This window comes from Klebsiella sp. KE9456 (genome assembly GCF_043832615.1).
In the GTDB taxonomy this organism is placed as follows: Bacteria; Pseudomonadota; Gammaproteobacteria; order Enterobacterales; family Enterobacteriaceae; genus Klebsiella; species Klebsiella indica.
The window spans coordinates 56835-114505 of the sequence record NZ_JBDYQK010000017.1 but is presented as its reverse complement, the minus strand read 5'-3'; the positions used below and the strand labels follow the sequence as shown (position 1 = coordinate 114505).

General features: G+C 54.3%; 52 protein-coding genes and 2 pseudogenes (2 of these 54 cut by a window edge). 21 read left to right on the top strand and 33 right to left on the bottom strand.

Features of this window, described 5'->3' with window-relative positions; translation table 11 throughout:
* Positions 1-39 carry the 5' portion of a hypothetical protein gene (locus ABK821_RS17705; RefSeq protein WP_395034002.1) on the bottom strand. Its footprint begins 294 nt before the window's first position, so the window shows 39 of its 333 coding nt (coding positions 1-39); its start codon is at positions 37-39; the stop codon falls past the left edge of the window.
* Between ABK821_RS17705 and ABK821_RS17700 the strand changes: the two are divergent.
* A pseudogene (locus ABK821_RS17700) lies at positions 39-125 on the top strand (hypothetical protein); the annotation flags it as partial. The gene ABK821_RS17705 and the pseudogene ABK821_RS17700 sit on opposite strands and share 1 nt — an antisense overlap.
* Positions 126-244: 119 nt before the next feature.
* On the opposite strand, the gene icd reads toward ABK821_RS17700, so the two are convergent.
* A complete protein-coding gene (gene icd, locus ABK821_RS17695) occupies positions 245-1495 on the bottom strand; it encodes an NADP-dependent isocitrate dehydrogenase (protein WP_142502110.1) in 1251 nt (416 codons plus the stop codon).
* A 233-nt stretch (positions 1496-1728) separates the two neighbouring features.
* On the opposite strand from icd, the gene rluE reads away from it, so the two are divergent.
* The 8 genes from rluE to ABK821_RS17655 all read left to right on the top strand — a co-directional run bounded on the left by rluE (position 1729) and on the right by ABK821_RS17655 (position 9661).
* Positions 1729-2379: a 23S rRNA pseudouridine(2457) synthase RluE gene (gene rluE / locus ABK821_RS17690; protein ID WP_343178480.1), complete on the top strand. Its 651-nt coding sequence runs from the start codon at positions 1729-1731 to the stop codon at positions 2377-2379.
* A gap of 21 nt (positions 2380-2400) precedes the next feature.
* Entirely contained in the window at positions 2401-2859 is a 459-nt protein-coding gene (locus ABK821_RS17685; protein WP_308563788.1) for an NUDIX hydrolase, read from the top strand.
* Positions 2860-2915: 56 nt separating this feature from the next.
* Entirely contained in the window at positions 2916-4022 is a 1107-nt protein-coding gene (mnmA, locus tag ABK821_RS17680) for a tRNA 2-thiouridine(34) synthase MnmA (RefSeq protein ID WP_138361213.1), read from the top strand.
* Between the two features lie 59 nt (positions 4023-4081).
* Positions 4082-4723 (top strand): high frequency lysogenization protein HflD, encoded by a 642-nt coding sequence (gene hflD / locus ABK821_RS17675; protein WP_142502112.1) that lies wholly within the window; start codon positions 4082-4084, stop codon positions 4721-4723.
* Positions 4724-4726: 3 nt separating this feature from the next.
* Positions 4727-6097: an adenylosuccinate lyase gene (gene purB / locus ABK821_RS17670; protein ID WP_138361211.1), complete on the top strand. Its 1371-nt coding sequence runs from the start codon at positions 4727-4729 to the stop codon at positions 6095-6097.
* 218 nt (positions 6098-6315) lie between these two features.
* On the top strand, positions 6316-6990 hold the full coding sequence (gene phoP / locus ABK821_RS17665) for a two-component system response regulator PhoP (RefSeq protein WP_138361210.1): 675 nt from the start codon (positions 6316-6318) through the stop codon (positions 6988-6990).
* On the top strand, positions 6987-8453 hold the full coding sequence (gene phoQ / locus ABK821_RS17660; protein ID WP_138361209.1) for a two-component system sensor histidine kinase PhoQ: 1467 nt from the start codon (positions 6987-6989) through the stop codon (positions 8451-8453). The genes phoP and phoQ overlap by 4 nt, the downstream gene beginning before the upstream one ends.
* An 86-nt stretch (positions 8454-8539) precedes the next feature.
* On the top strand, positions 8540-9661 hold the full coding sequence (locus tag ABK821_RS17655) for a cupin domain-containing protein (RefSeq protein ID WP_138361208.1): 1122 nt from the start codon (positions 8540-8542) through the stop codon (positions 9659-9661).
* Positions 9662-9828: 167 nt separating this feature from the next.
* Here ABK821_RS17655 and pepT read toward each other — a convergent pair whose 3' ends face one another.
* Entirely contained in the window at positions 9829-11058 is a 1230-nt protein-coding gene (gene pepT / locus ABK821_RS17650) for a peptidase T (protein WP_138361206.1), read from the bottom strand.
* A gap of 257 nt (positions 11059-11315) precedes the next feature.
* Here pepT and potA point away from each other — a divergent pair, with 257 nt between their 5' ends.
* From potA to potD, 4 genes are read left to right on the top strand one after another with little or no spacing between them, the layout of a single operon-like run.
* The gene (gene potA / locus ABK821_RS17645) at positions 11316-12452 is read left to right on the top strand and encodes a spermidine/putrescine ABC transporter ATP-binding protein PotA (protein ID WP_343178479.1); all 1137 of its coding nucleotides are present in this window, start codon (positions 11316-11318) and stop codon (positions 12450-12452) included.
* Positions 12436-13293 (top strand): spermidine/putrescine ABC transporter permease PotB, encoded by an 858-nt coding sequence (gene potB / locus ABK821_RS17640; RefSeq protein ID WP_138361204.1) that lies wholly within the window; start codon positions 12436-12438, stop codon positions 13291-13293. Before potA ends, potB begins: the two co-directional genes overlap by 17 nt.
* Positions 13290-14075, top strand: coding sequence for a spermidine/putrescine ABC transporter permease PotC (gene potC / locus ABK821_RS17635; protein WP_343178478.1), 786 nt, complete (start codon positions 13290-13292; stop codon positions 14073-14075). The genes potB and potC overlap by 4 nt, the downstream gene beginning before the upstream one ends.
* Positions 14072-15118: a spermidine/putrescine ABC transporter substrate-binding protein PotD gene (potD, locus tag ABK821_RS17630; RefSeq protein WP_138361202.1), complete on the top strand. Its 1047-nt coding sequence runs from the start codon at positions 14072-14074 to the stop codon at positions 15116-15118. The genes potC and potD overlap by 4 nt, the downstream gene beginning before the upstream one ends.
* Positions 15119-15178: 60 nt before the next feature.
* Here the strand turns inward: potD and cobB are convergent, their stop codons facing one another.
* The 6 genes and pseudogenes from cobB to ABK821_RS17600 all read right to left on the bottom strand — a co-directional run.
* Positions 15179-16009 (bottom strand): Sir2 family NAD+-dependent deacetylase, encoded by an 831-nt coding sequence (gene cobB / locus ABK821_RS17625; RefSeq protein ID WP_138361201.1) that lies wholly within the window; start codon positions 16007-16009, stop codon positions 15179-15181.
* Between the two features lie 14 nt (positions 16010-16023).
* Positions 16024-16935, bottom strand: coding sequence for an N-acetylglucosamine kinase (gene nagK, locus ABK821_RS17620; protein WP_138361200.1), 912 nt, complete (start codon positions 16933-16935; stop codon positions 16024-16026).
* 48 nt (positions 16936-16983) lie between these two features.
* Positions 16984-18228: a lipoprotein-releasing ABC transporter permease subunit LolE gene (lolE, locus tag ABK821_RS17615; protein WP_138361199.1), complete on the bottom strand. Its 1245-nt coding sequence runs from the start codon at positions 18226-18228 to the stop codon at positions 16984-16986.
* Positions 18228-18929: a lipoprotein-releasing ABC transporter ATP-binding protein LolD gene (lolD, locus tag ABK821_RS17610; protein ID WP_142502114.1), complete on the bottom strand. Its 702-nt coding sequence runs from the start codon at positions 18927-18929 to the stop codon at positions 18228-18230. Before lolD ends, lolE begins: the two co-directional genes overlap by 1 nt.
* Positions 18922-20121, bottom strand: coding sequence for a lipoprotein-releasing ABC transporter permease subunit LolC (gene lolC, locus ABK821_RS17605; RefSeq protein ID WP_138361197.1), 1200 nt, complete (start codon positions 20119-20121; stop codon positions 18922-18924). The genes lolD and lolC overlap by 8 nt, the downstream gene beginning before the upstream one ends.
* A gap of 200 nt (positions 20122-20321) precedes the next feature.
* Positions 20322-20387: pseudogene (locus ABK821_RS17600) on the bottom strand (hypothetical protein); the annotation flags it as partial.
* 39 nt (positions 20388-20426) lie between these two features.
* Between ABK821_RS17600 and mfd the strand changes: the two are divergent.
* Together mfd and ABK821_RS17590 are read left to right on the top strand one after the other, a co-directional pair.
* A complete protein-coding gene (mfd, locus tag ABK821_RS17595; protein ID WP_343178477.1) occupies positions 20427-23873 on the top strand; it encodes a transcription-repair coupling factor in 3447 nt (1148 codons plus the stop codon).
* A 164-nt stretch (positions 23874-24037) separates the two neighbouring features.
* Positions 24038-24997 carry a L,D-transpeptidase family protein gene (locus ABK821_RS17590; RefSeq protein WP_142502117.1) on the top strand — a complete coding sequence of 320 codons (960 nt, stop codon included), beginning with the start codon at positions 24038-24040 and terminating at the stop codon, positions 24995-24997.
* A 232-nt stretch (positions 24998-25229) separates the two neighbouring features.
* On the opposite strand, the gene bhsA is transcribed toward ABK821_RS17590, so the two are convergent.
* A complete protein-coding gene (gene bhsA / locus ABK821_RS17585) occupies positions 25230-25487 on the bottom strand; it encodes a multiple stress resistance protein BhsA (RefSeq protein ID WP_138361193.1) in 258 nt (85 codons plus the stop codon).
* 248 nt (positions 25488-25735) lie between these two features.
* Here bhsA and ABK821_RS17580 point away from each other — a divergent pair, with 248 nt between their 5' ends.
* Together ABK821_RS17580 and ABK821_RS17575 are read left to right on the top strand one after the other, a co-directional pair.
* Positions 25736-26380, top strand: coding sequence for a TetR/AcrR family transcriptional regulator (locus ABK821_RS17580; protein ID WP_138361192.1), 645 nt, complete (start codon positions 25736-25738; stop codon positions 26378-26380).
* Between the two features lie 395 nt (positions 26381-26775).
* Positions 26776-28953, top strand: a complete 2178-nt coding sequence (locus ABK821_RS17575) for a TonB-dependent siderophore receptor (RefSeq protein WP_343178476.1) — start codon at positions 26776-26778, stop codon at positions 28951-28953.
* A 168-nt stretch (positions 28954-29121) separates the two neighbouring features.
* Here ABK821_RS17575 and ABK821_RS17570 read toward each other — a convergent pair whose 3' ends face one another.
* The 8 genes from ABK821_RS17570 to hinT form a co-directional block, all read right to left on the bottom strand.
* Positions 29122-29661 (bottom strand): glycine zipper 2TM domain-containing protein, encoded by a 540-nt coding sequence (locus tag ABK821_RS17570; RefSeq protein WP_138361190.1) that lies wholly within the window; start codon positions 29659-29661, stop codon positions 29122-29124.
* A 380-nt stretch (positions 29662-30041) separates the two neighbouring features.
* Positions 30042-31346, bottom strand: coding sequence for an NAD(P)/FAD-dependent oxidoreductase (locus ABK821_RS17565; RefSeq protein WP_138361189.1), 1305 nt, complete (start codon positions 31344-31346; stop codon positions 30042-30044).
* A 419-nt stretch (positions 31347-31765) separates the two neighbouring features.
* A complete protein-coding gene (ycfP, locus tag ABK821_RS17560; protein ID WP_138361188.1) occupies positions 31766-32308 on the bottom strand; it encodes an alpha/beta hydrolase YcfP in 543 nt (180 codons plus the stop codon).
* A gap of 36 nt (positions 32309-32344) precedes the next feature.
* Positions 32345-33355, bottom strand: coding sequence for a beta-N-acetylhexosaminidase (gene nagZ, locus ABK821_RS17555; protein WP_171034876.1), 1011 nt, complete (start codon positions 33353-33355; stop codon positions 32345-32347).
* Between the two features lie 32 nt (positions 33356-33387).
* A complete protein-coding gene (thiK, locus tag ABK821_RS17550) occupies positions 33388-34206 on the bottom strand; it encodes a thiamine kinase (protein ID WP_138361186.1) in 819 nt (272 codons plus the stop codon).
* Positions 34187-34813, bottom strand: a complete 627-nt coding sequence (gene lpoB, locus ABK821_RS17545; protein ID WP_171034880.1) for a penicillin-binding protein activator LpoB — start codon at positions 34811-34813, stop codon at positions 34187-34189. The genes thiK and lpoB overlap by 20 nt, the downstream gene beginning before the upstream one ends.
* A gap of 21 nt (positions 34814-34834) precedes the next feature.
* Positions 34835-35203: a YcfL family protein gene (locus ABK821_RS17540; protein ID WP_343178475.1), complete on the bottom strand. Its 369-nt coding sequence runs from the start codon at positions 35201-35203 to the stop codon at positions 34835-34837.
* 11 nt (positions 35204-35214) lie between these two features.
* Positions 35215-35571, bottom strand: a complete 357-nt coding sequence (hinT, locus tag ABK821_RS17535; RefSeq protein ID WP_138361183.1) for a purine nucleoside phosphoramidase — start codon at positions 35569-35571, stop codon at positions 35215-35217.
* A 348-nt stretch (positions 35572-35919) separates the two neighbouring features.
* Here hinT and fhuE point away from each other — a divergent pair, with 348 nt between their 5' ends.
* A complete protein-coding gene (fhuE, locus tag ABK821_RS17530; protein ID WP_343178474.1) occupies positions 35920-38100 on the top strand; it encodes a ferric-rhodotorulic acid/ferric-coprogen receptor FhuE in 2181 nt (726 codons plus the stop codon).
* Between the two features lie 245 nt (positions 38101-38345).
* Here the strand turns inward: fhuE and ptsG are convergent, their stop codons facing one another.
* From ptsG to yceD, 14 genes are all read right to left on the bottom strand, one after another.
* Positions 38346-39779 carry a PTS glucose transporter subunit IIBC gene (ptsG, locus tag ABK821_RS17525; RefSeq protein WP_138361181.1) on the bottom strand — a complete coding sequence of 478 codons (1434 nt, stop codon included), beginning with the start codon at positions 39777-39779 and terminating at the stop codon, positions 38346-38348.
* 297 nt (positions 39780-40076) lie between these two features.
* On the bottom strand, positions 40077-40871 hold the full coding sequence (locus ABK821_RS17520; RefSeq protein WP_142502123.1) for a metal-dependent hydrolase: 795 nt from the start codon (positions 40869-40871) through the stop codon (positions 40077-40079).
* 10 nt (positions 40872-40881) lie between these two features.
* Complete coding sequence (holB, locus tag ABK821_RS17515; RefSeq protein ID WP_343178473.1) at positions 40882-41886, bottom strand: DNA polymerase III subunit delta'; 1005 nt, start codon at positions 41884-41886, stop codon at positions 40882-40884.
* Positions 41883-42524, bottom strand: coding sequence for a dTMP kinase (gene tmk, locus ABK821_RS17510; RefSeq protein ID WP_138361178.1), 642 nt, complete (start codon positions 42522-42524; stop codon positions 41883-41885). Before tmk ends, holB begins: the two co-directional genes overlap by 4 nt.
* Positions 42514-43536: a cell division protein YceG gene (gene yceG / locus ABK821_RS17505; protein ID WP_138361177.1), complete on the bottom strand. Its 1023-nt coding sequence runs from the start codon at positions 43534-43536 to the stop codon at positions 42514-42516. Before yceG ends, tmk begins: the two co-directional genes overlap by 11 nt.
* Before the next feature lie 2 nt (positions 43537-43538).
* On the bottom strand, positions 43539-44348 hold the full coding sequence (gene pabC, locus ABK821_RS17500) for an aminodeoxychorismate lyase (protein ID WP_138361176.1): 810 nt from the start codon (positions 44346-44348) through the stop codon (positions 43539-43541).
* A gap of 144 nt (positions 44349-44492) precedes the next feature.
* Positions 44493-45734: a beta-ketoacyl-ACP synthase II gene (fabF, locus tag ABK821_RS17495; protein WP_138361175.1), complete on the bottom strand. Its 1242-nt coding sequence runs from the start codon at positions 45732-45734 to the stop codon at positions 44493-44495.
* An 89-nt stretch (positions 45735-45823) separates the two neighbouring features.
* Positions 45824-46060: an acyl carrier protein gene (acpP, locus tag ABK821_RS17490; protein WP_000103754.1), complete on the bottom strand. Its 237-nt coding sequence runs from the start codon at positions 46058-46060 to the stop codon at positions 45824-45826.
* 210 nt (positions 46061-46270) lie between these two features.
* Positions 46271-47005 (bottom strand): 3-oxoacyl-ACP reductase FabG, encoded by a 735-nt coding sequence (gene fabG, locus ABK821_RS17485; protein WP_138361174.1) that lies wholly within the window; start codon positions 47003-47005, stop codon positions 46271-46273.
* A gap of 12 nt (positions 47006-47017) precedes the next feature.
* Positions 47018-47947, bottom strand: a complete 930-nt coding sequence (fabD, locus tag ABK821_RS17480) for an ACP S-malonyltransferase (protein WP_138361173.1) — start codon at positions 47945-47947, stop codon at positions 47018-47020.
* Between the two features lie 15 nt (positions 47948-47962).
* The gene (locus ABK821_RS17475; RefSeq protein WP_138361172.1) at positions 47963-48916 is read right to left on the bottom strand and encodes a beta-ketoacyl-ACP synthase III; all 954 of its coding nucleotides are present in this window, start codon (positions 48914-48916) and stop codon (positions 47963-47965) included.
* Positions 48917-48983: 67 nt separating this feature from the next.
* On the bottom strand, positions 48984-50066 hold the full coding sequence (gene plsX, locus ABK821_RS17470; protein ID WP_185929245.1) for a phosphate acyltransferase PlsX: 1083 nt from the start codon (positions 50064-50066) through the stop codon (positions 48984-48986).
* 197 nt (positions 50067-50263) lie between these two features.
* A complete protein-coding gene (gene rpmF / locus ABK821_RS17465) occupies positions 50264-50437 on the bottom strand; it encodes a 50S ribosomal protein L32 (protein ID WP_000290724.1) in 174 nt (57 codons plus the stop codon).
* Positions 50438-50453: 16 nt separating this feature from the next.
* Positions 50454-50975, bottom strand: coding sequence for a 23S rRNA accumulation protein YceD (gene yceD, locus ABK821_RS17460; protein WP_138361170.1), 522 nt, complete (start codon positions 50973-50975; stop codon positions 50454-50456).
* Positions 50976-51116: 141 nt separating this feature from the next.
* Between yceD and ABK821_RS17455 the strand changes: the two genes are divergently transcribed.
* Together ABK821_RS17455 and ABK821_RS17450 are read left to right on the top strand one after the other, a co-directional pair.
* Entirely contained in the window at positions 51117-51701 is a 585-nt protein-coding gene (locus ABK821_RS17455; RefSeq protein WP_138361169.1) for a nucleoside triphosphate pyrophosphatase, read from the top strand.
* A 244-nt stretch (positions 51702-51945) separates the two neighbouring features.
* Positions 51946-53091, top strand: a complete 1146-nt coding sequence (locus tag ABK821_RS17450; RefSeq protein ID WP_343178472.1) for an alpha/beta fold hydrolase — start codon at positions 51946-51948, stop codon at positions 53089-53091.
* Positions 53092-53102: 11 nt separating this feature from the next.
* Here ABK821_RS17450 and rluC read toward each other — a convergent pair whose 3' ends face one another.
* On the bottom strand, positions 53103-54056 hold the full coding sequence (gene rluC, locus ABK821_RS17445) for a 23S rRNA pseudouridine(955/2504/2580) synthase RluC (protein WP_171034878.1): 954 nt from the start codon (positions 54054-54056) through the stop codon (positions 53103-53105).
* A gap of 698 nt (positions 54057-54754) precedes the next feature.
* Here rluC and rne point away from each other — a divergent pair.
* On the top strand, positions 54755-57671 hold the 5' portion of the coding sequence (rne, locus tag ABK821_RS17440; protein ID WP_343178471.1) for a ribonuclease E. 335 nt of this gene lie beyond the right edge of the window; only the first 2917 of its 3252 coding nucleotides appear in the window; it begins with the start codon at positions 54755-54757; its stop codon lies beyond the right edge, outside the window.

Here is a 57671-nt window from a genome sequence, read left to right as displayed (position 1 = left end):
AATGCCGCGTGCAATACGTTTCAGGGTGTTGACCGCCAAAGGAACTGCCAGGACATAAATCTCAACAGCAGACAGATCGCTACCATGATGATCGTGGAAAGGACTGGACCACTGTCGCCATTTAGAACTTTTAGGGATGGGGGTTTTGATAATTTATTTTGATAAAATTTTGATAACTCTTCCAATAAAAATAAAAACAACGGGAACTATTAAGTTCCCGTTGTTTTTCAAGCAAAGATTTGGATTACATGTTCGCGATAATCGCGTCGCCAAACTCGCTACATTTCAGCAGTTTAGCGCCTTCCATCAGACGTTCAAAGTCATAGGTCACGGTCTTGGCGGCAATCGCGCCTTCAGTGCCTTTAACGATTAAGTCTGCGGCTTCGAACCACTGCAGGTGGCGCAGCATCATTTCAGCGGACAGGATGATAGAGCCTGGGTTCACTTTATCCTGACCGGCATATTTCGGTGCCGTACCGTGGGTTGCTTCGAACAGTGCGCACTCGTCACCGATATTCGCGCCCGGGGCGATACCAATACCGCCGACCTGTGCCGCCAGGGCATCAGAGATGTAGTCACCGTTAAGGTTCATACAGGCGATAACATCATACTCAGCCGGGCGCAGCAGGATTTGCTGCAGGAAGGCATCGGCGATAACATCTTTCACCACAATCTCTTTCCCGGTGTTCGGGTTTTTAATCTTCAGCCACGGGCCGCCGTCGATCGGTTCACCCCCGAACTCTTCGCGTGCCAGCTGGTAGCCCCAGTCTTTGAACGCACCTTCGGTAAACTTCATGATGTTGCCTTTGTGCACCAGCGTCAGCGAATCGCGATCGTTGGTGATCGCGTATTCGATAGCGGCGCGAACCAGACGTTTGGTACCTTCTTCAGAGCATGGCTTGATACCGATACCGCAATGTTCCGGGAAGCGAATTTTCTTCACGCCCATTTCATCACGCAGGAATTTAATCACTTTATCGGCTTCAGCAGAATCCGCTTTCCACTCAATACCGGCATAGATGTCTTCCGAGTTTTCGCGGAAGATAACCATATCGGTCAGTTCGGGGTGTTTAACCGGGCTCGGCGTTCCCTGATAGTAGCGTACCGGACGCAGACAAACGTAGAGATCCAGCTCCTGACGCAGGGCAACGTTCAGGGAACGAATGCCGCCGCCGACCGGCGTCGTCAGAGGGCCTTTAATAGCAACACGATATTCACGAATCAGATCAAGCGTTTCGGCGGGCAGCCAGACGTCCTGGCCATAAATCTGGGTCGATTTTTCGCCGGTGTAAACTTCCATCCAGGAAATTTTACGCTCGCCTTTATAGGCTTTCGCAACGGCAGCATCAACCACTTTCAGCATTGCCGGCGTGACGTCAACACCGATTCCGTCGCCTTCAATGAACGGGATAATCGGATTGTCAGGAACGTTCAGCTTGCCATTTTGTAGGGTGATTTTTTGACCTTCCGCCGGAACTACTACTTTGCTTTCCATTAACCTCTCCTTCGAGCGCTTCTGGTTCTGCTCTTCCCTCTTCACGCCAGCCGGGCGTTGGCTTTATCCGCCCCTCCCGCTATCGGAATGTTCCGCTAACCGAAGATGTCGCGTCCTTGTCGCCTTCCTGCGATGCGAATCGGTGTGAGCAACTTTTGTTAATAATTTGTAATGGGCATGTCGATACTACCTGAATGTTTGCGTCCATGAAAGGCATTCGTAATTAGGCTATAATGCGGCAATTGACAGAGTCTGAAAATACCATGCAAAAAACTTCATTTAGAAAACATCGCGTTGAGCGATTCAGCCGCCGACAAGTCACCAGACAAAATAGAGAACGCCAAGTAAAAACCGTGATTTTGTTCAATAAACCATATGATGTGTTGCCGCAATTTACCGATGCATCCGGACGCCGAACGCTAAAAGATTTTATTCCCGTCAGCGGAGTCTATGCCGCAGGCCGCCTTGATCGCGACAGCGAAGGTTTGCTGGTGCTGACCAACGATGGCGCGCTGCAGGCGGCGCTCACCCAGCCAGGTAAACGTACGGGTAAAATTTATTACGTTCAGGTTGAGGGAGAACCCACACCTGAGGCGCTGGCTGCACTACGGGACGGCGTCACGTTGAATGATGGCCCGACCCTGCCGGCAGGCGTTGAACGGGTGGAGGAACCTGCATGGCTGTGGCCGCGTAACCCGCCGATCCGCGAGCGAAAATCCATTCCTACCCGTTGGCTGAAAATCACCCTTTACGAAGGGCGCAACCGCCAGGTAAGGCGTATGACCGCGAATGTCGGCTATCCGACGCTGCGCCTGATTCGCTATGCCATGGGCGACTATACGCTGGACGGGCTGGTCAACGGCGAATGGCGCAAAAGCGAATAACAACCTTCATAAGGAAAAACGATGTTTAAACCACACGTTACCGTTGCCTGCCTGGTGCACGCAAAAGGCAAATTTTTGATCGTTGAAGAAACCATTCATGGTAAAGCGCTATGGAATCAGCCTGCGGGTCATCTCGAAGCCGATGAAACCCTGGTACAGGCCGCAGAACGCGAGCTTTGGGAAGAGACCGGCATTCGCGCCACGCCGCAGCATTTTATTCGCATGCATCAATGGATCGCGCCGGATCGCACTCCTTTTTTGCGTTTCCTCTTTGCTATCGAGCTTGACGCTATGTGCGCTACCGAACCGCACGACAGCGATATCGATCGCTGCCTGTGGCTTAGTGCTGAGGAAATTCTTAACGCAACAAACCTGCGTTCCCCCCTGGTTGCCGAGAGTATTCGCAGCTATCACCAGGAACCACGTTATCCGTTGTCATTGATCGGGGAATTTAACTGGCCGTTCACAGGGGGTGCCTGAACGGTTGGCGCGTGCTAGAATACGCCGCCTCGAAGTTGAATGTAGTGAGTATTCCAATGTCAGAAAGCCAGAAAAAAGTGATCGTCGGCATGTCCGGCGGGGTTGATTCCTCCGTTTCCGCCTGGCTGCTGCTCCAGCAAGGGTATAAGGTGGAAGGCCTGTTCATGAAGAACTGGGAGGAGGACGACGGCGAGGAATACTGTACCGCTGCAGCCGATCTTGCCGACGCCCAGGCCGTCTGCGATAAGCTCGGGATTGAACTTCACACCGTTAACTTTGCCGCAGAATACTGGGACAACGTATTCGAACTGTTCCTCGAAGAATATAAAGCCGGACGCACGCCGAACCCGGATATTCTGTGCAACAAAGAGATTAAATTTAAAGCCTTCCTCGAATTTGCCGCAGAAGACCTCGGCGCCGACTACATCGCCACCGGCCACTACGTGCGCCGTGCCGATGTGAACGGCAAGAGCCGGTTGCTGCGCGGCCTCGACGGCAATAAGGACCAGAGCTATTTCCTTTACACCCTGAGCCACGAGCAAATCGCGCAAAGCCTCTTCCCGGTCGGCGAACTGGAAAAACCGCAGGTACGCAAAATTGCCGAGGATCTGGGCCTGGTCACCGCGAAGAAAAAAGACTCGACCGGTATCTGCTTTATCGGCGAGCGGAAATTCCGCGAGTTTCTCGGCCGCTACCTGCCCGCTCAGCCCGGTAAAATTGTCAGCGTTGACGGCGACGAACTTGGTGAACATCAGGGGCTGATGTACCACACGCTGGGTCAACGCAAAGGGCTGGGTATCGGCGGCATTAAAGACGGCGGCGAAGATCCGTGGTATGTGGTCGATAAAGACGTGGAAAACAATATTCTGGTTGTGGCTCAGGGCCATGACCATCCGCGCCTGATGTCCGTCGGACTGATCGCCCAGCAGCTTCACTGGGTCGATCGCGAGCCGCTAACCGGAACGCTGCGCTGTACGGTAAAAACCCGCTATCGCCAGTCTGATATTTCCTGCACCGTAAACGCGCTGGACGATGACCGCATCGAAGTGATTTTTGATGAGCCGGTTGCGGCGGTCACGCCAGGCCAGTCAGCGGTTTTCTATCGCGATGAAGTCTGCCTTGGCGGCGGTATTATTGAACAACGCTTGCCTCTGCAGGCCTGACAGACATTTTTGCCGCCGAACGCCTCAGTCAGGCGAGCGGCGGTTTACAAGGAGAATGTGTGGCGAAGAATTATTATGACATTACGCTGGCGCTGGCCGGAATTTGCCAGGCCGCGCGGCTGGTTCAGGAACTGGCGCATCAGGGACATTGTAACAACGATGCCCTGCATGTATCGCTGAACAGCATCATCGACCTCGACCCGGCGTCAACGCTGGCGGTGTTCGGCGGCAGTGAAACCAATCTTCGCCTCGGGCTGGAAACCCTCCTCGGCGTGCTGAATACCAGCAGTCGCCAGGGTATGAACGCGGAACTCACCCGCTATACTTTAAGCCTGATGGTGCTGGAGCGTAAGCTTGCCGCCAACAAAAAGGCTATGGATACCCTTGGCAACCGTATCGGTGGCCTGCGCCGTCAACTGGAGCATTTCGATCTGCAATCTGAAACGCTGCTCAGCGCGATGGCGGGCATCTATGTTGATGTGATTAGCCCGCTGGGCCCGCGAATTCAGGTCACCGGTTCGCCAGCCGTGCTACAAAGCCCTCAGGTACAGGCAAAGGTGCGCTCAGCCCTGCTGGCGGGCATTCGTTCCGCCGTGCTCTGGCACCAGGTGGGCGGTGGACGCCTGCAGCTCATGTTTTCTCGTCATCGTCTGGTTAACCAGGCAAAACAAATTCTTGCTCATTTAACCCCGGAGTTTTGATCTATGGAATTATCCTCACTGACCGCCGTTTCCCCAGTCGACGGCCGCTACGGCGACAAAGTCAGCGCGCTGCGCGGTATCTTCAGCGAATTCGGCTTGCTGAAATTCCGTGTTCAGGTAGAAGTACGTTGGCTGCAAAAACTGGCCGCGCACGCAGCGATCAAGGAAGTTCCTGCTTTTGCTGCCGACGCAAACGGTTACCTCGATAAAATCGTCGCCGATTTCAGCGTAGAAGATGCAGAACGCATCAAAACTATCGAACGTACCACTAACCACGACGTGAAAGCGGTTGAGTATTTCCTCAAGGAAAAAGTCGCCGACGTCCCTGAACTGCACGCGGTCTCCGAGTTTATCCATTTCGCCTGCACCTCCGAGGACATCAACAACCTGTCCCATGCGCTGATGCTGAAAACCGCCCGCGATGAAGTGCTCCTGCCCTGGTGGCGCAAGCTGATCGACGCAGTTAAAGATCTCGCGCAGCAGTATCGCGATATTCCGCTGCTCTCCCGCACTCACGGTCAGCCGGCAACGCCGTCCACTATGGGTAAAGAGATGGCAAACGTCGCTTACCGTATGGAACGCCAGTACCGTCAGCTGAATCAGGTTGAAATTCTTGGCAAAATCAATGGCGCGGTGGGTAACTACAACGCCCATATCGCCGCTTACCCGGAAGTAGACTGGCACCAGTTCAGCGAAACGTTCGTGACCTCGCTGGGCATCCAGTGGAACCCGTACACCACGCAGATTGAGCCGCACGACTATATCGCCGAACTGTTCGATTGCGTTGCGCGCTTCAACACCATTCTGATCGATTTCGATCGTGACGTATGGGGCTATATTGCGCTCAATCATTTCAAACAGAAAACCATTGCCGGCGAAATCGGTTCCTCGACTATGCCGCATAAAGTTAACCCGATCGACTTCGAGAACTCCGAAGGCAACCTCGGTCTGGCCAATGCGGTCATGCAGCATCTGGCGAGCAAACTGCCGGTTTCCCGCTGGCAACGCGACCTTACCGACTCCACCGTACTGCGTAACCTCGGAGTAGGTATTGGCTATGCGCTGATCGCTTATCAGTCCACGCTGAAGGGAGTAAGCAAGCTGGAGCTGAATCAGGATCGTCTGCTGGATGAACTGGATCATAACTGGGAAGTTCTGGCGGAACCTATTCAGACCGTGATGCGCCGCTACGGCATCGAGAAGCCGTATGAGAAGCTGAAAGAACTGACCCGCGGAAAGCGCGTTGACGCGGAAGGTATGCAGCAGTTCATCGACAGCCTGGCGCTGCCGGAAGATGAGAAAGTTCGCCTGAAAGCCATGACGCCAGCCAACTATATCGGTCGCGCGATTACCCTGGTTGACGAACTGAAGTAATTCCCCTTCCCCTCTTCCCGCCCGGGAAGAGGGGCCTGCTGGTCAACGCCTGTTCGATATAGGTTCTGCACGGAAAGCGTCTCAGAGATGCAGCGCCTGACGTGTGGCGGATTAATCTGCTGAATAAAGCGCGCTGCCGTTCGGTTTATACAATGTTTATCCCCATAACCGCAAATCAGCGTTAAACTATTCAAATCACAATGAAATGGAGAACTGGCATGCGCGTACTCGTGGTTGAGGACAACGCTCTGCTGCGCCATCATCTGAAAGTTCAGCTACAAGAGCTGGGCCATCAGGTCGATGCGGCGGAAGACGCAAAGGAAGCGGATTACTATCTGGATGAACACGTTCCGGATATCGCCATCGTCGATCTTGGCCTGCCTGATGAAGACGGACTTTCCCTGATCCGCCGCTGGCGCAGTCATGACGTTTCGGTGCCGGTGCTGGTGCTGACCGCACGCGAAGGCTGGCAGGATAAAGTCGAAGTTCTGAGCGCCGGGGCCGATGATTACGTCACCAAGCCGTTCCATATCGAAGAGGTTGCCGCCCGCATGCAGGCGCTTCTGCGGCGTAATAGCGGCCTGGCATCGCAGATTATCTCTATTCCGCCTTTCCAGGTGGATTTGTCGCGCCGGGAGCTTTCAGTTAACGGTCAGCCAATCAAACTGACGGCGTTCGAATACACGATTATGGAGACCCTGATCCGTAACCGGGGTAAAGTTGTCAGTAAAGATTCGCTGATGCTGCAACTCTATCCCGATGCCGAACTGCGGGAAAGCCACACGATTGATGTCCTGATGGGGCGATTGCGCAAAAAAATCCAGGCCGAATATCCGCAGGATGTCATTACGACAGTGCGCGGCCAGGGCTATCTGTTCGAACTGCGCGGATGAAAGGGCTGATGCGGCATATTTTGCCGTTGTCGCTACGCGTCCGCTTTTTGCTGGCGACGGCCGCCGTGGTTCTGGTGCTGTCGCTATCTTATGGCATGGTCGCGCTGGTTGGTTATAGCGTAAGCTTCGATAAAACCACTTTCCGCCTGCTGCGCGGCGAAAGTAACCTGTTTTATATGCTGGCGAAGTGGGAAAACGATACCATCGTCGTTGATATTCCCGAAAATCTCAATATGCAAAGCCCGACGGTAACGTTGATTTACAACGCCAACGGCCGTCTGTTATGGGCGCAACACGATGTCCCCTGGCTGACAAAACGCATTCAGCCGGAATGGCTTAAAAACAACGGCTTTCATGAGATTGAAACTGACATCAGTAAGAGCAGTATGTTGCAGCACAACAATCATGAAATTCAACAACAGTTGGACGCTATTCGTGAAGAGGGTGACGATACCGAAATGACCCATTCGGTCGCGATCAATATCTATCCGGCGACCAGCACCATGCCGCAGTTGAGTATCGTCGTTGTCGACACTATTCCCGTGGAGCTTAAGAACTCCTATATGGTGTGGAGCTGGTTTATCTACGTGCTGGCGGCCAACCTGCTGCTGGTCATCCCGCTGTTGTGGGTCGCCGCGTGGTGGAGTTTGCGTCCTATTGAGTCGCTGGCTAAAGAAGTACGTGAACTGGAAGAGCATCACCGTGAAATGCTCAACCCGAACACGACCCGCGAGCTTACGCGACTGGTCAGCAACCTAAACCGCCTGCTGAAAAGCGAGCGTGAGCGCTATAACAAATACCGTACGACGCTGACCGATCTCACTCATAGTCTGAAGACACCGCTGGCGGTCATGCAAAGTACGCTGCGTTCCATGCGCGGCGGGAAGCTTGGCGTCAACGAGGCAGAGCCGATAATGCTGGAACAGATTAGCCGTATTTCACAGCAAATCGGTTATTATCTGCACCGCGCCAGCATGCGTAGCGGCCGCTCACTGCTCAGCCGTGAACTGCACCCTATCGCCCCGCTGCTCGACAACCTGACTTCTGCGCTGAATAAAGTCTATCAGCGTAAAGGGGTGAACATTACTCTTGATATATCGCCGGAAATCAGTTTTGTTGGCGAAAAGAATGACTTTATGGAAGTCATGGGCAACGTGCTCGATAACGCCTGCAAATACTGTCTGGAGTTTGTGGAAGTCTCTGTGCGTCAGACCAACGACAACGCCCTGCATATTCTGGTTGAAGATGATGGTCCGGGGATCCCGCAAAGTCTGCGCAATGTGGTGTTTGACCGTGGCCAGCGCGCCGACACCCTGCGCCCCGGTCAGGGCGTGGGGCTGGCCGTCGCGCGTGATATCGTTGAACAGTACGATGGTCGTATCCTTACCGAAGAGAGCTTACTTGGCGGCGCCTGCATGGAAGTTATTTTTGGCCGCCAGTTCCCGGAAGATAAAGAGAGCTAAACCAGCCCGTTTTTTAACGGCGCCTGCATCATGCCAGGGCTCTATCCGTTATAATCCCTGACAGACACCTGCTATGGAATATAAATATGGATTATCAATTAACGCTTAACTGGCCCGACTTTATTGAACGCTACTGGCAAAAACGCCCGGTGGTCCTGAAGCGGGGCTTTACCAATTTCGTCGATCCGTTAAGCCCGGACGAGCTGGCAGGACTGGCTATGGAGAGCGAAGTCGACAGCCGCCTCGTCAGTCATCAGGACGGTAAATGGCAGGTCAGTCACGGTCCGTTTGAGAGCTACGATCATCTGAGTGAGAATAACTGGTCGTTACTGGTACAGGCGGTAAATCACTGGCACGAACCGACGGCGGCGCTCATGCATCCTTTCCGCGCCCTGCCCGACTGGCGCATTGACGATTTGATGATCTCCTTTTCCGTTCCCGGCGGTGGCGTCGGCCCGCATCTCGATCAATATGATGTGTTTATTATTCAGGGCACCGGCCGCCGCCGCTGGCGCGTAGGCGAGAAAGTGCCGATGAAGCAGCACTGCCCGCATCCGGACCTGCTGCAGGTCGACCCGTTTGACGCCATTATTGATGAAGAGATGGAGCCGGGGGATATTCTTTATATTCCGCCAGGATTCCCGCACGAAGGCTATTCGCTGGAGAATTCGCTTAACTATTCGGTTGGCTATCGCGCGCCTAACGCCCGCGAGCTGTTCAGCGGCTTTGCCGATTATGTTCTGCAACGGGAACTGGGTAGCCAGCGCTATGCCGATCCCGATGTGCCGTCGCGCGATCATCCGGCAGATATTCTGCCATCAGAGCTGGATCGCCTGCGCGATATGATGCTGGACTTAATTAACCAGCCGGAGCACTTTACGCAGTGGTTTGGCGAGTTTATCACCCAGTCCCGTCACGAACTGGATGTTGCGCCGCCCGAACCACCGTACCAGCCGGATGAGATATACGATGCCCTGCAGCAGGGGGATACACTCTCGCGCCTCGGGGGGCTGCGCGTGCTGCGCATTGATGGCGAGGTGTTCGTCAATGGCGAAAAAATTAACTCTCCGCACCGCCCGGCCCTTGATGCGCTGGCAACCCACCTGACGCTGAAAGCTGAACACTTCGGCGATGCGCTGGAAGATCCGTCCTTTCTCGCCCTGTTGGCCGCGCTGGTCAACAGCGGCTATTGGTTCTTTGGGGACTGAGGCATCTGTATCTGTTTTGCCCGGTGGCGGCTTGCGCCTTACCGGGCCTGTGGGACGGAGTTCGAGGTTGAGAACCGAATCGTCTGTTTTGCCCGGTGGCGGCTGGCGCCTTACCGGGCCTGCGGGAAGCATGGGATAAGCACAGCGCAAGCCGGTGAAAACAACCGTCACTCGCCTCGTTTTGCCGTCAGTTCGGCAATGCGCACAATCACCTGCACCGCTTTCTCCATGCCTTCCAGAGTCACAAACTCATGCTTGCCGTGGTAGTTATAACCGCCGGTAAACAGATTCGGACACGGTAGCCCCATAAACGAGAGCTGCGCGCCGTCGGTGCCGCCGCGAATTGGCTTCATCTCCGGCTCAATCTGGCAGTCAACCATCGCCTGACGGGCAATCTCCACCACATGTGGGTGCGCCATCACCTTCTCATGCATATTGTAATAACTGTCCTCAATCACCAGTTCAATATAGCAATCCGGGTGTAACCCTTTGCCGACTTTTTTGGCAATCTCCATCATTTTTCGCTTGCGGGCTTCAAACTGCTTACGGTCAAAATCGCGAATAATATAGTGCATATCGGCCCGGTCGACCGTGCCTTTGATACTGGCCAGATGATAGAAGCCCTCGTAACCTTCGGTGGTTTCCGGCGCTTCATCGGCAGGCACCTCGGCATGAATGCGCGCCGCCAGCGACAGCGCATTGACCATCACCCCTTTCGCCGTGCCGGGGTGAACATTGTTACCGACAATTTTAATGGTCACCGACGCGGCGTTAAAGTTTTCGAACTCCAGCTCGCCGACACCGCCGCCATCCACGGTATAGGCCCAGCGAGCGTCAAACGCGGCAACGTCAAAATGCTTCGCCCCTTTGCCCACCTCTTCATCCGGAGTAAAGGCCACCCGGATATCGCCGTGGGGAACGTTTTTCGCCTTTAACGTCGCCAGCGCGGTCATAATTTCAGCGATCCCCGCTTTATCATCAGCGCCAAGTAGCGTTTTCCCCTCGGTGGTAATCAGCGTCTGACCGAGCAACTGATGCAGAACAGGAAACATCACCGGTGAGAGCACCTCATCACCGATCCCAAGAGCGATATCGCCGCCGCGGTAGTTTTCTACGATCTGCGGATTGACGTTCTTGCCGCTAAAGTCAGGCGACGTGTCAACGTGGGAAATGAAGCCAATGGGCGGAATATCGCCCGCGACGTTGGCCGCCAGGGTGCCCATGACCGTCCCTTTCTCACTTAGCGTCACATTGACAAGTCCCATTTCTTGCAACTGAGTCTGAAGCAGACGTAATAGTTTCCACTGCCCTTCCGTGCTCGGTACCTGACGCACGCCGGGCTTCGACTGCGTGTCCAAAGAAACGTACTGTAAAAAACGCTCAAGCAATTTATCCATGTAGCCACCCTCTTCTCTTGTGACAACATTATTGATAAGCCGGACAAGACAAATATTGCGTCAGGTCATTTTTAGCCCGGCAAATGAGAATTTAATACATTCCGCACAATAATGTTGTAAAGGTCAGCCATCATGGTGCATCAATCATTGGCGATTATAGACGTTTGCCGTAGAATGCGGGCCCTTATTATTCTATGCGCAACCCCAAAGGTGGTTAACCACAAACCCCGCATCGGTCAGCTTTCCGTTGCGTCTACATGGGACAGAGTCAAAAATTGAATATGCAACCGCGTTCGCGTGCGCCGCTGGTTCAACTGGCGGAAATTAGCAAAAGCTTTGATGGTAAAACGGTAATATCCAACCTCAATCTGACCATCAACAACGGTGAGTTTCTCACCCTGCTTGGCCCCTCCGGCTGCGGTAAAACCACCGTTCTTCGTCTTATTGCCGGGCTGGAAAATGTCGATAGCGGCCGAATCCATCTCGAAGATCAGGATATCACCCAAATCCCGGCGGAAAATCGCCATGTCAACACCGTATTCCAGAGCTACGCCCTGTTTCCGCACATGACGGTATTTGAGAACGTCGCGTTTGGTCTGCGTATGCAGAAAACCCCGGCGACGGAAATCACCCCGCGCGTCCACGAGGCCCTGCGGATGGTGCAGCTTGAAGCGTTCGCCCAGCGTAAGCCGCACCAGCTCTCCGGCGGGCAGCAGCAGCGTGTGGCGATTGCCCGGGCCGTGGTCAACAAACCCTGCCTGCTGCTACTTGATGAATCGCTCTCCGCCCTCGATTACAAACTGCGCAAGCAGATGCAAAACGAGCTCAAAGCACTGCAGCGTAAACTCGGAATCACCTTCGTCTTTGTCACCCACGATCAGGAAGAGGCACTGACCATGTCCGACCGTATTGTGGTAATGCGCGATGGCAAAATCGAGCAGGACGGTACGCCGCGCGAAATCTATGAAGAGCCGAAAAATCTGTTTGTCGCCAGCTTTATTGGCGAAATTAACATCTTCAGCGCCACGGTCATCGAACGTATTGACGAACAGCGGGTCCGCGCCAGCGTTGAAGGCCGCGAATGTAATATTTACGTCAACTTCGCCGTTGAAAAAGACCAGCGCCTTAACGTCTTACTGCGCCCGGAGGACCTGCGCGTCGACGAGATCCATCACGCGAATGAAGCCGATGGCCTGATCGGCTATATCCGCGAACGCAACTATAAAGGCATGACGCTGGAGTCGGTGGTCGAACTGGAAAACGGCAAGATGGTGATGGTCAGCGAATTCTTTAACGAAGACGATCCCGATTTTGACCACTCTCTCAATCAGAAAATGGCGATTAACTGGGTAGAAAGCTGGGAGGTTGTGCTGGCCGATGAAGAACACAAGTAAATTCCAGAGTGTGGTGATCGCCACTATCGTGGGCTGGCTTGTGCTGTTTGTCTTTCTGCCCAACCTGATGATCATCGCTACCAGTTTTCTGACCCGCGACGATGCTAATTTCGTCAAACTGGTCTTTACGCTGGACAACTACGCGCGCCTGCTCGACCCGCTCTATTACGAGGTACTGCTGCACTCGTTAAATATGGCTCTGCAGGCGACGCTGGCCTGCCTGGCGCTGGGCTATCCTTTCGCCTGGTTTCTGGCAAGGCTGCCGGAGAAAGTGCGCCCCCTGATGCTGTTTCTGCTGATCGTACCGTTCTGGACCAACTCGTTGATTCGTATTTATGGACTAAAGATTTTTCTCAGCACCAGAGGTTATCTCAACGAATTCCTGCTGTGGCTGGGCGTTATTGATACACCAATACGCATCATGTACACCCCTTCAGCGGTGATTTTAGGTCTGGTCTATATTCTGCTGCCGTTTATGGTGATGCCGCTCTATTCCAGCATTGAAAAGCTCGATCGTCCGCTGCTGGAAGCAGCAAAAGATTTGGGCGCCAACAAGCTGCAAACCTTTATCCGCATTATCATTCCGCTGACCATGCCGGGAATTATTGCCGGCTGCCTGCTGGTGATGCTCCCGGCAATGGGGCTGTTCTATGTTTCCGACCTGATGGGCGGAGCGAAAAACCTGCTGATTGGTAACGTGATTAAGAGCCAGTTTCTTAACATTCGCGACTGGCCGTTCGGCGCGGCAACCAGCATTACGTTAACGCTGGTAATGGGCCTGATGTTGCTGATTTACTGGCGCGCGGCGCGTCTGCTTAATAAAAAGGTAGAGCTGGAATGATCGGTCGACTGCTGCGCGGCGGCTTTATGACCGCCATTTACGCGTATCTCTATATTCCCATTATTATTCTGATCGTTAACTCTTTTAACAGTTCGCGATTCGGCATCAACTGGCAGGGCTTCACCGCCAGGTGGTATAGCCTGCTGATAAACAACGACAGCCTGTTGCAGGCGGCGCAGCACTCGCTGACCATGGCGGTGTTGTCGGCAACTTTCGCGACGCTTATCGGCTCCCTGACCGCCGTAGCGCTGTATCGCTATCGCTTTCGCGGCAAGCCGTTCGTTAGCGGGATGTTATTTGTAGTGATGATGTCGCCGGATATCGTGATGGCCATTTCGCTTCTGGTGCTGTTTATGCTGATCGGTATTCAACTGGGCTTCTGGTCGCTGCTGTTTTCGCATATTACTTTCTGCCTGCCTTTCGTGGTGGTGACAGTATTTTCGCGCCTGAAAGGTTTTGATGTGCGGATGCTGGAAGCCGCGAAAGATCTCGGCGCCAGCGAGCTGACTATTCTGCGGAAAATCATTTTGCCGCTGGCGCTGCCCGCTGTGGCTGCGGGCTGGCTGCTGAGCTTTACCCTGTCGATGGACGACGTGGTGGTCTCGTCGTTCGTTACCGGGCCAGGTTATGAGATCCTGCCGCTAAAAATTTATTCAATGGTAAAAGTTGGGGTATCGCCAGAGGTTAATGCGCTGGCGACCATTCTGTTGGTTCTGTCGCTGGTGATGGTTATTGCCAGCCAGTTAATTGCACGTGATAAAACTCAGGGGACGTTAAAATGAAAAAATGGTCGCGCCACCTGCTCGCTGCAGGCGCTCTGGCAATCGGGATGAGCACCGCGCATGCGGACGATAGCAAAACGCTCTATTTCTACAACTGGACCGAGTATGTTCCGCCAGGCCTGCTGGAACAGTTCACCAAAGAGACCGGTATCAAGGTTATCTATTCGACCTACGAGTCAAACGAAACCATGTACGCCAAGCTCAAAACCTACAAAAACGGCGCCTATGACCTGGTGGTGCCTTCCACCTATTTTGTCGATAAAATGCGCAAAGAGGGCATGCTACAGAAGATCGATAAAAGCAAGCTGACCAACTTCGGCAATCTCGATCCGCAAATGCTCAATAAACCCTTCGACCCGAATAACGACTACTCGATTCCCTACATTTGGGGCGCCACAGCGATTGGCGTTAATAGCGATGCTATCGACCCGAAGACCGTGACCAGCTGGGCCGACCTCTGGAAGCCGCAGTATAAAAATAGCCTGCTGCTGACCGATGACGCACGCGAAGTGTTCCAGATTGCGCTGCGTAAACTGGGCTATTCCGGCAATACCACCGATCCAAAAGAGATCGAAGCGGCTTATAACGAGCTGAAAAAGCTGATGCCAAACGTAGCGGCATTCAACTCCGATAATCCGGCGAACCCGTATATGGAAGGCGAAGTGAATCTCGGCATGGTATGGAACGGCTCCGCCTGGGTCGCGCGCCAGGCCGGTACGCCGCTGGAAGTGGTGTGGCCGAAAGAAGGCGGTATTTTCTGGATGGATAGTCTGGCGATTCCGGCCAACGCCAAAAACGTCGACGGCGCGCTGAAGCTGATCAACTTCCTGCTGCGTCCGGAAATCGCCAAACAGGTAGCAGAAACTATCGGCTACCCGACGCCAAACCTTGCCGCGCGTAAAATGCTGAAGCCGGAAATCGCCAACGATAAATCGCTCTACCCTGATGCCGCGACCATTCAAAAAGGCGAATGGCAGAATGACGTCGGCAGCGCCAGCGCCCTGTACGAAGAGTATTATCAGAAGCTGAAAGCGGGTCGCTAGTTACCGGCAAAATCTGCGCGAAAGGCTCACGCCCTTCGCGCCTAAAAGCGCGTTGTGTGGTTACCCGGCTATCTCTTTCAGCAGTTTATCCACATAACGCGGTACTTCCTTGCTCGCCAGGCCGTAATGCTTCTCTTCAAACTCGCTGCCCACCTGGCTTGGCTCAAGATTTAGCTCAACCGTATGGGCGCCCTGCAGCCGCGCTTCATGAACAAAGCCTGCCGCCGGATAGACGTGCCCGGAGGTGCCGATGGCAATAAAAATATCAGCTTCGGCCAGCGCCAGATAAATTTCATCCATATCCAGCGGCATCTCTCCAAACCACACTACATGCGGACGCAGCGGCGCCGGGAACTGGCAGCAGTGGCACTTGTCATCCGCCGTCACATCGCCGGTCCACTCCAGTACCTGTCCGCTCCACGAACAGCGCACCTTCAGCAGCTCGCCGTGCATATGAATCACCCGACGGTTGCCGGCGCGTTCATGCAGATTATCGATATTCTGGGTGACCAGCAGAAAACGGTCACCCAGCGCCTCTTCCAGCCGCGCCAGCGCCTGATGCGCCGCGTTAGGCACGATATCCGGGCTTTGCAACTGGCGACGACGAGCGTTGTAAAACGCCTGCACCAGCGCCGGGTCGCGAGCGAAGCCTTCCGGCGTCGCCACATCTTCAACCCGATGCTCTTCCCACAGGCCATCGGCGGCGCGGAAGGTTTTAATTCCCGATTCCGCCGAAATACCCGCCCCGGTCAGCACCACTACTCTTGGTTTTTCCATCGTTGCTAAAGTCTCCTTATCTTCGCCGAAAAAAATCCGCTGACGCAGACGGTCATGTAACCGACGTTTGTTGCGGCGAAATCGACTTAATCGATGTAAGCGGCGCGACTGCATAGCTACCTCTGTCATTAATGAGTCAGATGAAGAAAAGCCGCTCCGCGCATGCCGCCGGCATCACCATGACGCGCACGCTCTATACGCGGCGCGCTGGCGACCGGAAGCAAATGTCGCGGCAGGCGCTGCGCCAGTCCTTCTGTAATTGCAGTAAAGTTAGACAATCCTCCGCCAAGCACCAGCAGATCCGGGTCGACAATGGTTAAAATATTTCCCAGGCAGACCGCCAGCAGGTCGAGATAGCGCTCAACGTGCTCATGTGCTTTTGCGTCCCCCTGCTGCCAGAGTGCAACAATCTCTGGCGAGGTGAAGGATTGTTGATAAAAATAGTCGTACAGCCAGGCGAAACCACGGCCAGAAAGGTAATTTTCAATGCAGCCCAGTTGACCGCAGCCGCAGCGGACCAGTGGAAAATCACGTCCTACCACGTCCAGCGCATCTACCGGCAGACGGATATGACCAAACTCGCCGGTGATATAGTGATGCCCGGTAATCGATTTACCGTTAAGCACCAGACCACCGCCGACGCCGGTGCCAAGAATCAGCCCCATTACCAACGGATACCGGGCAAATTCATCATCCCAGGCTTCGGAGAGCGCAAAACAGTTAGCATCGTTATCCAGACGCGCGTCGCGCCCCAGACGTTCGCTCAGATCGGCCCGCAATCGCCTGCCGCTGGCCGCGGGCACATTAGCGGCATACAGCGTGCCATCTTCCGTTTCCGGCATTCCAGGAATACCGATTCCCACCGAACCCTGGCAGCCAAAACGCTGGTCGGCCTCCTGAACCAGCGCTTCTATCGCCTGTAAAAATGCCTCATAGCTCGCTTTCGGCGTGGCGACGCGTTTTTCCCACCGTAGTCGCCGCGCTTTATCAAAAACGCCTAACGCTATCTTGCTGCCGCCGATGTCAAATCCATAGTACATTTCAGCAATTCCTCTTGAGTCGTCAGCAACGCTGACGATGACGATAAATTACTGGCCGCTCAGCACCCTCGCCGGGTCAATACGGCTGGCGCGGCGGGCGGGATACCAGCTGGCCAGCAAACTCAGCAACAGTGCCGTCACCAGCACGTAAACGACATCCAGCCAGTGCAGTTCAGACGGCAGGAAGTCAATAAAATAGATGTCGCCGGAGAGGAATTTATGCCCGATCACAGCCTCAATACCGTTAATCATCGCCGTCAGATTAAGTGCGGAGATAACGCCAATCGCTGCGCCAATCAGGCTCCCTACCGAACCGGCAAGTAAACCATACCATACGAAAATCGCGCGGATCAGGCCGTCTTTCGCGCCAAGCGTTCGCAACACCGCAATGTCGCCGCTTTTATCTTTCACCGCCATCACCAGGGTAGAGACGATGTTAAAGCAGGCGACGCCAATCACCAGCACCATCGCCAGATACATAATGGCGCGGATCATTTGAATATCGCGATACATATAACCATAGGTGCCTATCCAGCTCTTGATGTACACATAATTGTTGGTCACTTCGCCGGCATCGCGCACCAGCGTATTGGCATGGAAGACGTCAGTCACTTTAATGGCGATACCGGTTACGCTGCTGCCCATATCAAGATACTGCTGCGCATCCTGCATCGGAATCATGGCAAAACTATGATCGAGCTGGCCGCTAAGTTGCAAAATACCGGTGACGTGAAGTCTGACACGCTTTGGCTGCAGCAGCTGATGCTCAGCGTCGGCGTTGGGGATCATGATGGAAATCCAGTCGCCCTGCTTAACATGCAGCGCGTCGGCGACGCCTTTACCAAGGATCACCTGCTGTTCACCGGCTGTAAAGCTGGCCCAGGCGTTATTCTGCACAAAATGGGGTAATGCGCTGAGGCGACTCTCCTGCTGCGGATCGACGCCTTTCACCTGAATTGCGCGCATGTTACTGCCGCTCTCCACCAGTCCGGTGAAGTTGATATAGGGGGCGGCAGCAACAATACCTTTCACCTTTTCAACCCTGGCGAGCGCATCCTGCCAGTTATTCCACGGCTGCTTAACCGGTTCAATTTCGCCGTGCGGCACGACCGCCAGAATGCGGTTGTTCAGCTCGCGCTCAAAGCCGTTCATCGCGCTCAGGCCAACAATCAGCACCGCGACGCCCAGCGCGATGCCGATGGTGGAGATAACCGAAATCAGCGATACCATCCCGCCGCGCCGCCGTCCACGGCTAAAGCGCAGGGCAATCAATAACGATAACGGAGAAGCCATTACTCGGCCCCCATCAGGGAAAGGGTATCGGTCAGACGCCCGTCGCGCATCTCCAGCTGACGACCCATGCGTTTTGCCAGTTGCAGATCATGGGTAACCACCAGAAATGCGGTGCCCTGCGCCGCATTCAGTTCACCGAGCAGTTGAAAAATACTGTCGGCATTACGGGCATCAAGGTTACCGGTAGGTTCATCCGCCAGCACCAGACGCGGTTTATTGACCAGCGCGCGCGCAATGGCGACCCGCTGGCGCTCACCGCCTGAAAGCTCGGACGGGCGGTGGCCGCTGCGGTGCTCAAGCCCGACAGCGTGCAGCATCGCTTTCGCCTGACGCTCAATCTCCGCCGCTTTCTGCTTACCAATCAGCAGCGGCATCGCCACGTTTTCCAGGGCGGTAAAATCGGGCAGCAGATGGTGAAACTGATAGATAAATCCCAGTTCACGGTTGCGCAGGTCAGCACGGGCGGCGGCAGAGAGCTGGCTCATCGGCTGGCCGGAAAAGATAACATCGCCGGCGGTCGGCGTATCCAGCCCGCCAAGCAGATGTAACAGGGTACTCTTGCCGGAACCGGAGGAACCGACAATCGCCATCATCTCACCCTCTTCAATGCTGAAGCTGACATTATGCAACACGTCGGTGTGTACGGTGCCTTCCTGATAGCGTTTGCACAGGTTGTCGCATTGCAGCAGGATCTTATTCATAACGTAAAGCCTCAGCGGGTTGAGTGGCGGCAGCGCGCCATGAAGGATACAACGTAGACAGTAATGCCAGGACCATCGCCACCAGGGCAATCACAATCACCTGCAGCGGCTCAATAGCCACCGGCAGCGCGGCACCGTCAAGAAACGCGCCGATAATCGGCATCAGATTATTTAACTGGCTGGCAAGCAGCGTACCGAGCCCGGCGCCCAGCAGCGCGCCGACGATGCCAGCGCTGGCCCCCTGGACCATAAAGATCAGCATAATCTGCCGCGGCGTCAGGCCCAGAGTCTGCAAAATCGCCACTTCTCCCTGTTTCTCCATCACCATCATTCCCAGCGAGGTAATGATGTTAAACGCGGCAACGGCGACGATCAGGCTCAGCAGCAGGCCCATCATATTTTTTTCCATCCGTACGGCCTGAAACAGTTCGCCCTTACGCTCGCGCCAGTCCTGCCATTTGGTGCCTGCCGGCAGCGTCTGCTGGCTCAGGGTATCGACCTGTAAAGGATGACTCAGCCACAGACGCCAGCCGGTAATATTACCCAGCGGGTAACGCATCAGGCGCGAGGCGTCGTCAATATTGGTCAACATCTGATAGCCATCGACTTCACTGTTGGCAGCAAAGGTGCCGATCACATTAAACAGACGCTGGCTGGGAACCCGCCCCATCGGCGTGAACTGGCTGGCGGAAGGCACCATCACGCGAATCTGGTCGCCGCGATTAACCCCCAGTTGCCCTGCCAGTTGCTCACCGAGGATCACGTTATATTTTCCTGGCTGCAGATCGCTCTGCTTCACGTTAACCAGATATGGCGTCAAAGGATCTTTTTGGGCCGGATCGATCCCCAACATCACGCCAACCGCCACGCTGCGGGCGCTTTGCAGCACCACATCGCCGGTGGTTAACGGCGCAATACGGGTAACACCCTGTAATTTAACGGCGCTTTCCGGTAGCTTCTGCGGGTTCAGGGACCCATTCTGGGCGCTAAGAATGGCCTGCGGCATCAGCCCCAGGATGTTATTTTGCAGTTCACGTTCAAAGCCGTTCATCACCGACAAAACGGTGACCAGCGCCATCACGCCAAGCGTAATGCCAATGGTCGAGAGCCAGGAGACGAAACGACCGAAGCGGTCGGCTGCGCGGCCGCGCATATAGCGGAGGCCGATAAAAAGTGCGGCAGGTTGATACATGTAATCCATCTGATTGCTGATAGCCGATGCCCGAGTATATAAGCGATTATGGACAGCGTAAATGTCTGATACCTGACGGTTTTATTAGCAATTGGTCTATAAACATAATAAAAACATAAGGATAGTAAGGTCAGTGCTGATTTATCTTTACGCTTATCAGAGTCCGTTACATTTTTGCCCGCAACATAACACTGGCGATACGGGTTGGCGAATCCGGATCGATCGCGGATAATCACCCTATTGAATATCAGCGAGTTGCCCTCCATATCGGCAAAGCGAATCCCCAAGAGACTATGATACCGTCTATGCCTGAACAATATCGATACTCCTTGCCGGTTAACGCTGGCGATCAGCGCCAGCTCGGCGAACTTACCGGCGCGGCCTGCGCCACTCTGGTGGCGGAAATGGCCGAACGCCATCGTGGTCCGGTGGTTCTGATTGCCCCCGATATGCAAAATGCCCTGCGTCTGAATGATGAAATCAGCCAGTTTACCGACAGCATGGTGGCGGGCCTGGCGGACTGGGAAACGCTCCCCTACGACAGTTTCTCCCCGCATCAGGACATCATCTCTTCTCGCCTCGCGACCCTGTACCAGCTACCGACGATGGAACGCGGCGTATTAATTGTCCCGGTCAGCACGCTGATGCAGCGCGTCTGTCCGCATAATTTTCTCCACGGCCACGCGCTGGTGATGAAAAAAGGTCAGCGTCTGTCGCGAGATGCGCTGCGCGCCCAACTGGATAGCGCCGGCTATCGTCACGTCGACCAGGTCATGGAGCACGGCGAATATGCTACGCGCGGCGCATTGCTCGACCTGTTCCCTATGGGCAGCGAACAGCCTTACCGCCTCGATTTTTTCGATGACGAAATCGACAGCTTGCGTCTGTTTGACGTTGATAGCCAGCGCACGCTGGAGGAAGTCGCCAGCATCAACCTGCTTCCGGCGCACGAGTTCCCGACCGACCAGGCGGCCATAGAGATCTTCCGCAGCCAGTGGCGCGACCGTTTTGAGGTGAAACGCGACGCCGAACATATTTATCAGCAGGTCAGTAAAGGCACGCTGCCTGCGGGGATCGAATACTGGCAGCCGCTGTTCTTTAACGAGCCGCTGCCGCCGCTATTCAGTTATTTCCCGCCGAAGACGTTAATCGTTAACACCGGCGATCTGGAGGCCAGCGCCGAACGCTTCCACAATGAAATCCGCGCGCGTTTTGAAAATCGCGGCGTCGACCCGATGCGTCCGCTTCTGCCGCCGGAACAGCTATGGCTGCGCTGTGATGAACTGTTTAGCGAGCTGAAAAAATGGCCGCGCGTACAGCTCAAAACGGAACGTCTGGCGGATAAAGCCGCCAATACCAATCTTGGTTATCAAACCTTACCCGAACTGGCGATTCAGGCGCAGAGCAAAGCGCCGATGGATAACCTGCGTCGGTTCCTTGAGTCCTTCAGCGGGCCGGTTATTTTTTCCGTAGAGAGCGAGGGGCGTCGCGAAGCGCTGAGTGAAATGCTGGCGCGAATTAAAGTGGCGCCAAAACATATTTTGCGCCTTGAAGAGGCGACTGGTGACGGACGCTATCTGATGATTGGCGCGGCTGAGCATGGCTTTATCGACAGCCAGCATAATCTGGCGTTGATTTGCGAAAGCGACATGCTGGGTGAGCGCGTCGCCCGCCGCCGTCAGGATTCGCGACGCACGATTAACCCGGACACCTTAATCCGTAATCTGGCGGAACTGCATATCGGCCAGCCGGTGGTACATCTTGAGCATGGTGTCGGGCGCTACGCGGGCATGACAACGCTTGAAGCAGGCGGCATCAACGGCGAATACCTGATGCTGACCTACGCCAACGATGCCAAACTGTACGTACCGGTTTCATCTTTGCATCTGATCAGCCGTTACGCCGGTGGCGCGGAAGAGAATGCGCCGCTGCATAAGCTGGGCGGCGATGCGTGGGCGCGGGCGCGCCAAAAAGCGGCCGAGAAAGTGCGCGATGTCGCCGCTGAGCTGCTGGATATCTACGCCCAGCGCGCGGCGAAAGAAGGCTACGCATTTAAACATGATAAAGAGCAGTATCAGCTATTCTGCGACAGCTTCCCATTCGAAACCACGCCCGATCAGGCGCAGGCCATTAACGCCGTCTTGAGCGATATGTGTCAACCACTGGCGATGGATCGCCTGGTCTGCGGCGATGTCGGCTTCGGCAAAACCGAAGTGGCTATGCGTGCCGCCTTTCTGGCGGTCGAAAACCATAAGCAGGTGGCAGTGCTGGTGCCCACCACCCTGCTCGCCCAGCAGCACTTCGATAACTTCCGCGATCGCTTCGCTAACTGGCCGATACGCATTGAGATGCTTTCACGCTTTCGTAGCGCCAAAGAGCAGGCGCAGATCCTCGAACAGGTGGCGGAAGGGAAAATCGATATTCTTATCGGCACCCATAAGCTGCTGCAGCCGGACGTAAAGCTGCGCGATCTCGGTCTGTTGATTGTTGATGAAGAGCACCGCTTTGGCGTACGTCACAAAGAGCGTATCAAAGCGATGCGCGCCAACGTCGATATCCTGACCCTGACCGCCACGCCAATCCCGCGAACCCTGAATATGGCGATGAGCGGCATGCGCGACCTGTCGATTATCGCCACGCCGCCCGCCCGTCGTCTGGCAGTCAAAACCTTCGTTCGCGAATATGACGCGCTGGTGGTTCGCGAGGCGATCCTGCGTGAGGTGCTGCGCGGTGGCCAGGTCTACTATCTCTACAATGATGTGGAAAATATCCAAAAAGCGGCGGACAGGCTGGCTGAACTGGTGCCGGAAGCGCGTATCGCCATCGGCCACGGACAGATGCGCGAGCGCGAGCTGGAACGGGTGATGAACGATTTCCATCATCAGCGCTTTAACGTGCTGGTGTGTACCACCATTATTGAAACCGGGATCGATATTCCAACCGCCAACACCATTATTATCGAGCGCGCCGATCACTTCGGTCTGGCGCAGTTGCACCAGTTACGCGGTCGCGTAGGGCGCTCGCATCATCAGGCCTACGCCTGGCTACTGACGCCGCATCCAAAAGCCATGAGCACCGATGCGCAAAAACGCCTTGAGGCTATCGCTTCGCTGGAAGATCTTGGCGCCGGATTCGCGCTGGCAACCCACGATCTTGAAATTCGCGGCGCCGGTGAACTGCTGGGTGAGGATCAGAGCGGTTCCATGGAAACCATTGGCTTCTCGCTGTATATGGAGCTGCTGGAAAACGCCGTTGATGCGCTGAAAGCCGGACGCGAGCCATCGCTGGAAGATCTCACCAGCCAGCAGACCGAAGTGGAACTGCGCATGCCGTCGCTGCTGCCGGACGACTTTATCCCGGACGTGAATACCCGCCTGTCGTTCTATAAGCGCATTGCCAGCGCGAAGAACGAAAATGAGCTGGAAGAGATCAAGGTCGAGCTTATCGATCGCTTTGGCATGTTGCCGGACCCGGCAAGAAACCTGCTTGATATTGCCCGGTTACGTCAGCAGGCGCAGAAACTGGGGATCCGTAAGCTGGAGAGTAACGAAAAAGGCGGCATCATTGAGTTCAACGAGAAGAATAACGTTAATCCACTATGGTTAATTGGCCTGCTGCAGAAACAACCTCAGCACTACCGGCTGGATGGCCCCACGAGGCTGAAGTTTATGCAGGATCTTACTGAACGTAAAATGCGAATGGACTGGGTGCGCCAGTTTATGCGCCAGCTGGAAGAGAACGCCGCCGCATAGGGGTATCCGGGATGCGGTATTCCGTATCCCGGTCCGTTCCCCGTCACTAGCGGAAAAATTTACAAACATTTTGCACTCTTCCGGCACTTCCTGATACTCGCTACGCCATAATTCAGTGACTTTGCGTATAAAAATAAATGGTTAGTGATTATGGAGTTAGGGTGATGAAACGCTGTTCACGCATTTCCGTCTGGCTAAGGATGATAGCCATTACCGCCACGCTGGCGCTACCCGCGCACGCCAGTACCTGGCCACTTCCCCCGCCTGATAGCCGTCTGGTCGGACAAAACCAGTTTCACGTCGTTGAGAATAACGGCGGCTCTCTCGAAGCCATCGCCAAAAAATACAACGTGGGTTTTCTGGCTCTGCTACAGGCCAATCCCGGCGTTGATGCTTACGTTCCGCGCGCCGGTAGCGTGCTGACCATTCCGCAACAGACCCTGCTGCCCGATACCCCGCGCGAAGGATTGGTCATTAATCTGGCTGAACTTCGTCTCTACTACTATCCGCCGGACAGAAATGAGGTCACCGTTTACCCGATTGGCATTGGTCAGTTGGGCAGCGATACCGTCACTCCGACGATGGTTACCACCGTCTCGGATAAACGCGCTAACCCCACCTGGACGCCAACGGCCAATATCCGCGCCCGTTATAAAGCAATGGGCATTGAACTACCTGCCGTGGTACCCGCCGGACCCGATAACCCGATGGGTCATCACGCCATTCGTCTGGCGGCATACGGCGGCGTGTATCTGCTGCATGGCACCAACGCGGATTTCGGTATTGGTATGCGCGTTAGTTCCGGCTGTATCCGCCTGCGCGATGACGACATTAAAACGCTGTACAACGAAATAACGCCGGGAACAAAAGTCACGATTATTAATACGCCAGTGAAGGCTTCCGTTGAGCCCAACGGTACCCGGCTGGTGGAAATTCATCAGCCGCTGTCGAAGCATATTGATGACGATCCGCGAACGCTGCCGATGACGCTTGACGACAGCATGCAGGCTTTTAAACAGTCGCCGTTAACCGATGAAGAGGTGATGGTGCGCGCCATGGCGCTGCGTTCAGGAATGCCGGTTGACGTCACCCGCGACGATTACGTTACCCAACAGTCGCTATAGGTCACGATTCCACAGACTTTCATCGTCTGTCTGCCACCTTGCCGGATGAAGCCCGCCGCCTGTTCAGCGCCATAAAAACAGGCGGCCTTCATCGGCCTTCGAGCCCATGCGCGGAAACACGATATCGCTTTCCCCGAACCCCCGATTAAGTATTCGCTTCTGGCTGACCATCAAATCGGGTTATGCGCGGCCAATAGCGTTTAACCGAAGGGGTGTACGCCATGCCTCAAATTTATTTGTAGATCACTGCTGTCCCGTGCAGGTTATTCGGACCGGAGACGGAAGTAATACGGTAAGCGCTTGCGCCCATCTTATCCGCTTTTTGCGCCAGTTGTTGTTCCAGCGAACCCAGGTTAGTCCCGGCTGAGGCGGAAACGGTGCCGATTTTGTGCTGCCCTGCCGGCGTTGACTGAACTTCAACCGCCGCAAAGCTGGCGAAAGAGAGTGAGCTAAGGACAGCGGCGATGGCAACTACAGTGCTATTTTTCATGATGATATACCTGTGCAGATGAATGATTTTGTTGGAACCAACACATTAAATTAACGATCGATAAATAAATGATAATGTGAAGCAAATCACGCGTCAAACCATTTTCATAATGAACGTTACAATATTAACAAACAGTTTGAAATTCATACGGATATGAATTATTTATTTTTAATCTGACAGTGCTGGTAGCCGGTAAGGTTTGTTTTTATAATACCCTTTCAACATACCAACACAGGTACAACGGCACCATGACAACTGATGTTCAAAGTTGCACAAAAAAAAGCCGTGGCCGACCTAAAGTGTTCGACAGGGAAGCGGCGCTGGATAAGGCCATGACACTCTTCTGGAAGCACGGCTATGAAGCTACTTCTCTCGCCGATTTGGTTGAGGCGACGGGCGCTAAAGCCCCAACGCTATACGCCGAATTTGTAAATAAAGAGGGATTGTTTCGCGCAGTGCTGGATCGCTATATCTCTCGTTTTGCCGCCAGACATGAAGCATTACTGCTTGATGAAGACAAATCCGTCGATCAGGCATTGCGCGATTATTTCACCGCCGTCGCCACCTGTTTCACCAGCAAAGAAACACCAGCCGGCTGCTTTATGATCAACACTTCCGCGGCGCTGGCGGCCTCATCTACCGATATTGCCAATACCGTAAAATCACGGCACGCAATGCAGGAACAGACACTCACCCAGTTTCTTCTGAAGCGACAGCGCCGTGGTGAATTACCGCCAGACGGCGATGTAAATCAGCTGGCGCAGTTCCTCAATTGCATATTACAAGGGATGTCGATCAGTGCCCGGGAAGGCGCTGATTTCACTAAAATCATGCAAATCGCCGAAACGACGCTGCGCCTGTGGCCGCTGGTTCTCCACCACCAGGCTGTCTGACAAAAGCGCGGATTCTGGAATTTTCCGGCCGCGCTTCGCCTGTGCGGGACTGGCTCACTGCATGACATGCTGATATTCGTGATTTTCCTTGCCGGGTAAGGCGTCATCCGCCCCCCGGCAGAAAGGCGAGCGCAGTTGCTGATACAGGCTTATCATCACTGTCACCGATTTTTCTTTCCGGCTTTTCCATTTAATTTCCCCTCCCGCCTTAACCACACATTTAATAGTACTTTCAATAGCTTATTTGATTAATTTTCGAGAATGATATTGATAACAATAATCAATACGGGCAAACTTCAGCCTTGAATATTTCTCTTTATTTCAGTTTGTAACAAACGGTGCACCTGTGCCGGAAATTAAAACAACAATATCGTAAATTCAGAAAAGGAATGAGCATGAAAAAACGTCTCTGGGTGCTTAACCCACTGCTGCTGGCAAGCGCCCTCCCCGCCTGGTCCGCTGATGACAATATGATCGTCAGCGCCAACCGAACGCACCGTACCGTCGCTGAAATGGCCCAGACCACCTGGGTTATTGAAGGACAGGAAATTGAACAACAGGTTCAGGGCGGTAAAGAATTCAAAGATGTACTGGCACAGTTGATCCCCGGTATCGACGTCAGCAGCCAGGGACGGACCAACTACGGTATGAATATGCGTGGTCGAGCCATTGTGGTGTTGATTGACGGCGTTCGCCTGAACTCCTCCCGTACCGACAGCCGTCAGCTCGACGCCATTGATCCTTTTAACATTGAGCACATTGAGGTGATCTCCGGAGCAACATCGCTGTACGGTGGCGGCAGTACCGGCGGTCTTATCAATATTGTCACCAAAAAGGGCCAGCAGGAGCGCCAGGTCGACCTGGAACTGGGAGGAAAAACCGGCTTTGCCAATCGTAACGATCATGACGAGCGCGTCGCAGCAGCGGTGAGCGGCGGTACCGACCACGCTTCCGGTCGGCTGTCCGTGGCATATCAGCGTTTTGACGGCTGGTATGATGGTAACAACGACGCGCTACTCCTCGATAATACTCAGACCGGGCTTCAGCATTCCGATCGCCTGGATGTGATGGCAACGGGAACCGTTGAAATTGACAATAACCGTCAACTGCAGCTAATAACCCAATACTATAAAAGCCAGGGTGACGATTACGGGCTGTACCTGGGTGAAAATATGTCGGCGGTGACCGGCAAGGGTAAAGCCTTTACCACTAACGGCCTGAATTCCGACCGCGTTCCCGGCACTGAACGCCACCTGATGAGTCTCCAGTACTCGGATGCCGATTTCTTCGGCCAGAACCTGATAAGCCAGGTCTATTATCGCGACGAGTCCCTGACCTTTTACCCTTTCCTTACGCTCAGCAATGGTCAGGTCAGCAGTTTCTCTTCTTCAAAGCAGGATACCGATCAATACGGCGCGAAAATAACCCTGAATAGCCAGCCGCTGAATGGCTGGGACCTGACATGGGGAGTGGATGCCGACCACGAAACCTTCAATGCCAACCAGATGTTCTTTGATTTGGACCAGGCGATGTCTTCCGGCGGGCTCAGCAATCAGGCTATCTATACCACCGGTCGCTACCCTGGCTACAGTATTACCAACCTGGCGCCGTTCCTGCAGTCCAGCTATGACCTGAATGATATCTTTACCCTCAGCGGCGGCGTGCGCTATCAGTGGACGGAAAACCGGGTCGACGATTTCGTAGGTTACGCCCAGCAACAGGCTGTCGCCAGCGGCGCGGCCAATTCAGCGGATGCGATTCCCGGCGGAAAAACCGATTACGATAACGTTTTATTTAACGCCGGGATTGTCGCCCATCTTACCGCGCGTCAGCAGACCTGGTTTAACTTCTCTCAAGGCGTTGAACTACCGGATCCGGGTAAATACTACGGCATCGGAAAATATGGCGCAGCGGTCAATGGTCACCTTCCACTGCTCTCAAGTGTGAACATCGGCGACTCGCCGCTGCAGGGAATTAAAGTCAACTCTTACGAACTTGGCTGGCGTTACACGGGTGATAATCTGCGGACCCAACTGGCGGCTTACTACTCAACTTCCGACAAAACCATCGCCGTCAACCGTACCGATATGACGATTAACGTACAGTCGGACAAACGTCGCATTTATGGCGTAGAAGGTGCGGTGGATTACGTCTTCCCGAACAGCGACTGGCTTGCAGGGGCAAACTTTAATGTTCTGAAATCCCAGGTGAAGAGCCACGGTCGCTGGCAGAAGTGGGATGTTACGCTCGCCTCCCCATCAAAAGCCACCGTATGGGTAGGCTGGACGCCGGATCCGTGGTCGCTGCGGGTACAGAGCCAGCAGGTGTTTGATTTAAGCGACGCCAGCGGTAATAAACTCGACGGTTATAATACCGTGGACTTTATCGGTAGCTACGCACTTCCTCTCGGTAAGCTCACCTTCAGCATTGAGAACCTGCTCAATGAAGACTATGTCACTCTCTGGGGGCAACGCGCACAGTTGCTTTACAGCCCGACCTACGGCAGCAGCGCGCTATACGAGTACAAAGGACGCGGCCGCACCTTTGGCCTGAATTATTCTCTGAGTTTCTGATAAAGCGCCCCTCAGCCTGTGCGCCTGAGGGGCTACTATCATTACTTATGCGTTATTTGGGCCATTTCTCTCTTACAGGGGCGCGGCAAGCCGGGTTCAACGCTGTGTCACCCGGCTCACTGAATTAAGTAAGCCCACATTATCCGGGTACTGAGATAAATGCCCCTTTTACGCTTTATTCGTCAGAATCAGTTGACCATTGCTGTCCAGCGGAATTTGCTTACCGGGATCGCGTTCCATACGAATTTTGCCTTTCTGATCGCCAATTTTATAAGTGACGTCATAACCCAGCACTTTTTCCGATTTGTCGTACACGGTTTTGCAGCGCTGCTGCGTGGTGGTGTAGGTATCCCCCTCCTGCATTGATCCCTGGATCTGGTTACCGGCATAGCCACCGCCCAGCGCCCCCACCACGGTGGCGACATCACGCCCGCGTCCGCCGCCAAACTGATGACCAATAACCCCACCGGCGACGGCGCCTAAAACGGAACCGGCGATACGGTTTTCATCCTGCACCGGACGACGATGGGTGACGGTGACGTTCCGGCACTCCTGGCGTGGCGTTTTGATACGCTCTTTTATTGGCGTACTGGACACCACCTGCGCATACTGCGGGCCGCGATCGAACACGTTAAGACCGGCAACAGCTGCGACGCCCAGCGCGGCGGCCACGCCAATCCCTATACCCGCCAACATTGATTTATTCACGGGAGATCCTCCTTTATTGCTATTGTCCGTCATTCTGTAATTCAGACGTCAGGCTCGAAAATAAGAAAGAGGATGAAAAGTGCGTGCGGATCCGTAAAAGCGGTGCAATTAAGATGAATCCGAGAAAATAACCGGCCTCTGGCAGGTAATGCCGGTCAGTTAAGCGAGCCATCGGCGTTTTATGCTGTTTTATTTGCGGCTCTGATGCTGTACGAGGGCTGATGAATATCGCCTGTTTTTTCATGGCATGCAGCAGCCGGGTAGCCGCAGATTGATTACGGGCTCACCGCATGGGAGTTGTTCGCGCCAAGGAAACCCGGCGAGAACGCAGGCGCGCATCCAGGACTGGCCGCCAGGACAGCGGCCAGAGACAGGGAACTTTAATGCAGCTTCAGACGCGGACGAATAATACGGTTGATACGTCCAACCAGCATCATCAGACCGGTTTTAAAGTAACCATGCAGGGCAATCTGATGCATACGGTATAAAGAGATATAGACGAAACGCGCAATACGCCCTTCAATCATCATAGAGCCGCGCATCAGGTTACCCATCAGGCTCCCGACGGTTGAATAATTAGAGAGCGACACCAGCGAACCGTGATCTTTATAGGTATATGATTTCAGCGGTTTGCCTTTCATTTGCGCCAGAATATTGTGCAGAGCACAGGTCGCCATCTGGTGCGCCGCCTGCGCGCGCGGCGGCACAAAACCCCCTTCCGGACGAGCACAGGATGCGCAGTCGCCAATCGCATAGATATCCGGGTCGCGCGTCGTTTGCAGCGTCGCTTCCACCACCAGTTGGTTGATGCGGTTAGTTTCCAGCCCCCCGATCTCTTTCATAAAGTCCGGCGCTTTAATCCCGGCAGCCCAGACCATCAGATCAGCATCAATAAACTCGCCGTCTTTCGTGTGCAGACCGTTGGCATCAGCGCTGGTGACCATGGTTTTGGTCAATACGCGAACGCCAAGTTTGGTCAGCTCGCTGTGCGCGGCGCCTGAAATACGTTCCGGCAGAGCCGGCAGGATACGCTCCCCGGCTTCAACCAGGGTCACGTTCAGGGCTTCATTGGTCAGCCCTTTATAACCGTAGCTGTGCAGCTGTTTCACCGCATTGTGCAGTTCGGCCGACAGCTCAACGCCGGTCGCGCCGCCGCCGACGATCGCGATATTCACCTTGCCGTTCGCGCCGAGATTCGCCGAGTACTTGAGGAACAGATCCAACATTTCCTGATGGAAACGGCGCGCCTGATGCGGGTTATCGAGGAAAATGCAATTCTCTTTCACCCCCGGGGTATTGAAATCGTTTGAGGTGCTTCCCAGCGCCATCACCAGCGTATCGTATGACAGCTTACGTTCAGCCACCAGCAGCTCGCCCTTATCGTTACGTAGCTCGCTCAGGGTGATGGTTTTCGCTTCGCGGTTAATATCAACCACCGACCCGAGCTGGAACTGAAAACCGTGATTGCGGGCGTGGGCCAGATAGCTCAGCGCATCGACGCCTTCGTCAAGTGAACCGGTCGCGACTTCATGCAGTAGCGGTTTCCACAGGTGGCTGTGGTTGCGATCGACCAGCGTAATTTTCGCTTTTTTACCGCGGCCCAGCTTTTTACCCAACTGAGTGGCCAGCTCCAGCCCTCCGGCACCGCCACCCACAATCACTATTTTTTTCAATGGTGTAGTCACGCAACCCCCTAAAATTATTAACCAATTGTTAATTAAAAGTTATTAAAATAGCCTTTATTTAACAACAGGTTACGGAAGTGAAACCATTCAGCGAGATCGAGAATAACATGAACGGTGCATTGGTCATACCAAAATTGATATGCATCAAGTTTTACTGCATATTTTTTGTGCACACAATCACATATACACCAAATAATCCGCCTTACGGGGCAAAAACGAGGCTGATGACAGGCTCGTGCCCGCTGACATAACGTGCGCACATTTCTGCAGGATGACGGTCAACAACATCCACCATTTCTGGTGGCGGAAGAATGCGCTTCGTCAGCAATGTGAAAACGTGTAGCCAACGCGTCGACAACCAGAAAAAGACGGGAGAGGTGAAAACACCCGCAGCATCTTAACGCTGCGGGCCGGGGAGATCAGCCGAGGGTTTTAAAGGCCTTTATACGCTGAAGATGCGGAGAGATATTTTTAAATTTGTGGGTCTGCTCTTCATCCCAGATTATCTCGTAGTAACGGCTCAGCAAGTCCGCCGAACGCTGGCTATTCAGCGCTTCGTCCTGCCGTGACAGCACAACCAGACAACGATCGCGGTTTTTTTCGCGGAAATTGTCCACGCACTTGGTAGCGATATCCGCATACTCTTCCGGCCGATCAATCTTCCCTTCCATGTTTTCATGGGGAAACAGATTCGGGTTCAGAATAGTTTGACGAATATCGCAAAGGAAGCCAATCCGCTCCGCCCAGAAACCACCGAGGCCCACGCCGCAAATCAACGGGCAAGCGTCGGCGCTGAGCTGCAGCATCTTATCGACCTCTTTTAACAAGTGCTGCATATCATGTTTGGGATGCCGCGTGCTGTAGCTAATCAACCGGACATCGGGGTCGATAAACTGTAGCTGAAGCACCTTCTCATGGTTACCGGGGCTGTTTGAGTCAAAACCATGTAAATAAATAATCATCGCATCCTCACCAGACAACAACGCCGTTCAGGTTAATTATGCTGATTTCGCCTCCAGCCAGCGCGCCTGAAGCTGATCCAGTTGCGCGCTTATCGTCTTCCAGCGGGCGGAATCCCTTAACGCCTGACGACTAAATGAACCTTTATGATACAATTTTGTAACACGCTCTGCTTTGATCGGCGACAGGTTATCCAGCACGCTGACCGCACCTTTACGATTATTGCAAACGAGGATCATATCGCAACCCGCATCCAGCGATGCCTGTCCTCGTTCAGCGTAACTGCCCATAATCGCCGCTCCTTCCATCGACAGATCGTCAGAGAAAATCACCCCGTCAAAACCCAGCTCACCGCGCAGAACCGTTTTTAGCCAGTGAGCGGAGCCGCTCGCCGGTCGTGGGTCAACATCGCTGTAGATAACGTGGGCAGGCATGATGGCGTCAAGCCGCTGCTCGCTAATAAGCGTGCGAAACACGGCCATATCTCTGGCGCGAATTTCCGCTTCCGTGCGCGGGTCTCGCGGCGTCTCTTTATGGGAATCGGCCGTCACCGCGCCGTGCCCCGGAAAGTGCTTACCCGTCGTTTTCATGCCCGCGCCGTGCATCCCGTCGATGAAATGGCGGGCTATCGCCAGCGCTTTTTCGGGCTCTTCATGATATGCGCGCTCGCCGATCGCGGCGCTGATATGACCAACATCCAGCACCGGCGCAAAGCTAATATCAATGTCCATGGCGATCATTTCACTGGCCATCAGCCAGCCTGCCTCTTCAGCCAGTCTGCCGCCCTCTTCCATGCCCAGCAACGCCGCGAAGGATTGCGCCGCGGGAAGACGGGTAAAACCTTCGCGAAAACGCTGCACGCGACCGCCCTCCTGATCGACGGCCACCACCAGATGGTTTCGCGATGCCTCACGGATCTGGCGAACCAGTTCACGTAGCTGCGCCGGATCGTGGTAGTTGCGGGTAAACAGTATTAACCCGCCAACCAACGGATGGGCCAGAATCTCTCGCTCTTCCGCATCCAGTTCAAAACCTTCGACATCCAACATTACCGGCCCCACATAAACCTCTCTTTATCCTTTTATTCGTTGTCTGACTGACGCCATATTTCATCCGCCAGCGCGATAAACTGTCGGTCGCCGGTTTGCTGCCAGCGTCGTTCGTACCATCCTGCCATCAGCAACCGCACCCACGGACGCCAGCGCCGTATTTGTCGCCAGAGCTGACGCTCATCAATATGTGCCTGTTTCGCATATTCTGCCGCTAACCGGCGACGAGTAACCGGATCGACCCATACCGCCGCCAGCTCCAGCGCAATATCGCCATCCCCTGCATATTCCCAGTCAATCAAGCGCAGCCCGCCTGCGCCATGCACAATATTGCCGGTATGAACATCCATATGTAAGGGGGCAAGACGCAGAGGACGGGGCTCGCCGTGGCGCAGCAGCCGTTTGTGCCAGCGTAGCCATTGCGGGGTACGCCGGGCGGGATCGCACTGCTGCCAGTACAACTCAAGCAATGGCCTCAACGCGATGCGCCAGCCAAAACGCGGCTGCTGATGCAGATGATACAATAACCCTGCGAGCGCCGGACACGCTGGCAGTACGTTTCCGATTTCACCCGCGCAATATTCCACCACCATCCAGGCGGGAGAATAAAAAAGCGGCACCGGCGAGAGAGAATCAGGCAGGCGGGAAAGCGCATGATACTGGCGACGAAAATGGTAAACGGGCGCCTGCAAATCATGCGGCTGACGCAACACCAGCTTTCGTCGACCATCGCTGAGAATACAACTGCCGCCGCTCAGACCCGACGGGGACTGCGCGGCGACGGGTGAATAACGCGGGAAAAAGCGCGATAACACTTCATCGCGCGAGAGTTTATTGTTGCTGAACGGCACCTTTACCTGACCAGATAATTTCGCCGGTCTGCACCAGCATCAGTTGCATTTTCAGCTCAGGTGAATTGACGTTGCCGGTCGCGCTGGAATAAAGCACATACTGCGCGCCAACGGCGCGTGCAATGCCCATCGCTTTACTACGGCTGCCGAGGCTATCCTGCGGCGACAGGCCAAGCTGCTGTTTGGCCACGCTCAACTGCTGCTGGGATACCAGAACAAATTTCCCGTTCCCCGTCAGCGCATTGCGCAGCGCCGTTGTGGCTTCACTGGCATCCAGTGAGCCGTTCGTACGGTTATTGACGCTATCAACCAGCAAAATGCTACCTGCATTCACGCCGCCTGCCTGCAGCATCTGCCCGACCATGGGCTGAACCGCCGCGCTCCAGCCAAAATGACGCACGCGTGGTGCCGGCTGAGTTGGCTGCTCCCCATGTTCAATCGGACCGGGTTGCGTAGGTATCACCGGAATACTCGGCACTACCGGCTGCGGCTGAACGGGCTGCTGCGGTTTCGGCTGCGCTTCCTCAACGGGAGCGGGCTCCTGGCGTTGCCCCGCGCATCCGGCAAGGAATATCGCCAGTGCGGTAACGAATGCATAGCGACATATTTTAGTCATTACGAAGACCTCTTACAGATAAAGATAAAGTCGGGCCTTGTGCGCCCCGAGAATATTGGCACTGCCATACAGCGTAACGGAAGCGTGCGCAGGGACTGTTATGCTACGCGCAGGCTCCAGCGGGTGCATCTCCAGTCCCCTGGCGTCATACCAGAAAAAGCGATAATGCACGGTGACCGGTACCGGGCGTTCATTAAACACTCTGGTTGTCGCCCTCGCCTGGATCTCGGATGCGCTCACCGTCGGTACTTCAGCGCTAATCCCTGCGGCCAGGACGTTGGACTCCATCACCAGACTTTGCCGATCGCTGACCGGAATTTCCGGATGCGAACGACATCCGGCCAACAGCACTACCGCCAGGAAGACACAGAAAGGGATCATGCGCACGAGTATTAGCCTTTATGGGCCAGTAGCGGGCCTAGCGGGCGACCACCCAGCAAATGCATATGGATATGATAGACCTCCTGACCGCCGTGGCGATTGCAGTTGACGATCAGACGATAACCATCGTCGGCCAGCCCTTCATCGCGGGCAATTTTCGCTGCTACGGTCATCATACGCCCCAGCGTCAGCTCATGCTCGGCGGTCACATCGTTAACGGTAGGAATCAGAATATTGGGAACGATTAAAATATGGGTCGGCGCCTGCGGAGAGATATCGCGAAAGGCGGTAACTAACTCGTCCTGATAGACCACATCCGACGGGATCTCCCGGCGAATGATTTTGCTGAAAATCGTTTCTTCTGCCATGACTGATTCCTTCTTAATTTTTAACTGTGCTCTGGCCTGCCTCTGCAGATAAACGCGGATGCACAGGATTCGCCTAAGAGTATGAGCGAGTTACTCCCTCTCTTTCAACCTGAATGCGTTTTTTCTTACGCAACAAACCATTTAGCTGTTGGTTGATTCATCACTTCGTACGTTTTCCCCTACGGCAGTCTTCGCGGAAACCATTCACAGCATCTATGTTACTTATGTTTACATATTAAATATTAATGCGTATATTTCTCATTTGCATTCATAAGTAGAAATATTCCCAATCGACCGCGGACACAGATCCATGGCGAATAACAACACTCATATGATCAAGGAATTACAATGTTTCTCTCCACATCTTCTCGTGATGGGCGTATTGCACCATCCCTGCTTGCTATGGCTATTACCCTGGCGCTCTTCCCTCATCTCAGCCACGCCGCCAATAGCGAAGACACCATTATTGTAGACGGTTCCACTAATAATGATTCCGATACACAAGCGCAGGATTACAACGTCAAAACCACCGCTGCCGGGACTAAAATGGAAATGACCCAGCGCGATATTCCGCAATCGGTCAGCATCATCACCGAACAGCGGATGCAGGATCAGCAGTTACAAACGCTCGGCGACGTGATGGATCACACGCTCGGGATCAACGGTAGTCAGGCGGACTCCGATCGTACCACCTATTACTCACGCGGTTTTCAGATCGACAACTATATGGTTGATGGCATCCCGACATGGTTTGAATCCCGCTGGAATCTCGGCGACGCGCTTTCTGATATGGCCCTCTTCGAGCGGGTCGAAATCGTACGTGGTGCCAATGGCTTATTGACCGGCACAGGTAACCCAGCCGCTTCAATCAATATGATTCGCAAACACGCAACCAGCCGTGAGTTCAAAGGTCATGTCTCCGCGGAGTATGGTAGCTGGAACAAGCAGCGCTACGTTGCCGATCTGCAGAGCCCGCTGACTGAAGATGGCAACGTACGCGCCCGTATTATCGCGGGCTACCAGAACAACGATTCATGGCTCGATCGCTATAACAATGAGAAAACCTTCTTCTCCGGTATTATCGATGCTGACCTCGGGACATCAACCCGCTTGTCCGCAGGCTACGAATATCAACGTATCGACGTCAATAGCCCGACATGGGGAGGTCTGCCGCGCTGGAACACGGATGGCAGCAAGAACCACTACGATCGCGCCCACAGTACCTCACCGGACTGGGCCTATAACGATAAAGAGTTCAACAAAGTTTTCGTCACGCTGAAACAGCGCTTTGCCGAAACCTGGCAGGCGACCCTGAATGCAACCCATTCAGAGGTTAAGTTCGACAGTAAAATGATGTATGTAGATGCGTACGTCAACAAAGACACCGGAATGCTGGAGGGCCCCTACAGTAATTACGGCGCAGGCTACGACTACGTCGGCGGAACCGGCTGGAACAGCGGCAAGCGAAAAGTTGATGCTCTGGATCTGTTCGTTGACGGCGGCTACGACCTGTTCGGCCGCCAGCATAATCTGATGATTGGCGGCAGCTACAGTAAACAAAATAACCGCTATTTCAGCGCCTGGGCGAACGTCTTCCCGGATGAGATCGGCAGTTTCTATAACTTCAATAGCAGCGGCTTCCCGGAAACCAACTGGGGTCCGCAGAGCCTGGCGCAGGACGATACCACGCGGATGAAGTCGCTGTACGCGGCGACGCGCTTTTCGCTGCTTGACCCGCTGCATCTGATCCTTGGCGTCCGCTTTAACAACTGGAGTATCGAGACGCTGACCTACACTATGGAGAAAAATCATACCACCCCCTATGCCGGTGTGGTCTACGACATCAACGATAACTGGTCGGCTTATACCAGCTATACTTCCGTCTTCCAGCCGCAGAATAAGCGCGATATTTCCGGAAAATATCTGACGCCCATTACCGGGAATAACTATGAAGTCGGTCTGAAGTCAGACTGGATGAATAGCCGCCTGACCACCAGCCTCTCCCTTTTCCGAATCGAACAGGATAATCTCGCCCAGGCGACCGGCGCGCAAATTCCCGGCAGCAACGGCGAAGACGCTTATAAGACCGTCAACGGTACCGTAAGCAAAGGGGTGGAATTTGAAATCAACGGCGCGCTCACCGATAACTGGCAGATGACCTTCGGGGCCACGCGCTTTGTCGCCAAAGACAATGAAGGCAATACGGTAAACCCGAATCTGCCGCGCACCAGCGTCAAACTCTTCACTCGCTATCGCCTGCCGGCTATGCCCGCATTGACGGTGGGCGGCGGTGTCACCTGGCAGAACCGCGTTTATACAGATAAGGTGACGCCATACGGTACTTTCCGTGCCGAACAAGGCAGCTATGCGCTGGTTGATTTGTTCACCCGTTATCAGGTCAGCAAAAATTTTGCCATACAGGGTAACGTTAATAACCTGTTTGACAAAACCTACGATACCAATATTGATGGTTCGATTGTGTACGGTGAACCCCGCAACTTTAGTATCACTGCCAGCTATCAGTTCTGATCCCTTATTCGCAGCGTAAAGGGAGTAACAGGCTAAAGCGGGTCCGTTACGGGCGTCATCCGGTTTTTATTTTGCTTACCGGCGTGACGCTCTTTTTACGGATGGGACGACGAAAGTAATGTCTACTCTGCTTCCGCCTGCAGAATGTTATTTATTACGGCCTTCTGCAGCCTGGTCGCCACAGATTTATTGCGCGCATTAAAAAAGGCAGCCGTCTGGCTGCCTTAGTCTCCCCACATCACAACTTAGTTGCTGCGGATATAATCATCCATTTCAGTCTTCAGGTTATCGGATTTGGTACCGAAAATCGCCTGAACGCCTGAACCTGCAACCACCACACCAGCGGCGCCCAGTTTTTTCAGGCCCGCCTGATCAACTTTCGCTACATCCGCCACGCTCACACGCAAACGGGTGATACATGCATCCAGGTTGGTAATGTTCTCTTTACCCCCAAAGGCGGCAATCAGCGCCGGAGCCATCTCGCTGGCGACGCCAGCCTTGCTGTCGTCCGTTGCGTCTTCACGACCCGGCGTTTTCAGATCCAGTACTTTGATCAGCACACGGAATATGACGTAGTAAACGATCGCGTAGCAGATACCCACAATCGGGAACAACCACAGCTTGCTGCTGTTGCCGGACAGAACGATGAAATCGATCAACCCATGAGAGAACGACGTGCCATCACGCATCCCTAACAGGATACAGATAGGGAAGGCCAGACCTGCCAGAATTGCGTGAATAACATACAGGATCGGCGCAACGAACATGAAAGAGAATTCGATCGGTTCGGTAATGCCGGTCAGAAACGAGGTCAGCGCCGCGGAGATCATGATACCGCCCACTTTCGCGCGGTTTTCCGGTTTCGCGGAGTGCCAGATAGCAATTGCAGCAGCCGGCAGACCGTACATTTTGAACAGGAAGCCGCCGGACAGTTTACCCGCCGTCGGGTCGCCCGCCATATAGCGTGGGATATCGCCGTGGAAGACCTGACCCGCAGCGTTGGTGTATTCGCCAATCTGCATCTGGAAAGGAACGTTCCAGATATGGTGCAGACCAAACGGCACCAGGCAGCGCTCAATAAAGCCATAGATACCGAACGCCACAACCGGGTTCTGGTACGCGGCCCATTGAGAGAACGTCTGGATAGCAGTACCGATCGGCGGCCAGATAAAGGACAGGATCACACCGGTGAAGATCGCGGCCAGACCGGAAATAATCGGCACAAAGCGCTTGCCCGCAAAGAAGCCCAGATATTCAGGCAGTTTGATACGGTAGAAGCGGTTGAACATATACGCTGCGATAGCGCCCGAGATAATACCGCCAAGGACACCGGTATCCGCCAGGTGTTTAGCCGCGATTTCTTCCGCGGGTAAATGCAGAACCAATGGCGCCACAACCGCCATGGTTTTCACCATGATGCCGTACGCGACAACCGATGCCAGCGCGGATACGCCATCATTATTGGTGAAGCCCAGTGCGACACCGATAGCAAAAATCAGCGGCATATTAGCGAAGACCGAACCGCCCGCTTCCGCCATGACGTGAGAGACGACGACTGGCAGCCAGCTGAAGTTCGCAGAACCGACGCCCAGCAGAATACCTGCAATAGGCAGTACGGATACTGGCAGCATCAGCGATTTACCGACCTTCTGCAGGTTAGCAAATGCATTCTTAAACATAATTGAGAGTGCTCCTGAGTATTTGGTGCTTTTTTTACGCTTTCACGCATTGGCGCGGGGGGAGAACCGCACCGTGGACAGGACATCTAAGCGCCCTTTATTTATTACACAGAGTAAAATAATTCCCCGAATGATTGTTTGACGGCTATCACGTTTCAAACAGACATTAGATAAAAATTTACGTTAGTTTACACATCATGGTCTTGAAGGTTGTCAGAACCCCTTCACCGCCGCATTTTTGGCGGTGAACTTTACTCGCTTTAGCTATTAATTACGAGCATTAAAATAATAGGAGTATCAGACAGATTGCAGCCTGGAGGGATGGATATGGAAAAGCGTAATGAAATTTTCCGTGGTCTGTTGTGCCAGATGCTCCAGCGAAACACCTTTCAGAACCGCCATGTACTCGGCGACATCCCGAACCATCGCCGGCTGGTTCTCTTTACCTCGGTGCGGTACCGGGGCCAGGTATGGTGAATCGGTCTCGACCAGCAGGCGGTCGAGAGGCACATAACGCGCAGCATCACGAAGCTGTTCTGCATTACGGAACGTCACAATACCGGAAAACGAGATATAGAATCCCATATCCAGCAGCTTACCCGCCGTCTCCCTGTCCTCAGTGAAACAGTGTAGTACGCCGCCACAATCCATCACGTTTTCCTCGCGCAAAATCGCCAGCGTATCAGCCCGGGCGTCGCGGGTGTGCACGATAACCGGCTTATTCAGCTCCCGACCAATGCGAATATGGTCACGAAACGATGCCTGCTGACGCGTTTTAGTTTCCGGCGTGTAGAAATAGTCCAGGCCGGTTTCTCCCATCGCCACTACCCCTTCCTCTGCCGCAAGTTTGCGGAGCTCGTCAACGTCATACTCTTCATCCTGATTTAACGGATGCACGCCGCACGAGAAAACCACATCGTTACGCTCGCCCACCCGTTTGCGCATATCACGATACCCCGGCAGCGTCGTAGCAACCGCCAGACAAAATTTCACATCACGCGCAGAGGCTTTTGCCAGCACATCGTCTACATCTTTATGCAGCGTTTGATAATTCAGGCCATCAAGATGGCAATGGGAGTCGACTAAAATCATGATGTCTCTCTCAGAGGTGGGATAGGGGCAAAACCGCCCCGGGTTGCAGATAGTGTTCCCAGCGCAGAAGACGCTCGGTTAGTAGCAGTTCGCGATTAACGCCGACCACACTCGACAGCTGTTCCCGGCAGACGCCAACATCACCCGCAATCGCCTGTAAGCAGGCGGCAGGCAACGTGGCGGCCAGTTGATTCAACAGAGGCCAGACATCCGGGTTGCTGACCAGCGTGACCCCCTGCTGCCTTTTTTGCGCATCAACCAGCAGCGATGCCAGCCAGTACAGACGAACGGCGGCCTGTTCATGGTTCAGAATCGGCAACAGGGTCAGCCAGTCACCGTGGGTTAAAGTTGTCGCCAGTGTCTGACACAGTTGCTGGCGTGAGGCCCAGTGCGCCTCCTGTAACAGCGCCAGAGCCGCCGCTGGCGCATTGGCGCTGAGGCGTAACGCCGTCAGCAATGCATCTTGTGACATTGTCACTTCTCGCTCCAGCCACGCCAGCGCATAGTGTTCTGACGGGGGAGCAAGATGGTGCAAGCGGCAGCGGCTACGCAACGTAGCCAGCAAGCGAGCGGGCTCCTGACAGGCAAGGAAGAACCAGGTATTCTCCGGCGGCTCCTCCAGCGTTTTCAGTAATGCATTGGCCGCTGCGTCAGTCAGCATCGCGGCATCGTCTATCCATACTACCTTAGCCCCCCCTAATCGGGCGCGTTCATAAAGCTTTTCGCTTACCTCACGCACAGCGTCGATCCCAAGGGAAATCTTTCCCTTTTCAGGGGCCAGGAGATAATAATCAGGATGGGTACCGGCCTGCATCAACTGACAGCTATGACAATGACCGCAGCTCTTATGCCCCTGGGGCTGGTGACACATCAGGAAGCGGCACAGCGCATAAATCAACGCGTCACTCCCCATTCCTGGTAGGGCCTGGACCAGTAACGCATGGTGCCCCCGTCCCGCCTGGTAGCTGGAGACTAACTGTTCAAAAGAGGGGCGTAACCACGGATACCATTTCATGCACGCTGCTCCGCGAGCCACTGAGTGACCGCAGCGCGAATGTCGCGCGCAACAGCCTCCAGCGGCTGCGTGGCGTCAACGGTGCGAATAGTGGCGTCCTGCGCCGCCAGTTCAAGATAGCGTGCGCGGGTACGATTAAAGAAATCCAGCGACTCCTGTTCAATGCGATCAAGCTCACCGCGTGCGCGAGCACGTTTCAGGCCGACCTCAGGGGTAACGTCAAGATAGAGCGTCAGATCAGGGCGAAAATCCCCCAGCACCGCATCCCGCAGCGTCGCCAGCATTGTTTGATCGATACCGCGTCCCCCGCCCTGGTAAGCCTGAGTCGACAGGTCGTGACGATCGCCAATCACCCATTGTCCACGGGCCAGCGCCGGTTTAATCACCGTTTCGACCAGTTGCACCCGAGCGGCATAAAACATGAGCACTTCCGCTTTATCATTGATCACCTCATCGCCGGTAGATTGGATATCCAGCACCAGGCTACGCAGCTTCTCGGCCAGAATGGTGCCGCCCGGTTCGCGGGTAAACAGCGGATCGCTGACGCCTGACTGTTGCAACGTCTCCACCACCAGATTACGTGCGGTAGTCTTCCCCGCCCCCTCCAGGCCTTCGATGACAATATAGTTACTGCGCATTTTTTTCCTTAAGTACCTTTAAATAGTCCTGTACCGCACGGTTGTGGCTGGCCAGGTTAGTGCTAAACGTGTGCCCGCCCTTACCATCTGCGACAAAATAGAGATAAGGCGTTTTTGCCGGATGCGCGGCAGCGTTCAGTGAGGCTTCACCCGGTGTAGCAATTGGCCCTGGCGGCATGCCGTTAATGACATAGGTATTGTAAGCAGTAGGGGTTTCCAGGTCTTTACGCGTTAACCTACCATTATAACGCTCACCCATCCCGTAAATCACGGTCGGATCGGTTTGCAGGCGCATACCGATCCGTAAACGATTAATAAATACAGACGCGATGCGATCGCGCTCTTCGGGTACCGCCGTCTCTTTCTCAATGATCGACGCCATCGTCAGCAGTTGATTCTGATCCTTATACGGCAGATTATCCGCTCGCCCTGCCCAGGCCTTTTCAACTTCAGAAACCATTTTCTCATGTGCGCGTTTGAGGATTGCGACGTCGCTGGTATAGGCGGTATACATCCAGGTGTCCGGCCAGAACCAGCCCTCAACCCAATCCGCATGATCCAGGTTGAGCGCTTTAGCAACGGTTTCATAACTATCATCCGCCAGCGTATGCTTCACATAAGGCGCATCGCGCAGCTCGCGCAGATAATCACTCACCCGCATCCCTTCAACGAAGCGTAGCGGAAACTGGGCTTCTTTGCCGCTGACCAGAAGTTGCAGCATCTGCCGTACCGTCATTTCAGGCGTCAGACGATAGGTCCCGGCCTTAAAATGAGATAACTCCGGCTCAACGCGCAACAGCCACTGGAAAACCCGGGGCCGGTTAATCACTTTCTCGCCATACAACTGCTGCCCCAACGCCAGACGTCCGGTACCCGCGGCAAGAGTAAAAATAGTCTCTTCTTTAATCAGTAACTTGCTGTCCGCCAGTTGACGAACCTTCCACATACCGATGCCTGCGGCGATGCCCAGCATCACCACCAGCAACAGGATGAAACGTAACATTTTCTTCATAACTAATCAGACAGCTCACACAATGGGGCTAAAATAGGGTAAAGCTCCCGCGCGGACCAGCATATATCGTCCCAGCGGCGAACCGGCACCAGCGGCATTAATGCGTTGCAGACAAGCACCTCATCGGCATCGCGTAACGCCTCTGGGCGTGCGGTGGTTTCGACAACACGAAACGGCGAGGGTGCCAGCTGCGCGAGAATATGCTGACGCATAATACCGTTAACGCCCGCTTGTTCGAGGCGTGGAGTATATACGTCAAAGCCTTTACGCCAGAATACGTTTGCGGCACAGCATTCCGTAAGCCACCCGTCACTGTCAAGGACCAGCGCTTCATCGGCGTCCGTCTGCTCAAGATAAGAACGAATCAGCACCTGCTCCAGGCGGTTGAGATGTTTAAGTCCCGCCAGGGAAGGGTTACGTCCCAGTTGAACAGGACTCAGCGTCACAGAGATCCCCTCTTCGCGCCAGCGGGTATAGTGGGCAGGATAAGGTGATACGCCAAGAATACGCGTGGGATTCACACACCCTGCGGTACTGTAGCCACGTCCTCCCGCTCCACGTGTGATCATCACCTTCAGTACGCCATCCTGCTGCGATTGCGCAAGATGCTTCATCTCCTGACGTAATAATGCCCACTCATTATAGGGAATAAAAAGTTTTTCACAGGTAGTCCGCAACCGCTCCAGATGGGCCACAAGGAACTGAACGCGGCCTCTGACGATGCGGGCGGTGGTAAAACAGCCGTCGCCGAACTGTACACCACGATCGTTAACCGCAAGCGTTTCACTTTTAGTGCCATTTATCAAAAACATAAAGGACTCCTTATCGCTGACCGGTCAGTGTCGCAGGAGGAAAGGTATGGAGCAAGCGGAGAAAACCGAATAAAAAAGGCCCGACAAGCGGGCCAGTTTTCCGATGCGCATTGACGACATCAACGATGTTACGTCGGGCGCACATCACACCTTTTTAAAGATCAGCGAACCGTTAGTGCCACCGAAACCAAAAGAGTTGCACAGCGTATACGCCATACCACTGACCTGGCGCGCTTCGTGCGGAACAAAGTCCAGATCGCAGCCTTCATCCGGATTATCCAGGTTAATGGTTGGCGGGATCGCCTGATCGCGCAGGGCGAGGATCGAATAGATTGACTCTACCGCGCCCGCAGCGCCCAACAGGTGACCCGTCATTGACTTGGTGGAGCTGACCATTACGCGGCTGGCTGCGTCACCGAAAACGGATTTCACCGCCTGCGTTTCTGCTTTATCGCCTGCCGGCGTAGAAGTACCGTGGGCGTTGACGTAGCCAATCTGGCTGGCTTCAATGCCCGCATCACGAATGGCGTTCACCATCGCCAGCGCCGCGCCAGCGCCATCTTCCGGCGGCGACGTCATATGGTAGGCATCGCTGCTCATACCGAAACCGACGACTTCAGCGTAAATTTTTGCACCGCGCTTTTTCGCGTGCTCGTACTCTTCCAGTACCAGCATGCCCGCGCCATCGCCCAGCACGAAACCGTCACGCTCTTTATCCCACGGGCGACTTGCCGCCTGCGGGTTATCATTGCGCGTGGACAGCGCACGCGCCGCGCCAAAACCGCCTACGCCCAGTGGGGTACTGGCCTTTTCCGCACCACCGGCAACCATAGCGTCGGCATCGCCATAGGCAATGATGCGCGCTGCGTGGCCAATGTTGTGTACGCCTGACGTACAAGCGGTCGCGATGGAGATACTTGGCCCACGCAGACCAAACATGATGGTCAGATGCCCGGCCACCATGTTAACAATTGTGGAAGGAACAAAGAACGGGCTGATCTTACGCGGTCCGCCTTTTACCAGCGAACTGTGGTTTTCTTCGATCAAACCGAGACCGCCAATACCGGAGCCAATAGCAGCACCGATGCGGGTCGCATTCTCTTCCGTCACTTCAAGGCCAGAATCCTGCATGGCCTGAATGCCAGCGACAATTCCATATTGAATGAAGGGGTCCATCTTGCGCTGTTCTTTGCGCGAGATGAAATCATCACAGTTAAAATCCTTTACTAAGCCAGCAAATTTGGTTGCATAGGCGCTAGTATCGAAATGGTCGATCAGGCTGATGCCACTCTGACCGGCAAGGAGAGCTTTCCAGGTAGACTCTACGGTATTGCCGACAGGAGACAACATGCCCAGTCCGGTCACAACTACACGACGCTTAGACACGGTTGTCCTCCAGGGAGGGAAAATAGATTCTTGTGGGACAAAATATAGATAAAACTCAGGCGGTCGAACGACCGCCTGGAGATGCTCACTTACGCCTGGTGACCGTTGATATAATCAATGGCAGCCTGAACTGTAGTGATTTTCTCAGCTTCTTCATCCGGAATCTCAGTATCAAACTCTTCTTCCAGAGCCATTACCAGCTCAACGGTGTCAAGAGAATCAGCGCCCAGGTCTTCAACGAAGGAAGCATTGTTGGTGACTTCTTCCTGCTTAACGCCCAGCTGTTCGCCGATAATTTTCTTAACGCGTTCTTCGATAGTGCTCATACTCTTAAATTTCCTATCAAAACTCGCTTTCGCGATGGTTTTCGTAGTGTATAAAATGTTGAAAAATTTGCAACTAAATCCCGGCAGGTCTTACCACGATTTTACGTTATTTTGAGGCCATATCCCCTAATAACGCAAATCATTTTGCACAAAACATCGCAGGGAACTGCACGGACTGCGCGGTTCCTGAACGTTTTGCGCAAAACTCGATCAGACCATATACATTCCGCCGTTGACGTGAAGGGTTTCACCGGTGATGTAACTCGCTTCGTCAGAGGCTAAAAATGCAACCGCACTGGCAATTTCATTTGGAGAGCCAAGGCGCCCCGCAGGAACAGCCGCCAGCGTACCCGCACGCTGCTCATCAGTCAGCGCACGCGTCATGTCCGTTTCAATAAAGCCCGGAGCAACAACGTTTACAGTAATACCACGGGACGCAACTTCGCGAGCCAGTGATTTACTGAAGCCAATCAGACCCGCCTTCGCCGCAGCGTAGTTGGCCTGACCCGCATTTCCCATGGTACCAACCACAGAACCGATAGTGATAATACGCCCATAACGCTTTTTCATCATAGCGCGCATTACCGCTTTTGACAGACGGAAAACAGATGACAAATTGGTGTCGATGATATCGTTCCACTCGTCATCTTTCATGCGCATTAACAGGTTATCACGAGTGATCCCGGCATTATTTACCAGGATATCAACTTCACCAAATTCTGCGCGAATATTTCCAAGAACAGATTCAATAGATGCAGGATCGGTCACATTCAGCAGCAAACCTTTGCCGTTCGCACCTAAATAATCGCTAATCGCCTGTGCGCCGCTTTCGCTGGTCGCAGTACCGATAACTTTCGCGCCACGGGCAACGAGCGTTTCAGCGATTGCGCGGCCAATACCGCGACTTGCACCGGTGACCAGCGCGATTTTTCCTTCAAAACTCATGGTATTCCTCTTTTATTGCTCAAGCGCCGCAGACAGGCCCGCCGGCTCGTTAAGCGCGGAGGCTGTCAGGGTGTCAACAATACGTTTAGTCAGACCGGTGAGGACCTTACCCGGCCCCACTTCATACAGATGCGTTACGCCCTGCGCTGCCATAAACTCAACGGTTTTGGTCCACTGAACCGGGCTGTAAAGCTGACGGATCAAGGCATCGCGGATAGCATCGGGCGCGGTTTCGCTTTTCACATCAACGTTGTTCACCACCGCAATCGTCGGCGCGTTAAAGGTGATTTTTTGCAATTCAACGGCCAGTTTTTCCGCCGCTGGTTTCATCAGCGCGCAGTGTGACGGTACGCTGACCGGCAGCGGCAGCGCACGTTTAGCGCCCGCCGCTTTACAGGCGGCGCCGGCACGTTCGACGGCCTCTTTGTTACCGGCGATAACCACCTGGCCCGGCGAGTTAAAGTTCACCGGTGAAACAACCTGCCCTTGAGCAGACTCTTCGCAGGCTTTGGCAATCGCCGCATCGTCGAGGCCAATAATCGCCGACATCGCGCCAGTGCCTTCCGGCACCGCTTCCTGCATAAACTTACCGCGCATTTCAACCAGACGCACGGCGTCGGCAAAATCGATCACGCCCGCGCAGACCAGCGCAGAATATTCGCCGAGGCTGTGGCCCGCCAGCAGAACAGGGGCTTTACCGCCCTGCGTCTGCCAGACGCGATACAGCGCGACAGACGCGGTCAGCAGCGCCGGTTGCGTCTGCCAGGTTTTATTCAGCTCTTCCGCCGGGCCCTGCTGCGCAAGCGCCCACAGATCGTAACCCAACGCCGCAGAGGCTTCACGGAATGTCTCTTCGATGACCGGGTAAGCCGCCGCCATATCCGACAGCATCCCGACACTCTGAGAACCCTGTCCCGGGAACACAAAAGCAAATTGCGTCATGTTTAAATCCTTATACTAAAAACGAACCAGCGCGGAACCCCAGGTGAAACCACCACCGAAGGCTTCCAGCAGAATCAACTGACCACGCTCGATGCGACCATCACGAACCGCCTCATCCAGCGCGCAGGGAACAGAAGCCGCCGACGTATTGCCATGCCGGTCAAGGGTTATCACCACGTTGTCCATCGACATCCCCAGTTTCTTCGCCGTGGCGCTGATAATACGCAGGTTAGCCTGATGCGGCACCAGCCAGTTCAGCTCAGAACGTTCGAGATTATTCGCCGCTAAGGTCTCATCAACGATATGCGCCAGCTCGGTCACCGCGACTTTAAAGACTTCGTTGCCCGCCATCGTCAGATAAATTGAATTTTCCGGCTCGACGCGATCGGCGTTCGGCAGCGTCAGTAGTTCGCCGTAGCTGCCATCCGCATGCAAATGCGTTGAGATAATTCCCGGTTCTTCAGAAGCCCCCAGCACCACTGCACCCGCGCCATCGCCGAAGATAATAATTGTTCCGCGATCGGCGGGATCGCAGGTACGCGCCAGAACATCCGCGCCAATAACCAGCGCATAATCAACCGCGCCATTTTTTACGTATTGATCGGCAACGCTTAACGCGTAGGTAAACCCTGCGCACGCCGCGGCAACATCAAACGCCGGACAACCTTTAACACCCAGCATTGATTGAATCTGGCAAGCTGAGCTGGGGAACGCATGGGTTCCGGAGGTGGTCGCAACAACAATCAGACCAATTTGCTCCGGCTTAACGCCCGCCATATCCAGCGCATTCTTAGCGGCTGCAAAGCCCATAGTAGCGACTGTTTCATTCGGTGCGGCAATACGGCGTTCGCGGATACCGGTACGAGTCACAATCCACTCGTCAGTCGTATCAACCATTTTTTCCAAATCGGCGTTAGTACGCACTTGCTCAGGCAGATAGCTGCCGGTGCCAATAATCTTCGTATACATGTACGCTCAGTCACTCTTGGGTAATATACCTGGTTTAGTCAAACTGTGAGGCGTCGATCGTATCCGGTCACCCGGGTCCGTGACCCGGCGTTTCCGTTTGGGCGCTCTCAGGCCGTTCGAAACCTGTAGGGTATAAAGATTCCAGGCGAGCGGCGATTCGCTGGGGAACCTGCCGCTGCACCGCCTGCACCGCCTGTTCTATCGCGACGCAAAAAGCGCGCTGATTAGCAGCCCCGTGGCTTTTAATCACCGAGCCGCGCAATCCTAACAGACAAGCACCATTATACTGGTCGGGGTTGAGGTGACTGAATCGCCTCGACAGGCTTTTTTGTAACCAACGCTTTAATAAAAGCAACCACCACGACCTTTTTTTCCCCTCTCCCTGTAATTTCAACAGTGAAAGGAACATTCTGACAACACCTTCCATCGTTTTTAATGTGACGTTGCCTGTGAATCCATCACAAACCAGAACATCCGTCTTCCCCGTCAATAATTCATTGGCTTCCAGATAGCCGATATAATTCAGGGTCGGCAACGTTTTCAAGACGGCTGCCGCATCGCGAATACTGCTGAGACCTTTCGTCTCTTCTTCACCAATATTCAGCAGCGCAACGCGGGGATTCTTAATGCCGATAACTTCTTCGGCAAGAACGGCCCCCATCACGGCAAACTGCACCAGCATCGTACTATCGCAATCGACGTTGGCGCCTAAGTCAAGCACCACCGTTTTGCCCTTTAACTGATGCGGTAACATCGTGACCAGCGCCGGGCGCTCAATCCCGTCAATAGGCCTGAGCAACAGCTTGGCCAGCCCCATCAGCGCGCCGGTATTTCCTGCGCTCACACAGGCTTCCGCCCGCCCTTCTTTCACTAACTCCAGCGCCATGCGCATTGAGCTACCGCGACTGGCGCGAATCGCTTGTGCGGGACGAGCATCACTGGCAATAACTGACTGCGCAGGAATAACCTGTAAACGCGAACGTTGCTCGAAATCAGCTTTGGCGAGTAATGGTACGATTGCGTCGGGATCGCCGACTAAAAGGAGTGTAAGTTGTGAGTTAGAATTCAGTGCCTGCAAAGCTGCAGGCACCGTCACGGAAGGGCCAAAATCCCCACCCATGACATCTAACGCCAGGGTTAGACGTGTCAAAGTATCGTCGCTGCCCGGTTCAGTTATTCCCCGGTCACCCAGGGAAATCCTCACTAAGCTTCATCACGCGTTTACTCTTTGTCTTTCACGTTGCAAGGGGGTGACTGCGCGCATTCACGCCAGTTACATCATCTATGCTACCGGCGCGCTCTCGCTTGCCTCTTTTTGCAACGCGAAATCCATGGAGTAATGCGTGATTACTTAGCGATTACCTTGCGGCCGCGGTAAAAACCGTCGGCAGTGATGTGGTGACGCAGGTGTTTTTCACCAGAAGTTTTGTCTACAGACAGGCTGGTGACAGCGGTCAGCGCGTCATGTGAACGACGCATGCCACGTTTGGAACGGGTTGGTTTATTCTGTTGTACGGCCATGGACCTTACTCCTCAATTACTTATGCTTTAAGCTGGCTAATACGGCAAATGGGTTCGGCTTTTGTGCCTCTTCAGGCAGTTCACCAAAGACCATGTCCGCGTCGGACACTTCACAGTGTTCAGAATCATGCACCGGAACTACAGGCAAGGAGAGGATAATTTCATCTTCAACCAGCGCCAGCAGATCGATTTCACCGAATTCGTTAACCTCAATCGGCTCATACGCTTCCGGCAGTGCTTCGGCCTGTTCGTCATTTCTGACGGGGCTGAAACAATACGTTGTGTGGACATGATGAGAGAACGGTTTCCCGCAACGCTGACATTCGAGGGTTACTGACACCGTCGCATCGCCGCGTAAAACGGCAAGACGCTGGTTATCAATAGCGAACGACATGCTACATTCCACATCACTGTCCACGCTGACAACAGAATCAGCGACACGCACAGCCTGATCACGAGTATAGATACCCTGGTAATCTAAGCGTTTTTGAGCCGTGCGAACCGGATCGAGAGTCAGGGGTAATTTTACCTTTTGCATAGGGCGCGCATATTAACTTTGTAACGTCATAGAGTCAAAGAAAAAGGCAGCCTCAGGTTGCCTTTTGCCATTTATTCGCACACATTGCGGCGCATAGTTTAAAATGATGCACTGCGAAGCGCTATATGTGGATGAAAAAATATGTCTGAACTGATCCTCGCGTCAACCTCCCCCTGGCGGCGGATGCTGCTGGAAAAGCTGTCGGTCTCTTTTGCCTGCGCGGCGCCGGAGGTTGATGAAACGCCGCTGCCCGGCGAACCGGCGCGCCAGCTGGTGATGCGCCTGGCGCAAGCTAAAGCGCAGGCCCTCGCCGAGCGCTATCCACAACACCTTATTATAGGCTCCGATCAGGTTTGCGTCCTGGATGGCGAAATTACCGGTAAGCCGCACACGGCGGAAAATGCCCATCGTCAGTTGAAGAAAGCCAGCGGCACCATCGTGACGTTTTATACCGGGCTGGCGTTATACAATTCAGCCAGGGGTCATTTACAAACCGAATGTGAACCCTTTGATGTTCATTTTCGCCATTTAAGCGACCAGGAAATTGACAGCTATATTCGCAAAGAAAATCCGTTAGCCTGTGCCGGAAGTTTCAAAAGCGAGGGTTTAGGCATCACGCTTTTCGAACGCCTGGAAGGACGCGATCCGAACGCGCTGGTCGGTTTACCGCTAATCGCCTTATGTCAGATGCTGCGTCGGGAAGGATTTAATCCGCTGCTTGCCTAAGGAGACAGAAAACGGGAATCAGGGATTTCACCGCCCGCCCCCGATTCCTGCGCCCTTTTCTTTATGCCAGCGCGACCCGTTCATCCGACAGGCCCGCCTGGCGGTGCGGCAAGCAGCACAACACGCCCACACTACGGGGTGTTATCGACTCCTTTATTGTCTTGTCGATCACAGTTTATTTCTCTGCCTCCATTACAATCCACACAATAATGAAACATCGTTTTATTTTAAAAATGGAGCCCCGATGAATAGTCGCGTCGCGCTTTTAGCTATTACCCTGCTGGCCGCCGCCAGCGCCAACGCCGATGACTGGCAGCGTCAAGGTGTGGTAGACGGCAATCTCCCCGCCTCCTGGCAACAGTTGAAAGCACAAATGACTTACCCGGATTCCTGGCTCTCTGGCCGCTATAGCGATTTTAATCACTGGCGACAGCATGCCCGTCAACTGCTTCGGCAATCTCTGCTCACGCCTGATTCAACCATCCCCTTTGATCCGCAGACGATCATGACGGAAGATCGCGGAAATTATCTCGCCGAAAAAATCGCGCTCAATATCACCGACGATAATCGAATCGCCGCCCTGATGTTGACGCCAAAATCCGCAGGCCCTCACCCGGCGATCGTTCTGCTTCACGATCATGGCGCTAAGTTTGATATCGGTAAGGAAAAGCTCATTCGCCCATGGAATAATGCCGCGCAGTTAGCCAGCGCCCAGGCGTGGGCGGATAAATTTTTCACCGGTAGATTCATCGGTGACGAACTGGCAAAGCGCGGTTATCTCGTGATCGCCATTGATAGCCCAGGCTGGGGAGATCGCGGGCCCATGGTTTACGAACAGCAGCAGGCGCTGGCCAGCAACTATTTTAATCTTGGACGCTCGCTGGCCGGTGAAATGGCCTACGAAGATCTGCGCACCGTCAATTTTCTCACTACGCTCAAAAAAGTTGACAGTACACGAATCGGGGTGCTGGGTTTCTCGATGGGAGGCTTTCGCGCCTGGCAACTTGCCGCGCTCTCCGATAATGTGGCCGCCACTGCCGTTATCTCCTGGTTTGGCACCAGGAGCGGCCTGATGCAAGCGGGTAATAACATCCTGCGCGGTCAATCGGCATTTTATATGCTGCACCCGGGCTTATCCACGCGTCTGGATATCCCCGATATCGCCAGCATTGCGGCGCCAAAACCGATGCTTATTTATAGCGGTGGTCAGGATAAGCTGTTCCCGGCTGAGGCCGTAAACGATGCCTTCGCAAAAGTACGCAGCGTCTGGGCATCACAAAAAGCGCAGGACCGACTTGAAACGAAAACGTGGCCGGAACTGGGCCACGTCTTTTATAAAGAGCAGCAGGATGCGGTTTTCCCCTGGCTGGATAAGTGGCTTAAACCCTGAACTGCTGCGGATTATTTCGTGCTACGCAATACCTGCAGACAGCGCTTTAGCTGATTATCCAGCGGCGCTTCAATACGCAGCACCTCGCCACTTCCCGGATGCGTAAACTTCAGCGCGGCGGCATGCAGGAACAGGCGATTAAGGCCCGTTCCTGCCAGTTGCTTGTCGAATTCACGATCGCCATAGCGATCGTCGAACGCGATGGGGTGACCAGCATATTGTGTGTGCACACGAATCTGGTGCGTACGCCCGGTTACCGGGCTGCAGCGTACCAGCGTGGCATGCGTATAACGCTCTTCGACTTTAAAACGCGTCTCCGAGGGTTTCCCCTCCTGGTTTACCCGCACAATACGTTCACCGCTTTGCAGAATGTTTTTCAGCAAGGGCGCCTGCACCACTTTCATATGCGACTGCCACTGGCCGCGCACCAGCGCCAGATAATCCTTCTGCATCCCTTTCTCGCGCAGTTGCTCGTGCAGCGAACGCAGCGCCGAACGCTTTTTCGCCACCAGCAAAACGCCAGATGTGTCGCGATCGAGGCGATGCACCAGTTCCAGGAAACGGGCCTCCGGGCGCAACGCCCGCAAGCCTTCAATCACGCCAAAACTCAGGCCGCTGCCGCCGTGCACTGCCGTGCCGGAAGGTTTGTTAAGCACCAGAATATGTTCATCTTCATAGAGAATCACATCAGCCAGCGCAGCCACTTTTTGCAAATGCGGCGACACCGCCTCTTCTTCTTTCTCTGCCACCCGCACAGGCGGGATACGCACTTCGTCGCCGGCTTCCAGTTTATACTCCGGCTTAACGCGTTTTTTGTTCACCCGCACCTCGCCTTTACGCAAGATGCGATAAATCATGCTCTTCGGTACGCCTTTCAGTTGCGTACGCAAAAAGTTGTCGATACGTTGCCCGGCTTCATCATCAGCAATGGCAACCATTTTTACGCTTGGGATCTCAGTTTTCATGGTGCGCGATTCTAAATATCCCGGCGCATTAGCGCCACTCATTTTTATATGCTTATATTTATCATCATCCGCATATCATCACATGCTCCTCCGGTATTTTGTTGGTTATTAGAACAATCTGTATACACAGGTGAAAAAACGGTGAGTAAGCGGGTAATAAAAGGTGAAAGTCAACTTGCTATAACGCGCTCAGCAATGGAATAATGGTGCAGTTTTCCGTGCTGAACCTTGTTAGAACAAGAAATTAGCGGAATGACCAATTTTGTCTGACCGTTCATCCACGCAGCAATGGCGTAAGACGTATTGATCTTTCAGACAGTTAGCGGGCTGCGGGTTGCAGTCCTTACCGGTACAGGCTCTATGGATTTCACATCGCAGGAAGGCGTCAACTTCCGGGTTCCCCGGATGTTCATCTCAGTCTGATGATTAAGGTGAGCAAGTTAAGCCACTTTGCCTGCAACGTGAAAAACATTGAGTATAAATGGAATCTTCTCTGGTGATACATCCCAGGCAGTTCCCCTGATAATTGCATTGTGTTTCCGTTTGAAATACAGGCAACCGACACTCTGCGCCTCTTAAGCGCGCGACAACCGTGAGGTTGGCGACGTGAAACAGACACGAGGCCATCGGTTTCTCCCGGTAAGGCGTTACTCTGCCCGCAGCTTAGTCGTCAATGTAAGAATAATGAGTAAGTTACGATGAAAAGAATGTTAATCAACGCAACTCAGCAGGAAGAGTTGCGTGTCGCCCTTGTTGATGGGCAACGCCTGTACGACCTGGATATCGAAAGCCCCGGGCACGAACAGAAAAAAGCGAACATCTACAAAGGCAAAATCACACGTATTGAACCGAGCCTCGAAGCCGCATTTGTTGATTATGGTGCCGAGCGTCATGGTTTCCTCCCTCTCAAAGAAATTGCCCGCGAATACTTCCCTGCCAGCTACAATTCCCATGGCCGTCCAAACATTAAGGATGTGCTGCGTGAAGGTCAGGAAGTTATTGTGCAGATTGATAAAGAAGAACGCGGCAATAAAGGCGCCGCGCTGACCACGTTTATCAGCCTGGCGGGAAGTTATCTGGTATTAATGCCGAACAACCCGCGTGCTGGTGGTATTTCGCGCCGTATTGAGGGTGATGATCGCACCGAGCTTAAAGAAGCGCTGGCCAGCCTTGAGCTGCCGGAAGGCATGGGACTTATCGTACGTACCGCTGGCGTCGGCAAATCCGCCGAGGCGCTGCAGTGGGACTTAAGTTTCCGCCTGAAGCACTGGGAAGCCATTCAGAAAGCCGCTGAAAGTCGCCCTGCTCCGTTTCTGATCCACCAGGAAAGCAACGTGATTGTCCGCGCCTTTCGCGACTATCTGCGTCAGGATATCGGCGAAATCCTTATCGACAACCCAAAAGTGCTTGAGCTGGCTCGCCAGCATATCGCGGCGCTGGGGCGTCCGGATTTCAGCAGCAAAATCAAACTGTACACCGGCGAAATCCCGTTGTTCAGCCACTACCAAATCGAATCGCAGATTGAATCCGCATTCCAGCGCGAAGTTCGTCTGCCTTCCGGCGGTTCTATCGTTATTGATAGCACAGAAGCGCTGACCGCTATCGATATCAACTCCGCACGGGCAACCCGCGGCGGCGATATCGAAGAAACGGCGTTCAACACTAACCTTGAAGCGGCCGATGAAATCGCCCGCCAGCTGCGTCTGCGCGACCTCGGCGGTCTGATCGTAATCGACTTCATCGATATGACTCCGGTACGCCACCAGCGCGCGGTGGAAAATCGCCTGCGTGAAGCCGTGCGTCAGGACAGAGCGCGTATCCAGATCAGCCATATTTCACGTTTTGGCCTTCTGGAGATGTCGCGCCAGCGTTTGAGCCCGTCGCTGGGCGAATCCAGCCACCACGTCTGCCCGCGCTGTAGCGGCACAGGCACTATCCGCGATAACGAGTCTTTGTCGCTCTCCATTCTGCGTTTGATTGAAGAAGAGGCGCTGAAAGAGAACACCAAAGAAGTGCACGCGATTGTGCCCGTACCGATTGCCTCTTACCTGCTGAACGAAAAACGTGCTGCGGTCAGCGCGATTGAAAACCGTCAGACGGATGTGCGCGTCATCATCGTGCCAAACGACCAGATGGAAACGCCGCACTACTCTGTTCTGCGCGTGCGTAAAGGCGAAGAGACCTCGACCCTGAGCTATCTGCTGCCGAAGCTGCACGAAGAAGAGATGGCGTTACCTTCGGATGAAGAACCTGCCGAACGTAAACTTCCTGAGCAACCGGCGCTGGCCGCGTTTGTGATGCCGGATGTGCCTCCTGCGCCGGCACAGGAAGCCCCGGCTAAAGCGCCAGTGGTCACCAGCGCCCCGGTGGCGCCTCACGTTTCTGTCCCTGCGCAACCGGGTCTGATTTCACGCTTCTTCAGCGCGCTGAAAAATATGTTCTCCGGCGCGGATGAGGCCAAACCGGCCGCAACGCCGGTCGAGAAGAAAAGCGAAGAGAAATCCGGTCGTCAACAGGAGCGTCGCAAACCTCGCGCAAACAACCGGCGAGATCGTAACGATCGTCGCGAGAACCGTGATAATCGCGCTGAAAATGGCGACGTTCGTGAACCTCGTGAAGAAAACCGACGCAATCGTCGTGAGAAACCGCAAAACGTCGAGCCGCGCGAGTCTCGTCAGACCGTGAACGAAGACAGCGAAAAAGGCAAAACCCGCGACGAGCAGCAGCCGCGTCGTGAACGTAATCGTCGTCGTAACGATGACAAGCGCCAGGCGCAACAGGAAGCAAAAGCGCAAACCCGTGAAGAGCCGGTAGCACAGGATAGCGAGCAGGAAGAGCGGGTTCAGACGATGCCACGTCGCAAACCGCGCCAGCTGGCACAGAAGGTGCGCATTGAATCCGCTGCGGCAGACGTCGCCGAAGCGGTCGTTGCCGGGCAAACAGACGCCGCTCAGCCGGAAGCCGTTGCCCCACGCACTGAACTGGCAAAAGTCGATCTGCCAGCGGTTGTTGAGACCACAGCAACAGCGGAGAGCGACGATAACGGTGAAGCTCGTGAGACTAACGGAATGCCGCGTCGTTCGCGTCGTTCACCACGCCATCTGCGCGTAAGCGGCCAGCGTCGCCGTCGCTACCGTGATGAGCGTTACCCGACACAATCCCCGATGCCGCTGGCCGTTGCCTGCGCATCGCCGGAAATGGCGTCTGGCAAAGTGTGGATCCGTTACCCGGTTGTTCGTCCACAGGACCAGCAGCAAGAAGAGGCCCAGGTTCAGGATCAGGCACTGACCGCTGCGGCAGTCGCGCCGGAAGTTACACCCGCGGTTAGCGCAGAACCGGTTGTCGCGGAAGTCATCGCGCCTGACGTTGTTGAAGAAAATGCTGTGAATCCGGCAGAGGTTGAGGTTGTTGAGCCGCAGGCGACGATCAGCGAGCCTGACGTTGCGGTGGTCGAAACAACTCATCCGGACGTTATCGCTGCCCCGGTTGATGAACAGCCGCAGTTGATTGCAGAGGTTGACCAGGCCGTCGCCGATGACGTTGCCGCCGAAGCCGTAGAGGCCGTTGCACAAGAGGCTACCACTGAAACCGCTGCACAAGACGCAGCCGGAGCGG

Coding starts and splice junctions, on each gene's coding strand:
- rluC (WP_171034878.1), bottom strand. CDS start 54,056: ATGAAAACTGAGATCCCAAGCGTAAAAATGGTTGCCATTGCTGATGAT.
- nagZ (WP_171034876.1), bottom strand. CDS start 33,355: ATGTTGGATGTCGAAGGTTTTGAACTGGATGCGGAAGAGCGAGAGATT.
- icd (WP_142502110.1), bottom strand. CDS start 1,495: ATGGAAAGCAAAGTAGTAGTTCCGGCGGAAGGTCAAAAAATCACCCTA.
- ABK821_RS17685 (WP_308563788.1), top strand. CDS start 2,401: ATGTTTAAACCACACGTTACCGTTGCCTGCCTGGTGCACGCAAAAGGC.
- phoP (WP_138361210.1), top strand. CDS start 6,316: ATGCGCGTACTCGTGGTTGAGGACAACGCTCTGCTGCGCCATCATCTG.
- purB (WP_138361211.1), top strand. CDS start 4,727: ATGGAATTATCCTCACTGACCGCCGTTTCCCCAGTCGACGGCCGCTAC.
- rpmF (WP_000290724.1), bottom strand. CDS start 50,437: ATGGCCGTACAACAGAATAAACCAACCCGTTCCAAACGTGGCATGCGT.
- potB (WP_138361204.1), top strand. CDS start 12,436: ATGAAGAACACAAGTAAATTCCAGAGTGTGGTGATCGCCACTATCGTG.
- ABK821_RS17540 (WP_343178475.1), bottom strand. CDS start 35,203: ATGATCCCTTTCTGTGTCTTCCTGGCGGTAGTGCTGTTGGCCGGATGT.
- potC (WP_343178478.1), top strand. CDS start 13,290: ATGATCGGTCGACTGCTGCGCGGCGGCTTTATGACCGCCATTTACGCG.
- ABK821_RS17575 (WP_343178476.1), top strand. CDS start 26,776: ATGAAAAAACGTCTCTGGGTGCTTAACCCACTGCTGCTGGCAAGCGCC.
- ABK821_RS17655 (WP_138361208.1), top strand. CDS start 8,540: ATGGATTATCAATTAACGCTTAACTGGCCCGACTTTATTGAACGCTAC.
- rluE (WP_343178480.1), top strand. CDS start 1,729: ATGCGGCAATTGACAGAGTCTGAAAATACCATGCAAAAAACTTCATTT.
- bhsA (WP_138361193.1), bottom strand. CDS start 25,487: ATGAAAAATAGCACTGTAGTTGCCATCGCCGCTGTCCTTAGCTCACTC.
- lolD (WP_142502114.1), bottom strand. CDS start 18,929: ATGAATAAGATCCTGCTGCAATGCGACAACCTGTGCAAACGCTATCAG.
- pepT (WP_138361206.1), bottom strand. CDS start 11,058: ATGGATAAATTGCTTGAGCGTTTTTTACAGTACGTTTCTTTGGACACG.
- lolC (WP_138361197.1), bottom strand. CDS start 20,121: ATGTATCAACCTGCCGCACTTTTTATCGGCCTCCGCTATATGCGCGGC.
- potD (WP_138361202.1), top strand. CDS start 14,072: ATGAAAAAATGGTCGCGCCACCTGCTCGCTGCAGGCGCTCTGGCAATC.
- yceD (WP_138361170.1), bottom strand. CDS start 50,975: ATGCAAAAGGTAAAATTACCCCTGACTCTCGATCCGGTTCGCACGGCT.
- lolE (WP_138361199.1), bottom strand. CDS start 18,228: ATGGCTTCTCCGTTATCGTTATTGATTGCCCTGCGCTTTAGCCGTGGA.
- mnmA (WP_138361213.1), top strand. CDS start 2,916: ATGTCAGAAAGCCAGAAAAAAGTGATCGTCGGCATGTCCGGCGGGGTT.
- ptsG (WP_138361181.1), bottom strand. CDS start 39,779: ATGTTTAAGAATGCATTTGCTAACCTGCAGAAGGTCGGTAAATCGCTG.
- fhuE (WP_343178474.1), top strand. CDS start 35,920: ATGTTTCTCTCCACATCTTCTCGTGATGGGCGTATTGCACCATCCCTG.
- ABK821_RS17590 (WP_142502117.1), top strand. CDS start 24,038: ATGAAACGCTGTTCACGCATTTCCGTCTGGCTAAGGATGATAGCCATT.
- ycfP (WP_138361188.1), bottom strand. CDS start 32,308: ATGATTATTTATTTACATGGTTTTGACTCAAACAGCCCCGGTAACCAT.
- tmk (WP_138361178.1), bottom strand. CDS start 42,524: ATGCGCAGTAACTATATTGTCATCGAAGGCCTGGAGGGGGCGGGGAAG.
- ABK821_RS17450 (WP_343178472.1), top strand. CDS start 51,946: ATGAATAGTCGCGTCGCGCTTTTAGCTATTACCCTGCTGGCCGCCGCC.
- yceG (WP_138361177.1), bottom strand. CDS start 43,536: ATGAAGAAAATGTTACGTTTCATCCTGTTGCTGGTGGTGATGCTGGGC.
- phoQ (WP_138361209.1), top strand. CDS start 6,987: ATGAAAGGGCTGATGCGGCATATTTTGCCGTTGTCGCTACGCGTCCGC.
- acpP (WP_000103754.1), bottom strand. CDS start 46,060: ATGAGCACTATCGAAGAACGCGTTAAGAAAATTATCGGCGAACAGCTG.
- holB (WP_343178473.1), bottom strand. CDS start 41,886: ATGAAATGGTATCCGTGGTTACGCCCCTCTTTTGAACAGTTAGTCTCC.
- potA (WP_343178479.1), top strand. CDS start 11,316: ATGGGACAGAGTCAAAAATTGAATATGCAACCGCGTTCGCGTGCGCCG.
- pabC (WP_138361176.1), bottom strand. CDS start 44,348: ATGTTTTTGATAAATGGCACTAAAAGTGAAACGCTTGCGGTTAACGAT.
- ABK821_RS17475 (WP_138361172.1), bottom strand. CDS start 48,916: ATGTATACGAAGATTATTGGCACCGGCAGCTATCTGCCTGAGCAAGTG.
- ABK821_RS17520 (WP_142502123.1), bottom strand. CDS start 40,871: ATGATTTTAGTCGACTCCCATTGCCATCTTGATGGCCTGAATTATCAA.
- ABK821_RS17580 (WP_138361192.1), top strand. CDS start 25,736: ATGACAACTGATGTTCAAAGTTGCACAAAAAAAAGCCGTGGCCGACCT.
- ABK821_RS17455 (WP_138361169.1), top strand. CDS start 51,117: ATGTCTGAACTGATCCTCGCGTCAACCTCCCCCTGGCGGCGGATGCTG.
- fabD (WP_138361173.1), bottom strand. CDS start 47,947: ATGACGCAATTTGCTTTTGTGTTCCCGGGACAGGGTTCTCAGAGTGTC.
- mfd (WP_343178477.1), top strand. CDS start 20,427: ATGCCTGAACAATATCGATACTCCTTGCCGGTTAACGCTGGCGATCAG.
- cobB (WP_138361201.1), bottom strand. CDS start 16,009: ATGCAGTCGCGCCGCTTACATCGATTAAGTCGATTTCGCCGCAACAAA.
- nagK (WP_138361200.1), bottom strand. CDS start 16,935: ATGTACTATGGATTTGACATCGGCGGCAGCAAGATAGCGTTAGGCGTT.
- fabG (WP_138361174.1), bottom strand. CDS start 47,005: ATGAGTTTTGAAGGAAAAATCGCGCTGGTCACCGGTGCAAGTCGCGGT.
- hinT (WP_138361183.1), bottom strand. CDS start 35,571: ATGGCAGAAGAAACGATTTTCAGCAAAATCATTCGCCGGGAGATCCCG.